The organism is Kitasatospora cystarginea, assembly GCF_039533515.1.
Taxonomy (GTDB): Bacteria; Actinomycetota; Actinomycetes; order Streptomycetales; family Streptomycetaceae; genus Kitasatospora; species Kitasatospora cystarginea.
The window spans coordinates 171,843-227,957 of sequence record NZ_BAAATR010000005.1 but is presented as its reverse complement, the minus strand read 5'-3'; the positions used below and the strand labels follow the sequence as shown (position 1 = coordinate 227,957).

The following is a 56,115-nucleotide window of genomic DNA, read 5'->3' as shown; positions in this document are numbered from 1 at the left end:
GCCCGACGAGGCGGAGCCCGCGCTCGGCGGTCTCGGACTGGCGGTGGTGTGAGCGGTGGTTCGGGCAGCGGTGTGGCGACGGTGTGAGCGGTACGGCGGTGTGAGATGGCGGTGACGGCGGAGCGGGGTCCGAACCCGGACGGGGGCGCAGGCGCCGGTCCGGGCCCGGGCGTGCCGCGGGTACTGGTGGTGTGGTGCCCGGACTGGCCGGTCGTGGCCACGGCGCCGGAAGCCGCCGGTACGGACCGGGCGGTCGCGGTGCTGGAAGCTGGGCGGGTGCTGGCCTGTTCGGACGCGGCCCGGGCCGCGGGCGTCCGCCGCGGGCAGCGGCTGCGGCTGGCCCAGCGGCTCTGCCCGGCGCTGGAGCTCCGCGACCGCGACCCGGAGACCGAGACCCGCCTGTTCGAACCGGTGGTCGCCGCGGTGGAGGCGTTCACGCCCCGGGTCGAGGTGCTGCGCCCGGGGATGTGCGCGATCCCGGTCAAGGGGCCCGGCCGCTACTTCGGCGGCGAGGCGGCGCTGGCCACCCGGGTGCACGCGGCGGTCGCCGCGGCCCTCGCCCGGGGCATGTCCCGGCCCGCCCCGGACGCCCAGGCCGACGCGCCGCCGGAGGCGGGGGTACGGCTGCCGACCGGGCAGCGAGTCCCCGGCGACGGGCCGGAGGCCGCGAACCCCGAGGCCCGGGTGCTGCCGCACTGCCAGGTCGGGGTGGCCGACGGGCTGTTCGCGGCGGTGCTGGCGGCCCGTGCCGGGATACTCGTACCGGACGGCAGGACGGCGGAGTTCCTCGCCCCGTACCCCGTGGCCGCGCTCGGTGACGAGCCGCTGGCCGAACTGCTGGTCCGGCTCGGAGTGCACACCGTCGGCGACTTCGCCGCGCTCTCCGGCCGGGCGGTCGCCGACCGCTTCGGCCCGACCGGGACGGCCGCGCACCGTCGCGCCCGAGGGCTCCAGTCCCGTCCGCTGGTGCCCCGTCCCGAGGGCCTCGACCTCGCGGTGGAACACCGCTTCGACCCGCCGGAGCTGCTCGCCGAACCACTGATCTTCATCGCCCGCACGCTCGCCGAACAGCTGCACACCCGGCTGGCCGCGGCCGGACTGGCCTGCCGGCGCTTCGCCGTCGAGGTGACCTGCGCCGACGGCCGTAGTGCCACCCGCCTCTGGCGGCACGAGGGCAAGCTCGGTCCCTTCGCACTCGCCGAACGCGTCCGCTGGCAGCTCCAGGCCTGGCAGACCGCGGGCACCTTCACGCCGGCTTCCGCCGCCGACTCCACCGACGCCACTGACCCTGCCGACGCCGCAGGCTCCGGTGAACCCGCCGCCTCCGCCGGCTTCACCACGCTGCGCCTCGTCCCCGACGGCCTGGTGCCCGATCAGGGACGGCAGTTGGCGCTCTGGGGCCAGGCCGTGGCCGAGGACCGGGTCGAACGCGCCGTCGCCCGGGTGCAGGCGGTGCTCGGGCACGCCGGACTGCGCCGGGCCGAGCCCGCCGGCGGCCGGGGCCCGGCCGAGCAACTGGCGCGCGTCCCCTGGGGCGAGGCGTACGAGGCACCCGCACCCGCCCCCTGGCCGGGCCGGGTGCAGGACCCGGCGCCCAGCGTGGTGCCGCGCAGCCCGGTCCCGGCCACCGTCCTGGACCCGGACGGCCTGCCCGTCACCGTCAGCGGCCGGGCCGAGGTGTCCGCCCCACCGGCCCGGCTCGTCCTGGACGGCAGGCTGCTGGAGGTCACCGGCTGGACCGGGCCCTGGCCCGCAGTCGAGTACTGGTGGGACCCGGACCGGCGTCGCCGCCGGGCCCGCTTCCAGATCACGGTGGCCGGCGAACGGGCTCTGATGCTCACCGCCGAGGGCGGCCACTGGTCCGTGGAGGCCGCCTACGACTGATACCGCCCGCGACCGGCGCCGTCCGAAACCGGCGCCGGCGTACCGCCGCTACCGCATCCGCGACCGCGCGTGGACGGACGGCACGAAGGAGGCTCCGGCAGGCCGAACCGCACCACCGCACCACCCCGCACCACCCCGACGGAGCACGACCCGCGATGGGATTCACCAGTCACCCCTCACTCCCCTGGAACGAGTTGCGCCGCCGCATGGCCGGCCGACCGGGCGAGTCCGCGCCCGCGCCCGTGCGTACCGGCAGGTTCGAGCCAGGGGCCGACCGGACCGGCGGGCCCGCGCCCGCGCGTACCGGCGGCGATGTCGTACCGCTGCGCCGCCGCCCGTCCCCGCGCACGCCGTCGCCGTCCCAACTCCCGCCCGGGGCGGGAGTCCCGTGGGCGGAGCTGCACACCCACTCGGCGTTCAGCTTCCTCGACGGCGCGAGCGATCCCGAGGTGCTGGCCGAGGAAGCGGTCCGGCTCGGTATCGAGACCGTCGGGCTCACCGATCACAACGGCCTGTACGGGGCGGTGCGGTTCGCCGACGCGGCAAAGGACCTGGGACTGCGGACCGTCTTCGGCGCCGAGCTCGGGCTGAGCCCCGACGAGCATCTGCTGGTCCTGGCCCGCGGCCCGGCCGGCTACCGCCGCCTGTCCGCCGAGATCAGTGCCGCCCAGCTCGCGGGCGGTGCCAAGAACCGTCCGGCGTACGACTTCGCCAGGCTCGCCGCCGCCCACCAGGGCCAGTGGGCGGTGCTCACCGGCTGCCGCAAGGGACGGGTACCCGCCGCGCTGGCCTCCGGCGGTCCGGCGGCGGCGAAGCGCGAACTCCAGCTGCTGATGGAGGCGTTCGGCCGGGAGAACGTCCATGTCGAACTGATCGACCAGCGCCTGCCCGGCGACGACCTGCGCAACGACCGGCTGGCCGCGCTCGCGGCGGAGCTCGGTCTGACCGCCGTCGCCTCCAACAACGTGCACCACGCCACCCCGGCCGAGGCCAGACTGGCCCAGGGGCTGGCCGCACTGCACGAGCGCCGCACCGTCGAGCAGGCGGCCGGCTGGACGCAGGCCTCCGGCACGGCCCATCTGCGGTCCGGCCGCGAGATGGCCGCCCGGTTGGCCCGCTACCCGGGCGTCCAGCAGGCCACCGTGGAACTGGGCCGCGCCTGCGCCTTCGACTTCGGCGGACTGGACCCCCGGCTCCCGGGCTTCCCGGTGCCCGAGGGGCAGAGCGAGACCGGCCAGCTGCGCGCCCTGGTCGCCGAGGCCGGCCCGGTCCGGTTCGGTGCCGGCAACGAACCCGCGCTGCGCCAGCTCGCCCGCGAACTCGACGTCATCGAACAGCTGGACCTGGCCGGGTACTTCCTCATCGTCCACGACATCGTGGACTTCTGCCGGAAGCAGGACATCTGGTGCCAGGGCCGGGGCTCCGCCGCCAACTCCGCCGTCTGCTACGCCCTCGGCATCACCGCCGTGGACCCGATCCGCTACCGGCTGCTCTTCGAGCGCTTCCTCAGCGTCGAACGCGACGGGCCGCCCGACATCGACCTCGACATCGAGAACCGCCGCCGCGAGGAGGTCATCCAGTACGTCTACCGCCGCTACGGGCGCGAGCACGCCGCCCAGGTCGCCAACGTCATCACCTACCGGCCCCGGCTGGCGCTGCGCGACGCTGCCCGGGTGCTCGGCTACCCGCAGGGGCAGATCGAGGCCTTCACCCGGCAGGTCGACTTCCACGGCCCACCCGGGGCGGACGCGGTGATCCCCGCCGACGTGCTCGACCTCGGCCGCCAACTCCACGGGCTGCCGAGGCATCTGGGCATCCACTCGGGTGGCATGGTGCTCACCCGGGAACCGGTCGGCGAGATCTGCCCCACCGAGTGGGCCCGGATGCCGGGGCGCTCGGTGCTGCAGTGGGACAAGGACTCCACCGCCGGAGCCGGGCTGGTCAAGATCGACCTGCTCGGTCTCGGCATGCTCTCCGCCCTGCACGACACCTGCGACCTGATCGCCGCCCACCACGGCCGCCGGCTCGACCTGGCCGCCATTCCGCCGGATGACGAGGCGGTGTACGAGATGCTCTGCCGGGCCGACACGGTCGGCGTCTTCCAGGTCGAGTCGCGGGCCCAGATGGCCACCCTGCCGAGACTGAAGCCGCGCGAGTTCTACGACCTGGTGGTCGAGGTCGCGCTGATCCGACCCGGACCGATCCAGGGCGGCTCCGTCCACCCCTACCTGCGCCGCCGCGCCGGGGTCGAACCGGCCCACTGCCCGCACCCGTTGATGGAGAACGCCCTGAGCAAGACCCTCGGGGTGCCGCTGTTCCAGGAGCAGATGATGCAACTGGCCATCGACTGCGCCGGGTTCACCCCGGCCGAGGCCGACCGGCTGCGCCAGGCGATGGGCGCCAAACGCTCCCACCGGCGGGTCGCCGAACTGCGGCAGCGCCTGCTGGACGGCATGGCCGAGCGCGGCATCCGCGCCGACATCGCCGAGGACGTCTACGTCAAGATCGAGGCGTTCTCCAACTACGGCTTCCCGGAGAGCCACGCGATCAGCTTCGCCTACCTGGTGTACGCCAGTGCCTGGCTCAAGCACCACTACCCGGCCGCCTTCACCTGCGCCCTGCTGGCCAACCAACCCATGGGCTTCTACTCGCCGTTGAGCCTGGTCGCCGATGTCCGGCGGCACGGCGTCCAGGTCCTCGGGGTGGACGTCAACGCCAGTGCCCCGAGGCCCACCCTGGAAGGCGTCCCGGTCCTGCCCGGCCGCGGCCGTCCCGGCCGTCCCGTCAATCCGCAGCCCGCCATCCGGCTCGGGCTGACCACCGTCCGGGGGATCGGCGCCCCGCAGGCCGAGGCGATCGCCGCCGGGCAGCCCTACGCGGACCTGGAGGACTTCGCCCGGCGCACGGTCCTGCCCGCGCCGGTCCTGGAGGCACTGGCCACGGCCGGGGCCTTCGGCTGCTTCGGGCTGACCAGGCGCCAGGCGCTGTGGTCCGCCGGGGTGTACGCGACCGTCTCGCCGGACACCCTGCCGGGAACCGCCCCCGGTGTGGACGCGCCGCCGCTGCCCGCCATGACTCCGGTCGAGGAGACCATCGCCGACCTCTGGGCCACCGGCACCTCCGCCACCAGCCACCCCATGCAGCACCTGCGCCCCACCCTCGACCGGGGCGGAGTCCTCCCGGCATCGGCCCTCCCGGGGATCGAGCCCGGCACCTCCGTCCTGGTCGGCGGACTGGTGACGCACCGTCAGCGTCCACCGACCGCAGGCGGTGTCCTCTTCCTCAGCCTGGAGGACGAGACCGGACTGATCAACGTCGTGTGCAACCGCATGGTCTGGGAGCCCAACCGCCGCACCGCCCTGGACCGGGCCGGCCTCCTCGTCCACGGCCTGGTGGAGCGCGACCACGGCGCCACCAACTTGGTCGCCACCCGTCTGACCGCGCTCCGCATCGGTGTCTGAGGCATCGGTACCGAGCTCCGGGAGCCTGGCGTCCGGCCCTCATGCGGTCAGCTGGGTGCCCTGATTGCCGTCGGGCGGAGCCCCGGGTTGTGTGCCACGGAGCGCCGAAGGCCCGGCCGCCTTCGCCTGTGCCGGGGCTGTCGGACGGTTAGGCTGCCCGGTCGGACAGGAGATCCCCTGCCTCGGCTCCGGCGGCGGACGCCGACCATGCGTCGGTGGGTCCGGTCAGCCGGCCGCTCCCGGCAGCCGGCCGCCTCCGGGAGGACCCGCGAACGCCTGGGCGATCGGCAGCCAGGCCGACGCCGTGGCGCCCTCGGCGTGCAGTGCCAGGTCGTCCCGGTGTCGACGCTGGGTCACCAGAAGGCAGAAGTCCAGTGCGGGACCGCTCACCCGGTCGGCCGCGCCCTCGGGGCCCCAGGTCCACAATTCGCCGGTGGGTGCGGAGAGTTCAACGCGGAGCGGCAGGTCGGGTGGCGGTACCGGCAGTCCGTGGAGGGCGAACGCGAACCCCATGGTCCGTACGCCCAGGTGGGCCACCTGCCGCAGCCGGCCCGTCGGCTCGCGCTCCACGCCGAGGGCGTCCGCGACGTCCTGCCCGTGTGCCCAGGTCTCCATCAGCCGGGCGGTGGCCATGGTGGCGGGCTTCATCGGCGGCCCGAACCACGGCAGCCGGAGCCCGGCGGCCTCGGCCTCACGCAGGGCGGACGCCAACTCCGCCCGCCCCGCGCGCCAGCGGTCCAGCAGTACGGCGCCCTCCTCGCCCGCGCCCTCCGCCGCGCCCGCCTCGATTGGATCCGCGCCGGAGGTGAACTCCCGCTCGGCGGCGGCCCGGAAGCCCTCCGGGTCGCGGGCCGCCAGCAGCGACCAGCGGTCCGTCCAGGCCAGGTGGGCGATCTGATGGGCGATGGTCCAGCCGGTGGCCGGGGTCGGGGTGGCCAGCCCGGCCCCGGCCAGTCCGGCGACCAGGTCGTCCAGGTCGGCGCTCTCCGCCCGCAGGTCGTCCAGTAGCGAGGTGAGCTCTGCCATCCGGGTGCCCTTCCTACGTCTCCAACGGCGAGGTGCTGCGGCATCCACAGCGTAACGGCCGCGCCGGGCCGGGCGGTCGGGATTTTGGTCAGGAGTCCGTCGCCCGGCCGGACCGATCCGATGGACCGTCACCCGGCCCGCCGCGGTCAGTTGACCTGCCGCTCGTGTCCCTCCCAGTAGGGCGAGCGCAGCCGGAACTTCTGCAGCTTGCCGGTGGCGGTCCTGGGCAGCGCGTCACGGAACTCCAGCGAGGTCGGGCACTTGTAGCCGGCCAGCCGCTGCTTGCAGTGCGCGATCAGCTCCGCCTCGTCGGCGCGGTGCCCGTCCTTGAGGACGACCAGCGCCTTGACCGTCTCGCCCCACTTGGCGTCCGGCACGCCGATCACCGCGACCTCCAGGACCGCCGGGTGGCGGTAGAGGCAGTCCTCCACCTCGATCGAGGAGACGTTCTCGCCACCGGAGATGATGACATCCTTCTTCCGGTCGGCGATGGCGAGGTAGCCGTCCGTCAGGGTGCCGCCGTCGCCGGTGTGGAACCAGCCGTCCTTCAGCACCGCCTCCGTCTCCTCCGCCTGCTGCCAGTAGCCCTCCAGCACCGTGTTGGAGCGGACGAGCACCTCACCCTGCCCGTCCACCCGCAGCCGGGTGCCCAGCGCGGGCGCACCGGCCTGCGCCAGCTTCCCGGCCCGCTCGGCGGCGGGGAGCGCGTCCCACTCGGCCCGGCCGCGGTTGACCGTGACCAGGGGAGAGGTCTCGGTCAGGCCGTAGAGCTGCATGAACTCCCAGCCCAACTCGTCCTCGAAGCGCTGCACCAGCGCGGTGGGCGGCGGTGCGCCGGCGAGGACCATGCGGACCCGGTCCCGCCCCGGGACCGGCCCGTCCCAGTCGGCGGCGGCCTCCAGGATCATCGCCGCGACGGCGGGTGCGCCGCTCAGGAAGGTCACCCCGTGCCGCTCGACCCGGCGCAGGATCTCGGCGCCGTCCACCTTGCGCAGGATGACGTGCTGGGCGCCGAGCCCGGTCAGCCCGAACGGCAGGCCCCAGCCGTTGACGTGGAACAGCGGCAGCGTGTGCAGATAGACGTCCCGGTCGCTCGCCCCGAAGTGCAGTCCCATCAGCACCGCGTTGAGCCACAGGTTGCGGTGGGTGAGCTGGACTCCCTTGGGACGGGCGGTGGTTCCGCTGGTGTAGTTGACGGTCGCGGTCTGCGACTCGCTGACCGGGTGCCGGACCGGCTCGTTCGCGAAGTCGTACAGCACCTCGTCGCTCCCGGCGCCGAGCACGAACCGGTGCTTGACCGCGATCCCGGCGAGCGCCTCGTCCAGTTCCGGGTCCACCAACAGGACGGAGGCACCGCTCTGTTCGACGATGTACGCCACCTCCTCCGCCTTCAGCCGGAAGTTGACCGGTACCAGGATCCGGCCGTGGCCGCTCACCCCGTACAGCGAGGTCATCAGGCGGGCCGAGTTGTGCGAGACGACGGCGACCCGCTCGCCGGGACCGACGCCGAGCCGGTCCAGGCCGGCGGCCTGGGCGCGGGCCAGCTGAGCCATCCGTCGGTACGTCACCTCGCCCCAGGATTCGGCTGGTTGAACCGGCTCGTCGACCAGGCCGACGCGGTCTCCGTAGACCAGCTCGGCCCGGTCGAGGAAGTCCATCACGGTGAGTGGTGTCTGCATGACGCCACTCTGCCCGGCCTCGCCGCCTCCCGCCTACCCCTGATCGTGAGCGCGGCCGTGGTGTTGCCCGTAACTCCGCCCATCAGTCCGGCCGGCATCCGGATCGTCACCCTGTCATCACTCCAGGCGTCACTCCGGCCGAGCGCAGGGCGGCCGCGAGGCGGTCGCGCACCTCGCGCTGCGCCGCGATCCGCCGTTCCAGCACGGCGAGCCGGTCCAGCGCCACCCGCAGGCCCTTCGCGGAGGGGGCGGCGGTGGTCAAGTCGCCGTCCAGGCAGGGCAGGAAGACCCGGACGTCTTCCAGGGTCAGGCCGGCGTCCAGCAGATGGCGGATGTTGCGTACCCGATTGACGGCTTCGACACCGTACGACCGGTAGCCGTTGTCCGAACGCTCGGAGTGGACCAGGCCGGCCTGCTCGTAGTGCCGCAGGGCACGGACCGACACGCCAGAGGTCGCGGCCAGTTCACCGATCCGCACCGTCGCCCCCACGCACCCCGCCGGTCTCATGCGACGACCGCGCCGCCGTCCACGGGGAAGACTACGCCGGTGACGAAGGAGCTCTGCGGGCAGGCCAGCCGGGTGATCGCCCAGGCGACCTCCTCGGGCCGGCCGAGCCGGCCGAGCGGGGTGTGGGCGATCTGCCAGTCGCGGATCCGGGCGCTCTGCTCCGGCGTGTGTCCCGCATGCTCGCCGATCGGCGTCTCGATCGCACCCGGGGCGACGGCCACCACCCGGACGCCGCGCGGAGCGAGCTCCACCGCCCAGCTGCGGGTGAGGAGTTCCAGCGCGGACTTGGTGGCCGCGTACACCGCGGCGCCACCGGGCCAGGCGCGCTGACCGACCGAGGTGGTGACGTTGACGACCACGCCGCGGGCGGCGGTCAGCGCGGGAAGTGCGGCCTGGGTGAGCAGGATCGGGGCGGTGAGGTTGGTGGCCAGCAGCGGTTCGAGCGCGGCGGGTGAGATGCCGCCGAGCGGTGTGCTGCGGGTGATCCCCGCGTTGTTCACCAGGACGTCCAGGCGCCCGTGCCGGGCCAGCGCGGTTTCGACGAGCCGATCGCACGCACCGGGGGCGGTGATGTCGGCGGACAGGGGAGTGATCCGGGAGGAGGCGCAGCCGGCGGCCGTCTCGGCGAGGGGCCCGGGACGGCGCCCGACGGCCACCACCTCGGCGCCGAGGGCGGCGAACTCGTGTGCGGTGGCGCGGCCGATCCCGGTCCCCGCGCCCGTGACCACGACGACCTTTCCGTGCAGCGGGGTGGTGCTGTCGATGCTGTTCATGGGGAGAGCGTGCAACCCTGCCGCCAGTGTCAGGGTCAAGGGCGGCCGCACGGAGGCGGCCTCCGGTGTCGGCGGGCGGCTGCTCGGCCGTACCGGTGTATTTCGTGGTCCGTGAGGGTGGATCGGGTGCGTCCGGTTGCCGGGTCGCGCTCCGGTGCGCCGAAGATCGTGGCGTCCTGTCAGCAATCTGGTTCCGCACCACATCCGGAGGACTCATGCGCACCTCGATCGCCAGGATCGCCGCTGCGGCGGCCATGGCCGGCGTCGCTCTCATCGGCGGCGCCGATGTGGCCTTCGCCCACCACCTCGATGCGGTCGTGTCCCCGAACGGCGCCTACGCCGTCGGCGGCGACGCGACCGACACCGCTGCCGGTGGCGTGGCCGCCGCGGTCGGTGGTGACGCCGACGCCAGTGGCGCCGGTGGCACCGCCTTCGCGGTCGGTGGTGATGCGGACGCCGGCTGACCGCAGGGTTCGAAGGGCCGATCGGGCGATCAACGGGCGCTCCCGGTCGGCCCTTCGGGCTGCCGGGAGGCGGAGTGGCGGTGCGGGGCCGGGACGCGGTGGGTCGAGGGGGCGGTGGGCGAGGGGTGGGACGGGACGGGGCGGCGGCTCAGCCGAGTTGGATCGAGCGCTTGGCGAGGCCCATCCAGAAGCCGTCGATGACGCTGCGCTGCGAGCCGAGGTCGGCCTCTCCCGCGCCGAGGGTGACGAAGAGCGGTGCGAAGTGCTCGGTCCGGGGGTGGGCCAACCTCGCGGCGGGAGCCTTGCGTTCGAAATCGAGCAGTGCGTCCAGGTCCTGGGCGGCCATGGCGCGCCGGCCCCAGTCGTCGAACTCGGCCATCACGGAGGGCACTCGGCCGTCGGGGCTGATCGCCCGCAGGTTGTGGGTGAAGAAGCCACTGCCGACGATCAGTACGCCCTCGTCGCGCAGCGGAGCCAGCCGGCGGCCGATCTCCAGTAGCCGCTGGGGGTCGAGGGTCGGCATCGAGACCTGGAGCACCGGGACGTCGGCGTCCGGGAACATTTCCACCAGCGGCACGTAGGCGCCGTGGTCCAGCCCGCGGTCGGGGATGTCCTGGAGCGGGACGCCGGGGGCGCGCAGCAGCTTGCGTACGCTCTCCGCGAGCTCCGGTGCGCCAGGGGCGGCGTACTGGACCCGGTAGTAGTGCTCGGGGAAGCCCCAGAAGTCGTAGACCAGTGGCACGGGGGTGGTCGCACCCAGGGCTAGCGGGGCCTCCTCCCAGTGCGCGGAGATCATCAGGATCGCCCTCGGCCGGGGCAACCCGGCCGACCAGGCGGCCAGCTCGCCGGGCCAGACCGGATCGTCGGCCAGCGGGGGTGCGCCGTGCGAGAGGTAGAGAGCGGGCATGCGCGTGGGGGCGGCGGTGGTCATGGTCTGCTCGACTCCCGGCTAAGTAGTTCAAATTTGAACCGTGCATGTTCGACGGTACACCTTAGTTCGAATTTGAACAACAGGGTAGAATGGCGTCATGGATAAACCCCGTTGGCTCGACGAGCAGGAGATGGCTGCCTGGCGGGGCTTCGTCGTCGCCAGCAACCTGATCGAACGGCGCTTGGAGCAGCAGCTCAAGGAGAACGCCGGACTCTCCCACACCCAGTACGAGATCCTGGTGCAGCTCTCCGCGGTGCCCGACGGCTCGCTGCGGATGACCGATCTGGCCGACCGGCTGGTCACCTCCAAGAGTGGCCTGACCTACCAGGTCACCCAGATGGAGAAGGCGGGGATGGTCCGCCGCCGCTCCTGTGCCAGCGATGTGCGCGGGGTGTTCGCCGAGCTGACCGAGGAAGGCTGGCGAGTCCTGCGGGAGGCCGCGCCGGGGCATGTCGCCACCGTGCGCGAGGTGCTGATCGACGTGCTGAGCCGGGAACAGCTGGCGATGCTGGGCGAGAGTCTGGGTGAGGTCAGCGATCGGCTGCGGGCGGCCGAGCGCCGGAGTGCGGAACGCGGGGGCGCGGAACGCTGACGGTGGTGCACGGCCGGCGGATCGGCGCGCGGGTCGCTTCGGTCCTCGAGGTTGGCGGGCCACGGCCGGCGGGCGAGAACCCGTTCGACCTGGTTGCCCCCGCCCCGCCTTCCCCGCCCTCGCCGACGCCCTCCGCGACGCTGCAGGCAAGCGCATCACTGGGCCGAGATCGACCCGCCGGCGGGCAGTAGATCCAACTCGCCACCAGCATCGACGGCTCCCCGCTTGAGATGACCTCGATTCGGGATCGCTCGCAGCCGTCGTCCCACGGCTGCCCTCTTGGCTCCGAGCCCTGTTCCGCGCCTGCCGTCTCGGAGTTGCTCCCGGGTTCGTCACCGCGGAGCTGTTCGCATAGCGGCTCTCTCGAAGCTGCTCGCAGGGCCCCTCGCTCAGGACGCCTCCGCCGGGGCGGTGCCGCGACGGCCCCTCGTTCAGGACAGCGCCGCCGCCCGGACGCAGAGCACGTCCGGCAGGTGCGAGGTGATCAGCGCCCAGCTGTCGCCGTCGTTCGCGCTGCCGTAGACCTCGCCGTTGCGGTTGCCGAAGTACACCCCGGCCGGTTCGCCGTCGTCGGTGCAGAGCGCGTCGCGCAGCACCACACCGTAGTGGTCTCCTTCCGGCAGGCCGTCGGAGAGCGGGTGCCAGCTGGCGCCCGCGTCCTGGGTGCGGAAGATCCGGCAGCGGTGGCCGACCGGGAGCCGGGCGTAGTCGGCGTCGAGCGGGAAGAGGTAGGCCGTGCCGGACTGCCGGGGGTGGGTGGCGACGCCGAAGCCGAACGTGGCGGGGAGGCCGTCGCCGACGTCCTGCCAGTGGCCGCCGCCGTCGTCACTGCGGTAGACCCCGCCGTGGTTCTGCAGGTAGAGGCGGTCGCGGTCGACGGGGTCGGCCGCCACCTTGTGCACGCACTGGCCGAACTCCGGGTACTGGTTCGGCAGGAACGGCGCCCGGATACCGGCGTTGGAGGGATGCCAGGCCCGCCCGCCGTCCGCCGTGCGGTACACCCCGCCGGCGGAGACCGCCACCGTCAGCACGTTCGCGTCGCGCGGATCGGTGATGACGGTGTGCAGGCCCTGGCCGCCGAACCCGGCCGCCCAGTCCTTGCGTTGCGGGTGGGACCAGAGCGACTCGTCCAGGGTGAAGCTCTCACCGCGGTCCTCCGAGCGGAACAGGGCGGCGGGCTGTGTCCCCGCGTACACCACGCCGGGGGCCTCGTTCCCCGCGGGCTGGAGCTGCCAGACCCGCTCCAGCGAGGTCCCGGTGTGCGCGGGGAAGCGCACGGCCGGGCGGGGCGGGTCCTGCCAGCTCGCCCCCAGGTCGTCGGACCACTGCACGGACGGTCCCCAGTGGCTGCTGTCGGCCCCGACCAGCAGCCGCACCCGTCCGTCCCGCCGGTCGATCCCGATCGAGTAGATCGCGTTCATCTGGAAGTGCGGCCCGCTGAACTCCCACCGCACCCGGTCGGGGCTGCGTCCCAGGAAGAGGCCCTTCTGCGTGCCGACGGCCAACAGTGTCCCGCTCATCTGATCTCCTTCGTGGATACCCCCGGCTGCCGCGCGCCCCCGGCGTGTCGACCGCCTCGACAGCTCACCCGCTGTCCCGGCACGTCTCCAGCAGTCGCAGCCACACCTCGCTGATGGTCGGGAAGGCCGGGACCGCGTGCCAGAGCCGGTCGATCGGGACCTCGCCGACCACGGCCACGGTGGCGGAGTGCAGCAGTTCGGCCACGGCCGGGCCGACGAAGGTCGCGCCGACGACCACCCGGCGTTCAAGGTCGAGCACGATCCGGGCCCGCCCCTGGTAACCGTCGGTGTAGAGCGAGGCGCCGGAGACCTGGCCGAGTTCGTAGTCGATCGCCCGCACGCGCAGTCCCGCGCGCTCGGCGGCGTCGAGGGTCAGACCGACCGCCGCCGCTTCCGGCTCGGTGAAGACCACCTGGGGCGGCCCCGCGGTGTCCGCGCTGGCCGCGTACTCGCCCCAGCGCACGGAGGTGTCCGGTTGCTCCCCGCGGGCGCGGGCGACGATCGCGGCGCCGGCGATCCGCGCCTGGTACTTTCCCTGGTGGGTGAGCAGGTTGCGGTGGTTGACGTCGCCGACGGCGTAGAGCCAGCCGCCCTGTACCGTCTTGACCAGGCAACTGTCGTCCACGTCGAGCCAGTTGCCGGGGGAGAGGCCGATGCTCTCCATTCCGATGTCGTCGGTGCGGGGCAACCGCCCGGTGGCGTAAAGCACTTGGTCGGCCACCAGCTCCCCGTCGCCGCCGAGGGTGAGCGTCACCGGCCCGTCACGGTGCAGCGCGGTGACCTCGGTGTGGAACCGTACGTCAACTCCGGCCTCCCGCAGGCCCTCGGCGACCAGCTCGCCCGCGAAGGACTCCATCCGTCCCAGCAGCCGCCCTCCGCGGGCCAGCACGGTGACCTCGGAGCCCAGTGAGCGCCAGGCGGCCGCCATCTCGACGGCGACCACGCCGCCGCCGACCACCGCCAGCCGGGGCGGTACGACGGCGGAGCTGGTGGCGTCCCGGCTGGTCCAGGGGTGGGCCTCGGCCAGCCCGGGGATGTGCGGCAGGGCGGGGCGGCTGCCGGTGCACACGGCGACGGCGTGCCGGGCGGTCAGCAGCCGTTCGTCGTCGACCAGCACGGCCCGCTCACCCGCCAGTCGACCGTGCCCGCGCACCAGGTCGATCCCGGCCGAGCGGAGCCACTCGACCTGGCCGTCGTCGTGCCAGTGGGAGGTGAACTCGTCCCGGTAGGCCAGTACGGCGGCCGTGTCCAGACCGCCGTTGACGGCCTGCTTGGCACCGGGCAGGGCGCGTACGTGGGCCAGCGCGCTGCCCGGTCGCAGCAGTGCCTTGCTCGGGATACAGGCCCAGTACGAGCACTCGCCGCCGACCAACTGGCTCTCCACGATGACGGTGCTCAACCCGGCGGCGCGGGTGCGGTCGGCGACGTTCTCGCCGGCCGGACCCGCGCCGAGGACCACCACGTCGTACTGCTCGGGTTGCGGGGTCATGGCTCTCGCTCTCGCTCTGCTGCCGCTGTGCGTGCGCTGCCGCCGCCATCCGACGGGGCGGAACCATCCTCCGACGGGCCCACCCCGCCCGGCGGCCGCACCGACGGCGTGTCGTCGGCAATAACAGCGCGGACCGGAGCCGCAGCGGGCGTCCGTTCAAGGGATCAGGTCCGTCCAGGGGCGTGTCCGCGCAGCAGGTGCCGCGGGTGGCGCGGGGAGCAGGTGACCGGGACCGTCCAGGGGTCGACCCGACCCGACGAGTACGGACCGGACCGTGTAACAGGCCGTGCCGGCCACCGCGCCCGGGGAGTTGCACGACAGTCGGCCGGCCCCGGAAAGGCCGGCCCGGCCGTCGTGGAGAGCCGCCTCCAGGCCGGTCACCCCCGAGCGTTCGCCTGCTCCTCCGCCACCTTGGCGCGGACCTCGTCCATGTCCAGCGCCCGGGCCTTGCCGATCAAGTCCTCCAGCACCGGCTCCGGAAGCGCGCCCGGCTGCGAGAACACCAGGACCCCGTCACGGATGATCGCGAGGGTCGGGATCGAGCGGATCTCGAACGCCGCCGCCAGCTCCTGCTGCGCCTCGGTGTCCACCTTGGCGAAGACCAGATCGGGGTGGCGCCCGGAAGCCTTCTCGTACACTGGGGCGAACTGGCGGCACGGCCCGCACCAGCTCGCCCAGAAGTCGATGAAGACGAAGCCCTTGCCATCCGGGCCCTGGACGACCTCGTCGAAGTTGTCCTTGGTCAGCTCGACGGTGCTCATCTCGGGACACCTGCCCTTTCAGTGCGGTCGGTGGACGTACGACCCGCCTCAACCAAAGCCGGCGGCCCGCTATTCCTGGCGCGGCGCACCGGTCACCCGAACGCCGGCACGTAGTCGGATCCCGGCGTCAGCCCGCCGGGCAGCGAACCCGCCTTCGGGCCCGGGCGGCCGGTGTACCAGCCCCGGGCAGGCTGCGTGGGGAAACCCATCGTCGAGCGGCAGTGCCAAGGGCGGTTCGTGGCCGCACGTCATCGGCGCCGAGCTCGAACGCCCGTGCCCGCGGTGGCCCGGATGTCCTCCGATCGTGAATTCTTGATCCTTACGGGGGAAATCGGTGGCCCATCCGGTGCGTGACCGGGGTCGCGCGTACGCGAAGATCAACCGCCGCCTTAGGTTGTGGCACGGCCGAACGGCCCGCGAGTGCCCGGCGGTTGGACGCGCGCGCACCCGCCCTCGGACCAGCTCCCGCCCCGCTGCCCTGGAGATGAAGAGTGTCCTGGCCGCCGACGAACTCGGCCGGGCCCCGCGTCGGGCCGGCCACGACCGGGACGCCCTCGGCCCGGCTCGCCGGGCCGCCGAAACCGGTTGGTCCGGTGCGGTGTTCGCCCACCACCGGAGCGCGATCGAGCGCTCGCTCGGCGTACCCGAGGCCGACGGCCAGCTGCGCGAGGCCGTCCGGCTCAACCCGTACTTCTCGCCATACCACGCCGAGAAGGCCAGAACACCGTTGGGAGAAGGGCGTTGTTGACGATGATCCGGACACTGGTGTGGACGGTCGACGCATGCGCGGCACTGTGGGTGCGCCCGGTTGGGGTCGTGCTGCGCGCCGGGCGGGCCCTGCGGCGGCTCGGCCGGTGAGAGTCCCCGTGGACGGGGCGGCCGCGGTGCCCGGGCCGCCCTCGCGGTCGGCGCGCACGCCGGGGACGTGCCGGGCACCGGGGCGCGGATACGGGCCGCTGCGCCGCTCGGCGCGGCCGCCCGCGGCCGGACCTCCTCTGGCGTCCCGCCGGCGATCGGATACGGCCTCGGTCTGGCCCCGGCGCTGGCCGCCGCCGGTCGTTCGCTCCCCGCACGCTTCGAACGCTTGCTCAGCCGCAGCCGGCCAGCCGCCGCAGGGTGCGTCCGCAGTGCCGGGCGTAACGCAGCTGCAGGTAGGGCACGATCGGCCCGGCCAGCCGGGTGTACCAGCGGCTGGGGCGACTGAAAGCGGTCACGGTGAACCAGACGGCCTTGTCCGGGCCCATCTCGACGACGAAGGACTCCTCGCCGCACTCGGGGTGCCCGTTGCGGGTGCCGTACGCGAAGCCGATCCGGTCGGGCTGGTAGCTGCTCCAGACCACCTCGCACGGCGCGGTCAGCCGGAGCGGCCCGATGCCGATCGCGCACTCGACCGCGACCCCCGGTTCCGCCCGGACCGCGGTCGTCCGCATCCGGACTCCGGCTGCACGGTGCATCCGCCAGCCGGTGACGGCCGCGCCCGCGGCCTGAAGGACGTCCCGGCCGTGGCCTATCAGGACCCGGTGGTGGAGGTGGTTGTAGCCGGCGGGCAGTGCCCGGCCGGGGACCGTGGTACGGCCGACCTCCGGGTAGTTGAGCTTGCTGGTCACGGGTGGAGCTCCTTGGTCCGGCGCCAGGCGAGCAGTCCGCAGAGCGCGAAGCCGAGCGCGTTGCCGAGGCCGTGGGTGGCGGCCATCCAGGTCAGTGTGGGGTGCGGGAAGCCGGCGGCTCGGCCGAGGGCCCACCAGAGTGCGAGCACCATGGTGGCGGCGAGCACCGCGGAGGAGACGGCGAACAGCCGGCCGGTGAGCAGGTCCCTCGAGCAGGCGCGGGAGCGCAGGTCCCGCCAGGTGAGCAGTCCGACCAGCCACATGCCGCAGGTCAGCACGACGGCGCCGAGGAGTTGGGCCCAGTCGTCGATGAAGTACCCGGCGAGGACCAGCAGGGTGCCGACCGGGACGCTGAGTGCCGCGGCCCGGGCGGCGAGCCGGTCGGGGGAGGTGCGGCAGAGGAGGCCGGCGATCAGCGCGGCGGTGAATCCGGCGAAGTGGAAGTGCGGCACGGTGAGCGCCAGGATCCTGAGGTCGAAGCCGAACAGCCGGTGCCCGGAGCGTTCGGCGACCAGTGCAACGCCGGCCACCGAGGGTGTCACGAGCGCGGTCAGCGTGGCGATCTCGGCGGGGGCGAGGGATCCGGTGAGGCGCAGCCGCAGCGGCGCCAGCGCGGCCAGCGCCAGGGTGGCGCCGGCGTAGCCGCAGCCCAGAGCGGTGGCGCCCGGCCCGCGCGGCAGCCAGAGCGCCAGCGCGCCCGCGGTGGCGGCGATCGGCCAGAGCCGGGCCGCCCGGCCGGTGCCGGGGCCGTCGATGAGCGTGAGCCCTGTCGGTATCACGACGAACATGCCGAGCATGACGATGAGGTTGACCAGTGCGGTCACGGTCCCACCCCTTGTGCGGTCACGGTCCCACCCCTTGTGTGGACGTGCGCGGGCGTGGCCGTTGTCGGTCGGCGCCGCGCTTGAACGCGTTCAAAACACTGCCGCAGTAGACTCTATGGCAAAACTGAACGCGTTCAACATGGCTCCCGGTTGCCCCGCCGGCCGTCCGGGCGCACTGGGGCCGAGAAGGCCCACACCCGCCCGGACCTGTCCCGCACCGCTACCGCCCCCATCCGGCGTCCGTCAGGATCGCCACCGGGGCGGGTGGCGAGCGCCCGCCGCCCGGAGCACGCTGGATAGCGGAACCCGTGGAGGTGGCGATCATGATGCACACACTCGTCGGATGGCACGTGGAGCTGGAGTTCCAGGAAGAAGGGGACCGCACCAAGGCCGTCGCGCTGGTCCGGCTCCCGGACGGCACGGAGGTCCGCTCCCATGGCTACAGCACCCGGCACCACGCCGACGCGCCGCAGCCCAGAGTCGGTGAGGAGGTCGCCGGGGCCAGAGCGCTCAACGACCTCGCGATGCAACTGCTGACCAAGGCGCACGACGAGCTCAAGTAGCTCCGCGCGATGGACTCGTTCACCGCCCGGGCCGGTTGAGCGCGCCGCCACCCGGCGTGCTGCCCGGGCCCCGACTCCCGCCTCGGCCTCGAGTCCCGTCCCGGCCCTGGCTCCGGCCCCGCCCGGATCGGTCAGCCCTGCTGGGGCCGGCCGGTCCGGTCGAGCGGCGTGTCCGGGTCGGCCAGGGCGTCCGGGTCCACCGGGCGTCCGGAGCGGACCAGGTCGCGGATCGCGTCGGTCACGTCCCAGATGTTGACGTTCATTCCGGCGAGCACCCGGTCACGGGAGAGCCAGAAGGCGATGAACTCCCGCCCCGGCACGTCGCCCCGGAAGACCACCCGGTCGTAGCCACCGGGCTCGATGTAGCCCGTGTACTCCATGCCCAGCTCGTACTGGTCGGTGAAGAAGTACGGCACCCGGTCGTGCACCGCCTCCTCGCCGAGCATCGAACGCGCCGCCGTCCTCGGCTGGTGCAGCGCGTTGGCCCAGTGTTCGACCCGGATCGGCCTGTCGTACAGCGGGTGGAAGGCGTTGACCACGTCGCCGGCCGCGAACACGTCCGGGTGCGAGCTCTGCAGGTGCTGGTCGGTCAGCACGCCGTTGTCGACCCTCAGTCCGGCCGCGGCGGCGAGTCGGGTGTTCGGGGTGACCCCGATGCCGACGATCACCGCGTCCGCCTCGACCAGCGTGCCGTCGCCGAGCCGGACCCCGTGCTCGGTGATCTCCGTGACCTGGACGCCGAAGCGCAGCTCCACCCCGTGGTCGCGGTGCAGATCGGCGAAGACCCGCGCCGCCTCCCGGCCCAGGGCGCCCAGCAGCGGCAGCTCCGACCGCCCGAGCACCGTGACCTCGCAGCCGGCTTCGCGTGCGGCGGACGCGGTCTCCATGCCGATCCACCCGGCACCGATCACGGCCACCCTGGCGCCGGGCCGCAGGAACGCCTGGATCCGGTCACTGTCCTCGACCCGGCGCAGGTAGCAGACGTTCTCCCGGTCGGCGCCCGGCACCTGCAGCCGGCGCGGGCTCGCGCCGGTGGTGAGCAGCAGTCTGCCGAAGCCGATGCTGCTGCCGTCGGCCAGCGTCACCCGGTGCGCGGCGAGGTCCACGGCGGTGACGGTGGTGCCCAGGCGGAGATCGATCGAATGCTCCTTGTACCACTCGGGGGAGTGGACGTGGATCTTCTCCCGCGCGGTCTTGCCCATCAGGTACCCCTTGGAGAGCGGCGGGCGCTCATACGGGCGCTCCTGCTCGTCCCCGATCAGGACCACCGGCCCCTCGAAACCCTCCTCGCGCAGGGTTTCGGCCGCCTTGGCCCCCGCCAAGCTGGCACCCACGATCACGTACGCGCTCTCCATCCCCAGCTCCTCACGTCCGTCGGCCCGCTACCGCGTCCCCATCACACTCTCTTCTCCGTGCGGTCGCGCGGCGAACCGTGAATCTGATCGGGTGGTGACTGTGCGGCACCGGCGGCCGGACGGCGCCCGCGCCGCCCGGGCGCGCAGCTCCCCGCAAGCCCGTGCCGCCCGGAGCCGCCCCGCCCACCCGGCAGCCGGATCGGCGGCAGCACCGCCCGGGCCGTGCGCGGTCGTACGGCGCCCGGGAAAAGGGAGGCGGGTCCGGTGGAGCCCGGGGTATGGTCGGCCGCGCCGAGCCGGACACGAACGGGAACGAGGAGTCAGATGTCCTTTCCGGTCGAGGAGTTGCTTCCCGCCACCCGGCGAGCCCTGTTGCACCGGCTGGCCGTCGGGCAGGCGGAGGGGCGCACACCGTCGCTGGTGGGTGCGGTGGTCCGGGGCGGGCACCTGATCTGGTCCGACGGGCGGAGCATGATCGACGACCACCGGCCGGACGAGAACGTGCAGTACCGGATCGGCTCCCTCACCAAGGGCTTCGCCGCGGTGCTGGTCATGCGCCTACGGGAGGAGGGCCTGCTGGAGTTGACCGACCCGTTGGAGCGGCACCTGCCCGGTACCTCCGTCGGCCGGCTGACCATCGCCCAACTCCTGTCCCACACCTCCGGCCTGGCCTCCGAGACGCCGGGCCCCTGGTGGGAGCGGACACCGGGGGCCCTGCGGCCCGAGCTCGCGGACGTGCTCGGCGAGCAGCCGATGCGGCACCCGACCGGACGCCGTTACCACTACTCCAACACCGGTTACGCCCTGCTGGGCGCCCTGGTCGAGCGGCTGCGCGGGGAGCCCTGGGGCGACGTGCTGCGCCGCGAGGTGCTGGACCCGCTCGGCCTGACCCGGACCACCCTGTCGCCCCGGCCGCCGCACGCCGGAGGGTTCGCGGTGCACCCGTGGGCGGACGTCATGCTGCCCGAACCGCTGGAGGACACGGGGGTGATGGCACCGGCCGGTCAACTCTGGTCCACCGCAGCGGACTTGTCCCACTGGGCGGCGTTCCTGGCCACCGGGCACGAGCAGGTGCTGAGCCCCGCCGCCGTCGCCGAGATGCGCCGTCCCGCGGCGCAGCCGGACGGACCGGAGTGGACCTCCTCGTACGGGCTCGGTGTGCAACTGTGGCGGGAGGACGGCAGGGTGCTGTTCGGCCACACCGGTTCGATGCCCGGCTTCCTGGCCACGCTCTGGGTGAGCGAGGAGGACGACCTGGCCGCCGTGGTGCTGTCCAACGTGACCTCCGGGGCCCCGGTCCCGGTGATCGCCGCCGACCTGATCCGGATCGTCGCCGAGCGCGAACCCCGCCTCCCGGAGCCCTGGCGCCCGCTGCCCGAGGCCGATCCGGAGCTGGTCGCGCTGACCGGCCCCTGGTACTGGGGGCCCTCGGCGCACGTCCTGCGGCTGCGCGCCGACCGCGCGCTGGAGCTCGCGCCGATGGGTGGCTCGGGCCGGGGATCCGGCTTCCGGGCCGAGCCGGACGGCACCTGGACCGGTCTGGACGGCTACTACGCGGGGGAGACGCTCCGGGTGGCCCGGACGGCGGACGGTGCGGTGAGCCACCTGGACATCGGCAGCTTCGTACTGACCCGCGCCCCCTACGACCAGGGCGCGCCGGTCCCCGGCGGTGTCGACCCGCGGGGCTGGCAGCCGAGTTGAGCCGGAGGGCGGCGCGGCTACCGAGGGGACTTTGCCGCGCCGGGCGCGTGGCGGGCGCCGCCGGGACGTCCCGGCGGCGGTCGCAGCCGGACGGTGGGGGGCCCGCCACGGCGCCCGACCTGCCCAGAGCCCCGCGAGGCGGACCGTGCCGTGGCCCGGCGCTGCCCCTACGCTGAGACCTGCCGGCACCGGAAGGGGTACGTCCGAATGAGCGAGCAAACCGTCACCGTACGCTGCGTACCGGCCACCCCGTGCTGGGTCAGCCTGATGGCGCGCGACCTCAAGGACGCCCGGGCCTTCTACGGGCCACTGCTCGGCTGGACCTTCGAACCCGGCCCCGACCGCTGGGGGCCGTATCTGCGCGCGGTGGTGGACGGCGTGGAGGTCGCGGGCATCGGCGTGGCCGCCGGGGACTGGCAACCGCCCGTCGCCTGGACCACGTACTTCGGCATCGAGAGTGCCAACGAGGCTGCCGCCCGGGTGAGGGAGCGCGGCGCGACCGTCGCGGTCGGCCCGCTGGCCTTCGACGCCGGACGCGTCGCGCTCGCCGCCGACCTGTTCGGTGCGGCCTTCGGCATCTGGGAGGGCGACCTCGGCTGCGCCACCTGGGTGAAATCGCCCGGTGCCGCCGTCTGGATCGAGCTGCGCACGGTGGACCCGTTCGCCGCCGCGCTCTTCTACGGCGAGGTCTTCCTCTGGGACAGCCGCGACCCGGCGCACTTCGAGGTGCGCTACGAGCACGAGCGGGTCGTGCTGCGCTCCGAGGGCCGCAGCGTGGCCGCGCTGCGTACGGCCACCGAGGTGGTCCCGCACTGGGAGGTGTTCTTCTCGGTGGCCGACACGGATGCCGCGGTGCACCACGCGATCGCCCTCGGCGGGGCGGTGGTGGACGACCCGAGCGACTCCCCGTACGGGAGGGTGGCCCGGCTGCGTGACGCGGAGGGCGGCGTGTTCTCGGTCATCAGCGACCAGTAGGCACGATCGGCTGGTTGGGCGCCATCGGCGCCGGCTTCACGGAGCCCGCGCCGGCCGTACGGAGTCTGCGTCGGCGGTGCGGAACGACGTCCCCGGTGCGTTACCCGCGTCCGTGCCGCCGGGCGCCGGTCAGTGCCCGAGGGGCCGTACGCCTTGCGTCCGCAGGCCGGCCGGCGTGTGAAGGCGCGGCTCGCGCCCCCTGCCGGCCGGCCCGCCGGTCCGCGACACCGACCGCGGGTGACCAGGGTCGTGGAGCGATGTCCCGGTGCCGGGCGGTTCGGCCGTCCGCCCCCGCGGTCAACCGCCCGCAGGGTCGGTCGCCTACTCGAAGACCGCCGAGTGCTCGGTGGCGAAGTCGGCGAAGGAGCGCGCCGGCCGCCCGGTCAGCTTCTCCACGTCCGCGCTCACCGTGGCGGCGTGCCCGGCCGCGTAGAGCCCGTACAGCTCAACCATTCCCTCGGCCCGCCAGGCGTCCCAGCCCGCCTTGAGCATCTCGGTGAGCGCCGCCTCGGGCTCCACGGCCAGGTACTCGACCGCCCGCCCGGCGACCGTGCCGAGCTCGGCGGCGATCTCGGCGTGCGTCAGTGCGGCCGGGCCGGTCAGGGTGTAGATGCGGCCGTCGTGCCCCTCGGTGGTCAGCGCCTGCACGGCCGCATCGGCGACGTCGCGCGCGTCGACGTACGACACCGCGCCCTCGCCGCCCGGAACCGCCAGTCGGCCGGCCTTCACCGACTCGGCCTGGCCGAGGAAGTTCTGGTAGAAGCCGTTGGGCGCCACCACGGTCCAGGGCAGCCCGCTGGCCAGCAGGTGGTCGTACCCGGCGACGTGCGCGCCGACGAACCGCACCCCTTCCGGGCGGTACTCCAGCCCGGCGGCGCCGTGCATCACGATCCGCGGGCGCCGCCCGGTGCGGACCGCGGCGTCGATCACGTTCCGCTCGTGCGCGGCCATCTCCGAGTGCACGGCGACCAGCAGGTAGATCACGTCCGCACCCGCCAGCGCGGCGTCCAGCGAGGCCGGGTCCGCGAAGTCGGCGGCGACCGGTTCCACTCCCTCGTCCCACTCCGCCGGGACGTCGGCGGTGTCGCGGACCAGCGCCCGCACGCTCTCGCCGCGCTCGCGCAGCCCGGCGACGACCTTCGAACCAACGGTGCCGGTGGCACCGGTGACAACGATCACGAATGACTCCACGTCGAATCTTCAACCCAGTTGACTGTTCGTCACCGTCAGCCTGGCAGCGGGTCCATGGACGATCAATGTCGAACTGGAGCACAATCCATCAGCCACGCTGATCGATACGGGGGATGGCGATGGACCTGACGGAGATCGAAACCTTTCTCGTCCTGGCGGAGGAACTGCACTTCGGCCGCACGGCGGAGCGGTTACGGCTGTCCCAGTCCCGGGTCAGCCAGCTGATCCGGGCGCTGGAGCGCCGGATCGGCGGACTGCTGTTCACCCGCACCAGCCGGCGGGTCGCACTCACCCCGTTGGGCGAACACACCCGGCGCAGCCTCGGTGCCGCGTACGAGGGCCTCAGGACGAGCTTCGAGGAGGCGCGCACCATCGCCCAGGGGGTGGTCGGCACGCTGCGGGTCGGCTTCCTGGGCTGTCTGAACGGCCCGCCGCTGTCCGAGGTGGTCGCGGTCTTCGGGCGCCGCCACCCGGCCTGCGACATCAGCACCATCGAGGTGCCGTGGGCCGATCTGCGCGGGCCGCTGCGCGGCGGCGAGGTGGACGTGCTGCTGACCCTGCTCCCGGTCGCCGAGCCGGACCTGAGGGTCGGCCCGGTCCTGGTCTCCTACCGGCGCGCCGTGGCGGTCGGCACCGGCCACCCGCTGGCAGCCCGTGAGAGCGTCGACATCGAGGATCTGGCCGACTGGGTGGTGCTCGACGGCCCGGCCGGCCTGCCGGAGGCGCTCCGCCTCGACCTGCTCCCCCCGTTCACCCCGCTCGGGAGACCGCTGACCCGGGGCGCCGGCGGCCGGACCTACCAGGAGGCGTTCAACCGGGTCGCCGCCTTCGACATGGTCTGGGCCACCCACGAAGGACTGTTCCGCCTCTACCGCCACCCGGACGTGACGCACCGGCCCCTCACCGGCATGGCACCCGCCAACGGCGCCCTGGTCTGGCGCGCCGACACCGAGAGCGCCAAGATCCGCGCCTTCATCTCCCTGGCCGCCCAGCTGACTGTCGCGCCGAGGCTCTGACTCGGGCCTGGGCCTAGGGGAGGTCCGTCCGATCGGTAGCCGACGGCAACGGCGAGAGTGCTCGACACGGTGGCAACCCGCCGCCCCTGTCAGCCGGTGTGCACGGGCTGGTCCACGGGCGCCCGGGGTGCGCCGTGGAAGACCTGCCGGGCGTGCCACTCGCGGTGCCGCCTCGCCACCGGTGGGACGCCCGGCTGAGGGCCGATGACCGGCCGGCCGGCGAGCGCGAGCACGTGCTGTCGGCTGGCCTCGCTGCGGCCGACGAACCGTTGGGAGACGAGGATGCGGTGGCCGTCCCCGAGGCCCAGGACCCCCTTGTCGAAGAGCTTGTGGTGCAGCGAGCACAGACACAGGCCGTTGTCGGCCTCGTCCGGCCCGTCGTGCGACCACCAGCGCACGTGAGCGGCCTCCAGCCCGACCGTGCTCGCCCCCAGCGCCCCGTCGTAGCCGCAGAACGCGCACTGGAACTCGTAGGCGGTGAGTATGAGTTCACGCATCCGCCGATCACGTTGCCGCCGGGTCGCGGCATCCGTACCGTGCACGGGCCCGGTCTCGGCGAGCTCCAGGTCGAGACCGACGGCTTCGCACAGGTCGACGTGCAGGGACGGCGGGAAGTGGGTGTCCAGCAGCACCCGGACCAGCCGGCTCAGCAGCGACGGTTCCTTGGCGAGCGCCGCCCGCAGGTCGGACGCGAGCCTGCCGGTGGCTCCGCTGGAGCGCAGGACCCCGACTCCGCTACCTGGACTCCCCTGTCCGCGGTCGGTTCTGACCTCCCAGACGCCGTCGCTGACCAGGTGGTGGAAGGGGTAGGCCGGGGTCGTCGGGTGCGACGGCCCGTACTCGGCGAGCAGCCGCTTGAGCTCCTCCTCGACCACGCTGTAACGCAGTTCGCCGTCGGCATCCTGCTGGTAGCTCCCGAGGGCGTAGAGCAGCAGCAACGGCTTGTGCGGAGCGCGGACTTCGTTGTTCGTCCACCGTCTCAGCTTCGCCACTCGTTCCAGCCAGTCCATGGCTGCCAGGGTAGTTGGCGCTGCCGATGCTGCATCAGATTTGATCAATCAGCCGAGGTGGGGTAGGTGCCGGCGAGATAGTCGCCGATCTGCTGGCGCAGGCTGGGGTGGGTGTCGTACTCGTACTGGTCGAGGTCTGCGGGCTGGACGAAGCGGATGCCGTCGGCCTCGTCGTTGACGGTTGGCTCGCCACCGATGGGGCGGCCGATGTAGGTGTTCTCGTACTGCTGGCGGATCGAGTGGTGCTGCTGTCCGCGAGCACCGTGAATCACTGGGACGATGCGGCAAAGGCCGTGGCCGTCCCCCTGGATGGCGACCGACTCAGGAGCGTGATCGATGCACTCGCCGCCGGATGAGGAGACCCGACCCCGCATGGAGACCGCGCACGCGAGCGCGGCGGCCCTCCTCGGGCTGAAGTGCACCGGGAATCCCGTGTGGGGGTTCCTCGGCTGCACAATCAGCCGCCGAGCCGGTGACCTCTGGTTGCGCGTGGCCTCCACCGCCATGGCGAACGCGGGCCGGAACCAGGGCGAGGGCATCGTCGGTGCGTCGGTCCTGATCCCGGATGATGTGCCGCGTCCCAAGTTGCACGACGTGATGGACTGGACCGAGGACCCTCACGCCTACAAGGCGGAGGTCACGGACTACATCGCGCATCCCGTCATCTCGCCCGACCGGCCGGACCTGGCCCAAAACCCCGGCCTGCCGGACGAGTGGTGGCAGAGTCTGAGCCGAGCCTTCGAGCACCTGAGCCAGGCGGAAGGCGTCCGGACCACCGTGCGGTCTGGCTGGATCGACAAGGCATTCCCGCAGTTCCTCGGCATCCCCGCGCCCGAGAGAGTCGAGCGCGTGACCGGCCACGGTGACCTGCACTGGGGCAACCTGACCGCCCCGCTGGCCATCCTCGACTGGGAACGCTGGGGCCTGGTACCTGTGGGCTACGACCCTGGCCTCCTCCACGCGAACAGCCTGCTCGTCCCGGACCTCGCCGCGCGCATCCGCGCGGAGTTCGCCCCGGTGCTCGACACACCCGCCGGCCGAATTGGCGAACTCGTCGCCCTCGCCGAGATGCTGCAAGCCGTCGCACGCGGCTGGTACCCGGAGCTGGCTCCCCTTCTCGCTGATCGTGCCGCCGAGCTCACCGGTGTCCGACCTCCTGTTCCTGTGCAATCGGAGGTTTCAGCGTGAGCAAACTGGCGGCGGACCCCACTCTGGGTGGGCTCTGCACTCGCCTTCAGCCCACAGGGCAGGCTGGCCGTGGGATACCAAGCGCTCAGGTTGTCGTGCACGGCGTGCGAGATCGTCAGCGGCACTGCCGCCGTCGCGGAGACACGAGAACTGGATTACGAGTGCGACGGCCGCAACCTCAAGGCCGGTCGTCGACAGGCCGGGGCGGTTGTCGGAAGCCGGGAACCGCGGCCGGACGAGCTGGGCAGGCGAGTCGTACTCAGACCGCGGCGCCGAGCATGCGGAGGACCAGGATGCCGTAGCGGCGGCCGAGTTCCTCCGGGGTCTCGGTGCTGCGTTCGCTGTACCAGCGGGAGACGTCGATGCCGAGTGAGGTGACCGCGCGGGCGGCGGTGCGGACGTCGGGGACGGTGAAGGCGCCGGTGGCGACGCCGGCCTCGATGATGCGGCGGACGGTGTCCTCGATCCGGCGACGCAGTTCGGCGACGGCCGCGAAGTCCTCCTCCGGCAGGGCGTGCAGCTCGTGGTTGACGATCCGTCCGACGGTGTGGCCGCGGGCGTGCCAGGTGGTGAACTCCTCGGCCAGGCGGCGCATCTGCTCGACCGGGTCGCCGCCGGCGGCCTCGGCCCGCTCGACCAGGTCGAGGGTCGCCTGGTGGCCGGTCCGGCTGATCTCGGAGAGCAGGGCGGCCTTGGAGGAGTAGTGGATGTAGAGCGCGGCGGGGCTCATTCCGGCGGCGGTGGCGATGTCACGGGTGGTGGTGGCGTGGTAGCCGCGCCGGGCGAAGGAGTCCACGGCGGCGAGCAGCAGCCGCCGGGCGGCCTCGGTGCGCTCGCCGGCCGGTACTTCGAGGTGATCCCAGGGGTGGGGATCGGCGGCTGCCTGATCGGTCATGGCGCAATCCTCGCAGATGGGCTCGGTCCCTCCCGCCGTCCGGCGCTCCCCCGGGGCGGCGGTGGTTGACAGTGTCGCGCGTGCCCAACATGCTAAGCAAGCGCTTAGTCACATGCCCGCGGCTCGGTCACAGGCCCGCAGACCGAGCGTCCGGACCGGTACGGCCCGGACGCCCTGCCGCTGTCGAGAGGAATGGCGATGACCCCTTCGTTCAAGGGCCGGGTGGCCGTGGTCACCGGAGCAAGCCGCGGCATCGGCCTCGGCATCGCGCGCACGCTGGTGGAGCGCGGCGCCAAGGTCTGCATCACCGCCCGCAACCCCGAACCGCTCGCCGAAGCCGTCCGCGACCTCGGCGGCCCCGAGAACGCCATCGCCGTGGCCGGCAAGGCGGACGACGACGCGCACCAGCAGGAGGCGGTCCAGCGCACCATCGAGACCTTCGGACGGCTCGACCACCTGGTCAACAACACCGGCATCAACCCGGTGTACGGCTCGATCCTGGACGTCGAACCGAACGCCGCCGCCAAGATCCTCGGCGTCAACGTGCTCGCGCCGCTCGCCTGGACCAGGCTCGTCCGCGACGCCTGGATGGGCGGGCACGGCGGCGCGATCGTCAACGTCGCCTCCATCGCGGGCATCCGCAGCTCGGTCGGGATCGGCATGTACGGCGTCAGCAAGGCGGCGCTGATCCGGCTCACCACCGAACTCGCCGCCGAACTCGGTCCCGGCATCCGGGTGAACGCAGTCGCCCCCGCAGTGGTGAAGACCAGGTTCGCCGAGGCCCTGTACGACGGCCGCGAGGAGGAGGTCGCCCGGGCCTACCCGCTCGGACGGCTCGGCCTGCCCGAGGACGTCGCCGGAGCCGTCGCCTTCCTGCTCTCCGAGGACGCCGGGTGGATCACCGGCCAGACCCTGGTGGTGGACGGCGGCGTCACCCTCGGCGGTGGGATGTGAGCACCTCGCTCGCCGGTCAGGGCGTGGTCGTCACCGGCGCCGGACGCGGCATCGGCGCCGCCATCGCCGCGGCCTTCGCCGCCGAGGGAGCCCGGGTGGTGGTCAACGACCTGGACGCCGAGGCGGCCGAACAGGTCGCGGCCCGGATCGGCGGCATCCCCGCGCCGGGCGACGCCGCGGCGGCCGAGGGCGTCGCCGCGCTGATCGGCGCCGCCCGCAGGGCACTCGGCCGGATCGACGTCTTCTGCGCCAACGCGGGAGTCGCCCCGGCCGGGGGCGCCGACGCCTCACCCGCCGCCTGGGCCAGCGCCTGGGAGGTCAATGTGATGGCCCACGTCCGCGCGGCCGAACTGCTGCTCCCCGACTGGCTGGAGCGCGGCGAGGGCCGGTTCGTCGCCACCGTCTCCGCCGCCGGGCTGCTCACCATGCTCGGGTCGGCGCCGTACGCCGTCAGCAAGCACGGCGCCCTCGCCTTCGCCGAGTGGCTCGCGGCCAGCTACCGCCACCGGGGCCTGCGGGTGCACGCCGTCTGCCCGCAAGGCGTACGGACCAGGATGCTCGCCGACTCGGGGCCCGCCGGGCAGGTGCTGCTCGCCGAGTCCGCGCTCGAACCGGCTAGTGTGGCGGCCGCGTTGCTGCGCGGCATCGAGTCGGAGACCTTCCTGATCCTGCCGCACCCCGAGGTCGGCGACTACTACACGGCCAGGGCCGGCGATCCGGACCGCTGGCTGGACGGCATGAACCGGCTTCAGCAGCGCATCGACGGGTACCAGGGCGAGAAGGGACGAACGGAATGAGGGCTTGGCAGGTCGGCGCGCTCGGTGAGCCGCGGGACGTCATGGAGTTGCGCCCGGACGTTCCGCAACCCGAGCCGGGGGCGGGCCAGTTGCTGGTCAGGGTACGGGCGGCGGCGGTGAACTTCCCGGACGCGCTGCTGTGCCGGGGCCAGTACCAGGTGCGTCCGCCACTGCCGTTCACCCCGGGGGTGGAGCTCTGCGGCGAGGTGGTCGGCGGGGAACGGGCCGGGGAGCGGGTGGTCGGGACGCCGCTGCTGCCGGCCGGAGCCTTCGCCGAGTACACGCTGATGGCCGCCGACGGTGCCTTCCCGGCACCCGCCGCACTGGACGACGCCGAGGCGGCGGCGCTGCACATCGGCTACCAGACGGCCTGGTTCGGCCTGCACCGCAGGGCCGGACTCCGCCCGGGGGAGACCCTGCTGGTGCACGCCGCGGCGGGCGGGGTCGGCAGTGCGGCCGTCCAGGTCGGCAAGGCGGCCGGGGCCACCGTGATCGGGGTGGTCGGCGGGCCGGAAAAGGCCGCGCGGGCGCGGGAGCTGGGAGTCGACCTGGTGATCGATCGGCGGGCCGAGGACTTCATCGCGGTGGTCAAGGAGGCGACCGGCGGGCACGGCGCCGACGTCGTCTTCGACCCGGTCGGCGGCGACGCCTACACCGGCTCCACCAAGTGCATCGCCTTCGAGGGTCGCATCCTGGTGGTCGGCTTCGCAGGCGGCGGCATTCCGTCCCCGGGGCTCAACCACGCGCTGGTGAAGAACTACTCGATCCTCGGGCTGCACTGGGGTCTCTACAACACCAAGGACCCGCAGGCGGTCCGGGCGGCGCACACCGAACTGGCCGAACTGGCGGCCAAGGGCGCGGTGCGGCCGCTGGTGAGTGAACGGCTGCCGCTCGAGCGTGCCGCCGAGGCGGTCCAGCGCGTCGCGGCCGGCGACTCCGTCGGCCGGATCGCCGTCCTCGCCTGAGCCCGACCGACTGCCGGCCGCGGCAGCACCTCGGGGCACCTCGGGGGCGCGGGAAGTGCTGGACCGGCAACGCCTCCTCGCCCGCTCGCCTCCGGACGCTCCCCGCGGCGGAGCCGCCGATCGACGGAGTCGGCGCTGCCGCCCGTCCTCCTCGCCCGCCCTCGGGCAGGGGTACCCGGCCCCAGGCCGAAGGCGGGGTGCGAGGGGCCCCTCCGGCGCTCCCTCGTCCCCCGGTCGCTTGTCGCTCGTTCTTTCCGGGGCCGGCGGGCCCTTCGGTTCGAGGCGGTGGAGCTCTCCCGCGCCCGCCCCCGGCCGGCCGTCAGCCCACCGGGCCCGGCAGGTCGACCAGGGCGGCCAGCGCGCTCCGGTGGAACCCCGGTGTGCCGAGGGCGAGTTGGTCCGCCTTGGCCCGCTTGAGATACAGGTGTGCCGGGTGCTCCCAGGTCATCCCGATGCCGCCGTGCAACTGGATGCACTCCTCCGCCGCGCGCACCGCGAGCGCTCCGCAGTGCGCCTGGGCGACCGCCACCGCCACCGCCGTGTCCGGGCTGTCACCGGCCAGCGCGTCGGCCGCGTACCGCGCCGCCGCCCGAGCCCCCACCGTGTCCAGCCACAGATCGGCCAGCCGGTGCTTCAGGGCCTGGAACGAGCCGAGCACGCGCCCGAACTGCCGCCGCTCCTTGAGGTGCGCCACCGTCGTCGCCAGACACCATTCGGCGATGCCCAGCTGCTCCGAGGCCAGCAGCCCGGCCCCGGTCAGCAGCGCCCGCTGCAGCACCGCGGCCGCCGTGTCCGGACCGGCCAGCCTCCGCCCGGGCGCGCCGTGCAGGGTCACGTCGGCCAGCCGCCGGGTGAGGTCCAGCGAAGTCCGTCGGACCACGTCGGCCCCGGGCGCGTCCGCCTCCACCAGGTACAGGCCCGGGCCGTCCGCACCGACTGCCGGCACCACCAGCAGTGCGGCCGGCAGGGCGTCGGCCACCGAGGTCACCCGCCCGCTCAACGTCCCGTCCACGTCGACCCGTACACCGTCGGGGAACCCGCTGCCGGGCGGTGTCGAGAACGGCACCGTCAGCACCGCCACAGTCCCGTCCTCCGCCAGTGTGGCCAGCGGCTCGCCCGCGCCGCAGGCCAGTAGTGCCGCGGTGGCCACTACCGCACTCCCGAGGAACGGCACCGGTGCCGCGCTACGGCCCAACTCCTCAAGTACCACGGCGGTTTCGCGCAGCGAGGCGCCCGCCCCGCCGAACTCCTCCGGTACCTGGAGCCCGGCCGCTCCCAGCTCCGTCACCAGCCGCCGCCAGAGCCCGAGGTCGTACGGCCCGGGGCCCTCGCACCGCGCCAGAACGGCGTTCGGCGGGCAGTGATCGGTCAGCAAGTCCCTCACGCTGGATCGGAGTTCCTCCTCGATCTCCGAGTACAGCAGCACCGGGGCGTTCATCGGGGGAGCTCCTTCCAGGGCAGGTCCTTGTCGGTGCGCGGTTCGGCGGGCAGGCCGAGCACCCGTTCGGCGATGATGTTCCGCAGGATCTCGCTGGTGCCGCCCTCGATCGAGTTGCCCTTCGCCCGGAGGTAGCGGTACCCGGCCTCGCGCCCGGTGAAGTCGACGATCTGCGGCCGGGTCATGGTCCAGTCGTCGTACGCCAGGCCCTCCTCACCGAGGAGTTCGACCTCCAGGCCGCTGAGCTCCTGGGCGAGCCGGGCGAAGGCCAGTTTCATCGCCGCGCCCTCGGGGCCTGGCTGGCCGAGCGCCAGCTGCTGGCGCAGCCGCTCGCCGGTCAGCCGGATCACTTCGGCGTCCAACCAGCCCTTCAGCAGCCGCTGGTGGAGCTCGTGGGTGCGCAGCTCCGGCCGTCGGCGCCAGGTCTGCGCCACCACGCCGATCATGCCGCCCTCGCGCGGGACGGCCTGGCCGCCGATCGCCACCCGCTCGTTGTTGAGGGTGGTCTGCGCGACCCGCCAGCCCTCGCCGACGGCGCCGAGGCGGAGGGCGTCGGGGATCCGTACGCCGGTCAGGAAGACCTCGTTGAACTCGGCCTCCCCGGTGATCTGGCGCAGCGGCCGGACCTCGACCCCGGGGTCGGTCATGTCACAGATGAAGTACGTGATGCCCTGGTGCTTGGGCACGTCGGGGTCGGTGCGGGCGAGCAGGATGGCCCAGCGGGCGGTGTGCGCGCTGGAGGTCCACACCTTCTGCCCGTCGACCACCCAGTCGTCGCCGTCGCGCACCGCCCGGGTGGCGAGGGCGGCCAGATCGGAACCGGCGCCGGGCTCGCTGAACAGCTGGCACCACACCTCCTCGCCGGTCCACAGCGGCCGCAGGAAGCGGGACTTCTGCTCCTCGGTGCCGTAGCGCAGGATGGTCGGCGCGGCCATGCCGAGCCCGATCCCGATCCGGCGCGGATCGTTGTCGGGCGCGCCCGCAGCGGCCAACTCGGCGTCCACCAGGGCCTGATGGGCCCGGGGTGCGCCGAGTCCGCCGAGCCCGACCGGGAAGTGCACCCAGGCGAGGCCGGCGTCGAAGCGGGCCCGCAGGAAGTCCGGGCGCCCGGTGGTGGCGGGATCGTGGGCCGCCAGCAGTGCCTCGACCCGCGCTCGGAGGTCCGATGACACCTCAGCCCACCTCTTCCGATCGCTTGTCGGACCGTTCGTGGCGCCGCAGCTCGCGCCGCGCCAGCGAGCGCTTGTGCACCTCGTCGGGGCCGTCCGCCAGACGCAGGGTGCGGATGCCGGCCCAGAGCTGGGCCAGCGGGGTGTCCTGGCCGACCCCGGCCGCACCGTGGGTCTGGACGGCCTTGTCCAGGATCCACTCGACCGCGGCGGGTACGGCGATCTTGATGGCCTGGATCTCGGTGTGCGCGCCCCGGTTGCCGACCGTGTCCATCAGCCAGGCGGTCTTCAGCACCAGCAGCCGGGCCTGCTCGATGCGCACCCGCGACTCGGCGATCCAGTCCTGCACCACGCCCTGCGCGGCCAGCGGTTTGCCGAAGGCGACCCGCTCACAGGCCCGGCGGCACATCAACTCCAGTGCGCGTTCGGCGATTCCGATCGCCCGCATGCAGTGGTGGATCCGGCCGGGGCCGAGCCGGGCCTGGGCGATGGCGAAGCCGGAGCCGCTTTCGCCGATCAGGTTGGCGGCGGGGACCCGGACGTTCTCGAACACGATCTCGGCATGCCCGCCGTGGTCGTCGTCCCGGTACCCGAAGACCGTCATCCCGCGCTTCACCGTCACGCCGGGGGTGTCGCGCGGCACCAGGATCATGCTCTGCTGCCGGCGGGTCTCGGCGGCGGGGTCGGTCTTGCCCATCACGATGAAGATCCGGCATTCGGGGTTCATCGCCCCGGTGATGTACCACTTGTGGCCGTTGACGACGTACTCGTCGCCGTCGCGCTCGATCCGGGTGGTGATGTTGGTGGCGTCAGAGGAGGCGACCTCGGGCTCGGTCATCGCGAAGGCGGACCGGATCTCGCCGGCCAGCAGCGGCTCCAGCCACTGCTTCCGCTGGGCCTCGTCGCCGAACTGGGCCAGCAGCTCCATGTTCCCGGTGTCGGGCGCGGCGCAGTTGAGCGCGGCCGGCGCGAGCAGCACGCTGCGTCCGGTGAGCTCGGCCAGCGGCGCGTACTGGAGGTTGGTCAGACCCGCGCCCAACTCGCCCGGCAAGAAGAGATTCCAGAGCCCGCGCGACCTGGCCTCGGCCTGCAGCTCACGGAACACCGGCGGTACGGTCCACGGCTCACGCGCCGGATCGGCGAGCTGCGCGGCCAGCACGGGCTCGGCGGGGTAGACGAACTCGTCCATGAAGGAACCGAGCCGCCCGAGCAGCTGCTCGGTCCTGGCGTCGTACGAGAAGTCCACGGTCACCGCTCCTTCAGCGAGGTGAGGCCGAACCGCACGAAGACGGGCACCAGTTCGCCCACCCGGTCGAACCCGGTGCCGACCGTGCCGCCCCGGGTGTAGCGGTAGTGGATGCCCTCCAGCACCACGGCCAGCTTGAACGAGGCGAAGCCGACGTACCAGCCGAGCGCGGAGACGTCCCGTCCGCAGCCGGCGGCGTAGCGGCCGACCAGCCCGGCGCTGTCGGGGAAGCCCTCGGCGAGGGCGGCGCCGGGCAGGATTCCGTCGTAGCGGCGGGCGAGCTCGGTGTACATCACCAGCAGCCCGAGGTCGGTGAGCGGGTCGCCGACGGTGGACATCTCCCAGTCCAGCACCGCGGTGATCCGGTCGTCCGCGCCGACCAGGACGTTGTCCAGCCGGTAGTCGCCGTGCACCAGGGTCGGCTCGGGGGAAGCCGGGAGGGTCCTGGCCAGCTGCTCGTGCAACTCGTCGATGCCTGCCAGCTCGCGGCTCCGGGATGCGTCCAATTGCTTGCCCCAGCGGCGCAGTTGCCGCTCCAGGAAGCCGGCCGGGCGGCCGAAGTCGGCCAGTTCGACGGCGGCGGGGTCGACGGCGTGCAACTCGACCAGGGTGTCCACCAGGTGCAGCCCCAGTGCGTGCACCCGCTGCGGTCCGAGCGCGGTGAGCGCCGCCGCGTCCCGGTGCGGGGTGCCCGGCACGTACTGCATCAGGTAGAACGGCGCGCCGATCACCGACTCGTCCTGGACCAGCAGCAGCGGCCGTGGCACCGGCACCCGGGTCGGGTGGAGTGCGGCCAGGACCCGGTGCTCGCGTCCCATGTCGTGCGCGGTGGCCAGGACATGGCCGAGTGGCGGACGGCGCAGCACCCAGCGGTCGGTGCCGTCCTCCAGTAGGTAGGTGAGGTTCGACCTGCCGCCCTCGAAGAGCCGTGCGCGCAGCGGTCCGTGGACGGTGCCGGGCAGCTCGGTGTCGAGTCGGTCGCGCAGCCGCGCGAGGTCGAGGCCGGGCGGGGGCTCGGGGGAATCGCTCATGGACTTCCTCGTCTGGGTGGCGGTGGTGGAGGGCCGGCGGCCGCATCGGGATCGGTGACTAAGCGCTTGCTTAGCATCTGGGTGCCGATGCCGAGCTGTCAACGGATCGGTCGACCCGCGGGGATTTCGCCCGGACGGGGGAGTGACGCACCGCATTCGAGTGCTAGCGTTCGGTAGCGCTCCGTAGTCGTCCTACCGCAGTCCAAGGGGTTGCCATGCCGGCGTCGAGACCGATCGAGGTGGGTCCCGGGGACCGCCGCTACGACGCGCTGCGTCGGGGGTTCAACCAGCGGTGGATCGCCGAGCCGGAGTACGTCGTGGTGGCCACCAGGACCGACGACGTGGTGGCGGCGCTCGGCGACTACCTCGCCGGTCCGGAACTCCGCAAGCGTCGGATCACCGTCCGCTCCGGTGGCCACTGCTACGAGAACTTCGTCTCCTCCGCGGACGTCGGGGTCATCATCGACGTGAGCCAGATGAGCCGGGTGTACCACGATCCGGCGATGAAGGCGTACTGCGTCGAGGCGGGCGCGAGCAACTGGCACAGCACCACCCACCTCTATCGCCCCTACGGCCTCGCCCTGCCCGGCGGCTCCTGCTACTCGGTCGGTCTCGGCGGCCACGTCTCGGGCGGCGGCTACGGTCTGCTCTCCAGGCTGCACGGCCTGACGGTGGACTACCTCCACGCGGTGGAGGTGGTCACGGCCGCCGACGGCAGGACACCGCGGATCACGGTCGCCACCCGGGAGCCGCACGACCCGGGCCGCGAGCTGTGGTGGGCCCACACCGGTGGAGGCGGCGGCAACTTCGGAGTGATCACCCGGTACTGGTTCCGGGACCTGCCCGCACCGCCGTCCCGGGTGCTGTGCAGGTCGCTCAGCTGGGACTGGGACGGCTTCAGGAAGCGCCCCGACCGGTTCAAGGCCATGCTGCGGCGCTACGGCGCGTTCTTCGAGTTCGAGCGGGAGCGCGGCGAACGCGACTTCCAGGGACCCGACTTCATCCGGGACTACGACTACCGGGACATGTTCACCCTGCTGAAGCTGACGCACATGAGCAACGGCAAGGTCGGCCTGGTCGTCCAGATGGACGGGGACCGGGACGACTCGGCGGCGCGGCTGAACGCCTTCCTCGACTGGATCACGCCGGAGTTCCGCACGGGTGACGCGTCCGAGATCACCGAGGGCCCGCTGGACAGCGAGATGGGCGAGCACCCGGCGCAGACCGCGCTGTACGTGCCGACGCGCCTGCCGTGGCTCACCGCTACCCAGAGTCTCAACTCCTCCGGGCCCAACCGCTGCGGCAAGTACAAGTCCGCGTACATGACGGCGGGGTTCACCGAGCACCAGATCGACGCGATCTACCGCAACCTCACCGATCCCGGCTACCGGAACCCCGACGCCCTGCTCCAGGTGGACTCCTACGGCGGCAGGGTGAACGACGTCCCCCGGGACGCCACGGCGGTTCCGCAGCGCTCGTCGGTCATGAAGCTCCAGTACCAGGCGTACTGGACCTGGGGCTCCGACGTGACCGGCGACCAGGTCCGCGACTACCAGGACGCCCAGCCGGAGAGCGAGAACGTCCACCTGCGCTGGATCCGGAGGTTCTACCAGGACGTCTACTCGCCCACCAACGGCGTCCCCGCCTCCCCCGGCGAGGTCTTCCCCACGAGCAACACCGACGGCTGCTACGTCAACTACCCCGACGTCGACCTCTCCGACCCGGCCTTCAACCCCCCTGACAAGAAGGGCCACCAGCCCTGGCACGAGCTCTACTACGGGCGCGAGACGTACCGGCGGCTGCAGCGGGTGAAGGCGGTGTGGGATCCGTACGACGTCTTCCGCCACGCCCAGTCCATCCGGCTCCCCGAGCCGGACAAGGACTCCGAGCGGCGGTAGTCGGCAGCCGGGAGTCGCCCCGGGTGGTCCTCGTCCGGGACGGTCCGCACGGCGGGTGCCGGCCGGTGCCGGTCACCCGCCCTCCGGCCGCTGATCGGTGGGGTCGGTGCCGACGGTCGCCCCCCGTAGGTACCTCCCGGCCGGAGGCTGGGAATCCACGGGCCCGGGCCCGGCCCGCCGGAACGCGGAAGCCCGGTCGGGCCCTCCCTTTTTTGGGAGGGCCCGACCGGGCTGGGTTTCCGGGCCGCTGGTCGAAGGTGCCGGTCGGCCGTGGGGCTCTGCGACCTGGAGGTCGACGGCCGGATCGGCGGTCCGTGGTCAGTGGCCGGTGATCAGTCGAGGGTGATCAGTGGCCGCCCTCGTCCACGACCTCGACGTCCTCGATGTTCTGCTCGATCGCGTCGGAGGGCAGCGCCACCCGGATCGCCCACTGGTAGATGCCCAGGGCGAACACGGTGACCAGCGCCATGTCCCACCACATCGGGATGTTGCCGGTTCCGTTGCCGAAGCCGCCCTGCCAGGAGATGACGCCGAGGCCCAGCAGGTAGACCGGCAGCCACTGGGCGGGCTTCCAGTCCAGGCGCGGAGCGTTCGGCAGGCCCTTCTTGGTGGCGTACAGGGCGTAGGAGCCGAGCAGCAGGTAGCCGATCACGATGGCGGCACCCAGGCGGGCCAGGGTGGTCCAGCCGGTCCAGTAGATGATCAGGCTGGCGACCACGAAGGACAGCGGGGCGATGAACTCACCGAACGGCAGGCGGTAGGAGCGCTCGCGGTCCGGCAGCCGGCGACGCAGGGCGCCGAAGGCCAGCGGGGCACCCGCGTACATCAGCACGCTGGCGGAGGTGATGAAGCCGACCAGTTCCTGCCAGCTCGGGAAGGGCATGAAGCAGATCACGCCGGTGACGAAGGAGATGATCAGACCGAACCACGGCACACCGCGCTTGTCGACCTTCTCGAAGAGCTGCGGCGCGTAGCCGTTGCGGCTCAGGCCGTAGGAGATGCGCGAGGTGGAGGTGGTGTAGATCAGGCCGGTGCCGCCGGGGGAGACGATGGCGTCGAAGTACAGCACCGCCGCCAGCCAGCCGAGGCCCACCACGGTGGCGAGACCGGCGAACGGACCGCTGATGCCCGGGAAGTCCAGGTTGGCCCAGCCCTTGGCGAAGGCGGAGACCGGCAGGGCGCCGATGAAGACCACCTGCAGCAGGGTGTAGATCAGGGTGCCGATGGCGACCGAGCCGAGCACCGCGCGGGGGATGTCCCGCTTGGGGTTCTTGCTCTCACCGGCCAGCTGGATGGCCTGCTCGAAGCCCAGCAGGGCGAAGATGATGCCGCTGGTGCTGATCGCCGCGAGCACGCCCTTGGCGCCGAAGGGCATGAAGCCGTGCGAGGTGAAGTTGCTGCCGTGGAAGTGGGTGACGGCGAGCACGAAGATCGTGAACAGCGGGACGAAGATCTTCAGCCAGGTGGCGATGCTGTTGGTGTGCGACAGCACCCGGACACCGAGGAAGTTCACCGCGACGAAGACGCCCATCAGGAGCACCGCGACGGTGAACCCGCTGGCGGTGAGGGTGCCGTTGGCATTCAGGAAGCCCTTGGCGAAGTCCCAGTGACCGGCGTAGCCGATCATCGCCTCGACCTCGATCGGGGCCACGGTGGCCGCCTGCAGCCAGGAGAACCAGCCGAACGACATGCCGGCCAGGCCGCCGAAGGCGTAGTGCGGGTAGCGGGCGGTGCCGCCGGCGACGGGGAAGAGACCGCCCAGCTCGGCGTGGACGAAGGCCAGGAGAACGATCGCGACGGCGCCGATGCCCCAGGAGACGATCGCGGCGGGGCCGGCCGCGACCACGGCGTTCTTGGCGCCGTAGAGCCATCCGGATCCGATGATCGAACCGACGGAGGCCCAGAGCAGCCCGATCAGACCGACCTCACGGCGAAGGGAGCGGCCGGATCCGGAAGACGAACCGGTCGGCGGGGAGACTGACGGGGCGAGCTGGTCAACATGTGCCATGGGGGAGGTGACCTCTCGGGTGATGGCAGGGGGTTGAGAGTTGCCCAAGGTTAGGCGCGCGGGAATCCCCGGGAACAGCCCATGAATCCGAATAGTTATATTCCGAGCCGCTCCGCCGATGAATGCCGGATGAATCCTGACGTCAATTCGCCTTCCTGCGTGCGGAGTTGCGGACCGGTGAGGCCGGGAGACCGGTCGAGATTTGAGGGTTACTTGAGAATGGCCGTGGCCTGCGCAGACTCCCCGCTGATTGCATACCGGTACGGGAATTCCCCCTGGGATTCAGAGGCGTGAAACGGGTGTGTGGGGGGCATCTGAATAGCTTCATACCAAGCGGGTTTGTTACGCGACAGTACGCGAGCAGCACGGCTCGGTAACTACTCGGCGGGTTCGGGCGCCGTCGCCGGCTCCTCGGGGGCGGTGTTCCCCCCCGCGGTGTCCCCGGAGACGGTCTCCTCCGAGGCGGTCCTTTCGGAGGCGGTCTCCTCGGAGGCGCTCCCCACGGGCCCGGTCGGCGCCTCCCCGGGATGAGGGGCCGGCTCGGCGGACCAGACCGTGCGGTCTCCGCCGCGCCAGCCGACCAGATCCGGGTCGTCCAGATCGGGATCGTCGACCCCGGCGCGGCGGATGAACTCGGACACGTCGGCCTCGTCGTACGCCTTGCCGACCAGGCGGCCGTAGATCTCCACCCGGCGGTACGGCCGCGCACCACGGGTCGGCGGGCGTACGACCACGGGCGGGGTGAAGATGTCCCCCTTCGCAGGCCGACGCGACTCGTCCATGCCTTCAGTGTCACTCGTCACACTCCCCGATGCCTCGGACCCCGGTGCCCCCGCTCCCGGGCAGGGAAGGGCGGCGGCGAGGGCGACGGTCAGGGCTCTCGGACCACGTCGCCGGGTGGTTTGTCCTCGCGCAGGCCGAGGAAGCGCGGGTGGCGCAGCCGGCCGTCGCGGGTCCACCCGGTGAAGGCGACCTGGGCGACCAGCTCGGGCCGGACCCAGTGGGCGGCGCGCTCCGGCACCGGCCCGGCGAACGGGGAGGCGGGCTGGGCGACGGCGTCGAGAGCGGTGCGCAGCCGGTGCAGGGTGGCGGTGTCGAAGCCGGTGCCGACCTTGCCCGCGTAGTGCAACCGCCCGTCGCGGTAGTGGCCGAGCAGCAGCGCACCGAAGCCGACCCGGCTGCCCGCCGGGGCGGTGAAGCCGCCGATCACCAGTTCCTGCGCGGCCGAGCACTTGAGTTTGAGCCAGTCGGGTGAACGCCGCTGCACATAGGGGCTGTCCGCGCGTTTGGCGATCAGGCCCTCCCAGCCCCGGGCGCAGACCTCCGCGAGCGGTGCCGGGCCGTCGCCGTTGCGGTGGACGGTGAAGCGCAGCGGCCCGCCGTACCGGATCGCCTGCCGGAGCAGCTTCTTGCGTGAGCGCAACGGCAGCCGGGTGGTGTCGTACCCCTGAAGGTGGAGCAGGTCGAACAGGTAGTAGGTGACCTGTACCCCGGTGGCCAGGGCCCGGCGGGCGTCGCGCAGCTGCATCCGGCGCTGGAGCAGTTCGAAGCTGGTCACGCCGTGGTCGAGGGCGACGATCTCGCCGTCGACCACGAAGCGCTGGACGGGCTGTGCGGCCAGGGCGGCGACCAGTTCGGGGTAACCGGCCTCCAGCGCCTTGCCGTTGCGGCTGACCAGCCGGACCAGCTCGCCGTCGCGGTAGGCGAGCGCGCGGATGCCGTCCAGCTTCCGCTCCAGGATCCAGCCGGCGTCGAACTCCCGGCGGGTGCCGGAACTGGCGAGCATCGGGCTGAGCGACTCGGGGAGCGGCCCCGGTCCGGCGGACGGGCGGGCGGATGTGCTCACCCCTCCAGGGTGCGTCCGCACGCCGTCCGCCCGCCCCACGGACCCGCCCTGCCACCCGTCCGGCGGACTCCGGACGGACTGGCCGATCGACCGGGCGCGGCGGACCATGGACAGCGGCGGATCGCGGGGCGCCGGTGGGCAGGAGCCACGGGCAGCGAGCGTGGACGGCAGACCGAGGAGGCCCGTCATGGCCAGGCCGATCTGGACCGGCACCCTGAGTTTCGGGCTGGTCGCCGTCCCGGTGGCGCTGTACGCGGCCACCGAGGACCACTCACCGCACTTCCGCCAGCTGGAGCGCGGTACCTCCGACCGGGTGCGCAACCTGCGGGTCAATGAGCGCACCGGCAAGGAGGTCGCGTACGGCGACATCGTCAAGGGCTACGAGGTCGCCGAGGGCGAGTACGTCGTCTTCGAGCCCTCCGAGCTGGAGGAGCTCTCACCCGGACGCTCCCGGTCGATCGAGATCGGAGGCTTCGTCGAGCTCCAGCAGGTGGACCCGATCTTCTTCGACCGGACGTACTACCTCGGCCCGCGCGGCAGGGAGTACGCAGGCGTCTACGGGCTGCTGCTGCGGGCCATGACCGAGACCGGACGGGCGGGGCTGGCGACCTTCGCGATGCGCGGGAAGCAGTACCTCGCGGCGGTACGGCCGGAGGGCGATCTGCTGGTGCTGCAGACCATGCACTACGCGGACGAGGTCCGCGATCCGCACCGTGAGGTGGACAACCTGCCGGGGGAGTTCGCACCACGCGAGAAGGAGCTGGCCACCGCCTGCCAGCTGATCGAGGCCCTCAGCGTCGACTGGGACCCGGAGGCCCACCACGACACCTTCGGCGAACAGGTCCGCGAGCTGGTCGAGGCCAGGCTCAGCGGTCGGGAGACGGTGGCTGCCGCCCCGGCTCCGGCGTCCACCAATGTGGTGGACCTGATGGACGTGCTCCAGCGCAGCCTGCGGCAGGCCGGTGCGGGCGACGGCGGTGGCGCCGGGGCGGGCACCGGGAAGGCCGGGACCGGGAAGGCCGGGACCGGGAAGGCCGGGACCGGGAAGGAGGCCGAGCAGGCGCGCGGGAAGGAGGCCGGGGGACGGCCGAAGGCGTCCGCGGCGCCGAGGACGAAGAAGGCTTCCGCCGGCCCGGACCTGTCGAAGCTCAGCAAGGCCGAGCTGTACCGGATGGCGACCGAGCAGGGCATCCAGGGCCGCTCCGGCATGACCCGGGACGAACTCCAGCAGGCCCTGGAGGGGGCGGCCCGCCCGAAGCGGCGCCTGCGCGCGGTCTCCTGACCGGCCGCACGGCCCGCGCGCCGCAGCCAGGCCGACACCACCGCCTCCGGCCGGCGCCGCGTCGGCCGGAGAGCGCGTGGAGACGCTCCCCGGCCGATGGACGGGCCTCGTGGCGGCCTGCTACGTGGGCCCCAGCCAGACCGTGGTGGCGTTGCAGAACTCGCGGATGCCGTGCCCGGCCAGCTCGCGGCCGTAGCCCGAGCGCTTGACGCCGCCGAAGGGCAGGGCGGGGTGCGAGGCGGTCATCCCGTTGAAGAAGACGCCGCCCGCCTCGATGTCGCGTACGCATCGCTCCTGCTCGCCGGGGTCCGTGGTCCACACGTTGGAACTCAGACCGAACGGGGTGTCGTTGGCCAGCGTCACCGCCTCCTCCAGGCTGTCCACCCGGTATACCGAGGCGACCGGTCCGAACGCCTCCTCCTGGTGGATCCGCATCGCGGAGGTGATCCCGGTGAGCACGGTCGGCGGGTAGTACCACCCCTGGCCCATCGCCTCGTCGAGCCGCTCACCGCCGCACTCGGCGACGGCGCCGCGCGCGAGCGCGTCAAAGACCAGTGCGGACAGGTCGTCCAGCCCCTGCCGGGTGGCGAGCGGGCCGATGTCGGTGTCGGGCTCCAGCGGGTCGCCGATCCGCAGCGCCCCCATCGCCTTGGCGAACTCGGCGGTGAACCGGGGGTAGACGTCCGTGTGCACGATGAACCGCTTCGCCGCGATGCAGGACTGCCCGTTGTTCTGGGTGCGGGCCTTGACGGCGGTGCGGACGGCGGCGTCCAGGTCCGCGCTGGGCAGCACCACGAACGGGTCGCTGCCGCCCAGTTCCAGCACGGTCTTCTTCAGCTCGTCGCCCGCCACGGCCGCGACCGAGCGGCCGGCCGGTTCGCTGCCGGTGAGGGTCACGGCCGCCACCCGGCGGTCCCGGATCACCGCCGCGACCGTGCCGGAGCCGATCAGCAGGGTCTGGAAGCAGCCCTCGGGCGCGCCGGCCCGGCGGAACACCTCCTCCAGTGCCAGGGCCGTCCGGGGCACGTTCGAGGCGTGCTTGAGCAGGCCCACGTTGCCCGCCATCAGCGCGGGCGCCGCGAACCGCACCACCTGCCAGAGCGGGAAGTTCCACGGCATGACGGCCAGCACCGCCCCGAGCGGGCGGTAGCGGACGTACGCGGCCGTCGCACCCGAGTCGGCGACGTCGTCCTCGGCGGGCCGCTCGTCCGCGATCAGTGCCGCGCCGTGGTCGGCGTACCAGCGCAGGGCCCGGGCGCACTTGGCGGTCTCGGCGGCGGCCTGGGCCAGCGGTTTGCCCATCTCGACGGTCACGGTACGGGCCAGCCGGTCCCGGTCGGTGTCGAGCACCTCGGCGGCCCGGCGCAGCAGCTGGGACCGGAACTCGAAGGTGGTGGTGCGGTACTCGCGGAAGGCGGCCTCGGCCCTGGCCAGGTGCCGCTCCAGCTCGTACGGGTCCAGCGGCTGGAAGGTCTCCAGGGTCTCGCCGGTGGCGGGGTTCACGGTTGCGATGGGCATGGCCTCACTCCGGGTGTGCCTCGGCGCGGGCGGCCGCCTCGCGGGCGCGGGAGCCGGTCCTGGTCCGCCCGGCGGTCACCTGGCGGAGCGGGAACCGCCGCAGGTACTCGGCCTCCAACTGGCCGGTGCGCAGGGTGTGGCGCTGCAGTGCCTCCTCGGAGCCGTACAGGAACGTCTCGTGTCGGGTGCGGTGCAGCTGGGAGAGCTCGCGCAGCAGGACGTCCGTCTCCAGGGCGAGTGGCGGGATGCCCTCGGAGCGGTGGTGCGGAGTGTGGGGGTCATGCATGGCAGTTCCTCCTAGGCCCCCCGGGACGAGCCCCCCGGATCCCCCCTGACTGGATCGCCGTACCGGATCGCCGGGCCGCCGTTCCCGCCCGTCCGGCGGATCCCCCGGACGGAGCCGCCCGGGGATCGCCCGAACGGCCGCCGCGACATCCCGGCGGCGCCCCGTGCGAACTGCCGGAACACCGTTTCCGCAGCTGCCGCACCGGGCACCTCCGGCACATGGACCCCTTTCGGGCGCTTGAGCGGATCGCCTTTCTGCTGGAGCGCGAGCAGTCCTCGACGTATCGGGTGCAGGCCTTCCGGCGCGCCGCCGAGGCCGTCCGGGCCCGGCTCGCGGCCGACCCCGATGTCTCCACTCTGGCTGCTGGGGCCGCCGCTCTCAAGGGCATCGGTCCGACCACGGCCAGGGTGATCGCCGAGGCCGCCGCCGGAGGAACCCCGGCCTACCTCGCCGAGCTGGAGCAGCGCGCCACGCACCCGCTGGCCACCGGCGGCGGGCGGCTGCGCGCCGCTCTGCGCGGCGACTGCCACCTGCACTCCGACTGGTCGGACGGCGGCAGCCCGATCGAGACCATGGCGCGCGCCGCCCGCGAGCTCGGCCACTCCTGGGCGGTGCTCACCGACCACTCGCCGCGCCTCACGGTCGCCCGCGGGCTCAGCCCCGAGCGGCTGCGCCGGCAGCTCGACGCGGTCGCCGAGGTCAACGAGCGCCTGGCGCCGTTCCGGCTGCTCACCGGCATCGAGTGCGACATCCTGGACGACGGGAGCCTCGACCAGGAGGACGAGCTGCTCGACGAGCTCGACGTGGTGGTCGCCTCCGTCCACTCCAAGCTGCGGATGGAGCCGGTGCCGATGACCCGCCGACTGCTCGCCGCCGTCCGCAATCCGCGTGCCGACGTGCTCGGCCACTGCACCGGCCGGCTGGTGGGCGACGGCCGGGACGGGAAGACCCGGCCCGAGTCGCGGTTCGACGCCGAGCAGGTGTTCGCCGCCTGCGCCGAGTCCGGCACCGCCGTGGAGATCAACTGCCGTCCCGAGCGCCGCGACCCGCCCATGCGGCTGCTCCGGCTCGCCGCCGAGGCCGGCTGCCTGTTCGCCGTCGACACCGACGCCCACGTACCCGGTCAGCTCGACTGGCAGCCGTACGGCTGCGCCAGAGCGGAGGCCGCGGGGATCGGGCCGGAGCGGATCGTCACCTGCTACACCGCCCGCCGGCTGCTCGGCTGGGCCGGTGGCCGCCGTGCCCCCCGGCCTCGGCGGTGACGCGGTGCCCGCCGTCCCGGACCCCAGTGCCACCGTCACCGAGATCGACGGACGGCGGCTGCGGCTGACCCACCTCGACCGCGTCTACTACCCCGAGACCGGCTGGACCAAGGCCGCCGTCCTCCAGTACTACCTGAAGGCCGCGCCGCTGCTGCTGCCCCACCTGGCCGGGCGGCCCGCCTCCTTCCTGCGCCTGCCCGAAGGCGTCGCGGGCGAGCGCTTCTGGGCCAAACGGGTGCCGCCCGGCGCCCCCGACTGGCTCACCACCCTCGAGGTCGAGCACCGCGCGGAGACGTTGCGGCACGTCGTCGTCGCCGACCTGCCCACCCTGCTCTGGGCGGCCAACCTGGGCGCGCTGGAGATCCACGTCCCGCAATGGCGGCACGACCCCGAGGAGCACGACCGGCTGATCGTCGACCTCGACCCGGGGCCCGGCACCACGATCGTGGACTGCTGCACCGTCGCCCTGCTGGCCCGCCGGGAACTCGCCGCCGACGGCCTCACCGCCTGGCCCAAGACGTCCGGCGGCAAGGGCCTCCACCTGCTGGTGCCGCTGCGCCCGGTGCCGGAGCGGGCCGCCACCGACTACGCCCGCAGGCTCGCCGCCCGGCTGCGCGCCCACCGGCCCGACCTGGTGGTGGACCGGATGGACAGGTCGCTGCGGGACGGCCGGGTCTTCGTCGACTGGTCGCAGAACAGCAGCGCCAAGACCACGGCCGCCCCCTACTCGCTGCGCGCCGGGCCCACGCCCGCCGTGTCGGTCCCCTTCACCTGGACCGCCGTGCGCAACTGCCGCAGCCCCGAGGACCTCCGGCTCACCCCCGAGCAGGTGCTCGCCCGGCCCCGCGACCCGATGGCGGGCCTCACGGACCCGGGCAAGGCCGGAGAACTCCCGGGCTGACGGGGAGTCGGGCGGGTGACCGGCCCCAGAAGTCATGATCTTGCTGATCCGCCTGCGGGGGCCGGCGGAAGTGGGCAGAATCGGGGACATGTCATCGTTCCTCGAATTCGCCTTCACTGACGGTACGTCGGTCATGCTGCACGCCTTCCCCGCCACCGAGCCGGCGGCGGAGCCCGCACCGGCTCCCGTCCCGGCCCCGGCCCCGCAAGGGGGCCTGCCGCCCGGGATGGCGGGCGGTCGTGCGGTGGGGCGGGACACCGAGGGCGAGCGGTCACAGGAGGACGGCGAGCGGCGGGCCGGGCGGGTGACCAGGCTCGCGCAGGGCTCGCTGCGCTCCGCCCTGCGCCCGCTGGTGCCGCTGCTGCAGGAGGTGCACGACACCGTGGCCGGGGTGCCGGACCGTCCTGACACGGTGTCGGTGGAGTTCGGCGTGCGGTTCGGCACCGACCTCAAGCTGGCCGTGGTGGGCGGCAGCGGCGAGTCCAGCCTGAAGGTCTCGGCGACCTGGCAGCTCGCGCCGCAGCCGGCTACCGGCGGTACGGACGGGGCCGGCGGCGCGGCCGTGCCGCCCGGTTCGGCCGCCCCCTCGTCCGTGCCCTCGGCACGGTAGCCGGGGGCATGGGCTGGTCCGAGCACGAGGCGTGCGCGGCGGAGCAGGTTCTGCTCGACTCGTACGCCTCGGTACTCGACGTGCACACCGGCGAGGTGTGCGGCGGTGCGGTGTTCCTGTCGGGGCGTTCGGTGCTCACCTGTGCCCATGTGGTCAACATGGCACTGCGGCGCAAGGGGTTCGACCCCGGCCACCCCGGGCCGGTGACCCTGCGGATCTCCTTCCGGGGCGGGACCGTCGACGGTGAACTCGCCTCCTGGATCCCGCCGCGCACGGCCGAGGGCGAGCGGGTGCCCGAGGGTGCCTTCGGCTGGCAGGGCGACCTGGCGGTCCTCCGCCTCGTCGCGGCCCCGCCGGCGGACGTGCGCCCCCAGCGCTGGGGCCGGATGACCGGACAGCAGAAGGTCCGCGCCTGGTACGGCAACGGGCTTCCGATGTCGTACGTGGACACCCGGGTCCAGTACACCGGTCCGGACGTCTGCTACCTGGACGTCGAGGCGAGCGGCGGGCCGATCATCGGCCCCGGCTACAGCGGCGGGCCGCTCTGGTCGCCGGACGACGAGGCGGTGGTCGGGCTGGTGGTCGGTCAACTCCGGTCCACCGAAGGGACGGTGGGACGAGGATTCCACGACCGGAGCTTCGCGATCTCCTGGCAGCGCATCGCCGAGGAGCTGAGGAACGCCCTCGGTCCTCAGGCGGCGGCCAGCCTGCTCCCGAACGACGGCGTCTTCGGCGGTGACGGCCCCGGGCCGGTGGACCCGCTGCGGCGCCGACTCGCCATGCTGATACGCCAGTTCCTGCCCGGTGCGGAAGGCCCGGACGGGCCCGCCCGATTCGTCGCCCGGGAGTGCAGCCGGCACGTCCCGCCGGGGTGGCGGCCCGACGCGGACGGCTTCGCGCACCTGCTCGCCACCGAACCGCGCGGCCTGGCGGCCCTGGTGGAGCACCTCGGTGCCCGGCACCCGGGCGCGGCCGAGTTCCTGGCCGTCGGACGGTCGACCGGCCTGGCCGCCCTGCTCTCGCCGGGCGAGTACGGCTGGCTGCGCGACGCCCTCGCGGACACCGACCCCGCCGTGTTCGTCCGGGCGATCGGCCAGGCGGCCCCCGAGATCCGGCTACCGCCCGAACTCCTGCTGCCCGCCGACGAACCGGCGACCCGGAACGCCTGCCGCCGCGACCGGGCCGAGCGCCTGCTGGACGGGCTGATCGCGCAGCTGGAGCGCCACACCGGAGGCAACTCGGTGGACCGGCCCGGAACACCCCGGGTACCACCGCTGCTGCGTGCGGTCGAGTACCACGCCGCCTGGGCCGACGGGGCCCGGGAGCCCCAGCACGGCGCGGAGCTGCGCTCCTGGTGCGGACGGGTGGCCGCCCGGCTGGGCATCGGCACCGATGTGCTGCACGAGCACCGGGCCACCGCCGCCGAGTGGGCCGCGTCCCGGCACGTCCAGGCCCGGACGGGCGGCACGACGGCGGGACCCCGGATCGCCGTGAGCCTCACCCGCTACGAGTACCCCGGGCAGGGCGGGGAGGGCAGCTTCCGCTGCGCCGCCTGGGCCGACAGCGGCGACCGGATGCTGCGCCCCGTCCCCGCGCCCACCCCCGGACCGCTGGCCCCGGACGAGGTCGCCAGGTTCATCCGGACCGTCCTGGCCACCTGGGACGAGGACCTGCCCGCCGTCGAACCGGCCGCCGAGGACCCGCTGGTGGAGGTCTTCCTCGACGAGCCGGAACTCGGCCTGCCGGTCGAGGCCTGGGACAGTGCCGACCCGCAGGACCGGTACGCCGACACCGAACCCCTCGGCATCGCCTACCGGATGGTGGTCCGACTGGCCGGGGAACTCCCCCCGGTCCAGGCCAAGGAGCGCGCCAGGCGCCTGCGCCGCCGCTGGCAGCACCTGGATGCGACGGCCGCACTCCACCTGGACGAGCGCTGCCGGGAGCGCCGGCACGTCACCGGCGCGGTGCAGCGCGAGCAGCAGGCGGCCAGGGTGGTGCTGCGCACCGCCGACCGGGCCCGCCGCACCGCCTTCGCCGCCGACTGCCTGCGGCTCGGCGTACCCGTGGTGCTCTGGGACCGGCAGTCCCACACCGCCTACCGGGCCGAGGACTTCGAACCGCTCGCACCGGACGGCCCGGCCCTCGGCCTGCCCGAACGGGTCCGCCGCTACCGGGCCGAGGTCTTCGCCGACGGCTCCCGGCCGCTGCGGCCCGTGCTCGCCTGGGAGGACCCGGACCGGCCGCCTCCGCCCGTACTCGAACTCGGCGACCCGGACGACCTGTACGACAACGACCTTGCCCAGGAGGGCGAATGACGAGGGACCGCGAACGATGAGCCCGCACCACCCGTCCGAAACCCCGGACAGCCCCTGCGACCCACCGCCCGACTGGTGGCTGTTCCACGGCGACAACCGGGCCAGGACACCCGCCATGCCCCCGGCCCCGCCCTGGCGCAGCTTCGGCCGGACGCCCGACGGCGCACCGGCCGGCCGCTACCTGATCGACCGGACCGAGACCGACATCGTCAACGCCGCACTCCACCTGCGCCGTCCCCTGCTGGTCACCGGCCACCCCGGCACCGGGAAGTCCACCCTCGCCCACGCCATCGCCCATGAGCTCAGCCTCGGCGAGGTCCTGCACTGGCCGGTGAACAGCCGCTCCACCCTCCAGGACGCCCTCTACCGCTACGACGCCATCGGCCGCCTCCGGGAGAGCACCCTGCTGCGCGAGAGCGCCCTCCCGCACGAACGAGCCCGTGCGGAGCCGGACATCGGCAGCTTCGTCCGCCTCGGGCCGCTCGGTACCGCGCTGGTCCCGGCCGAGCGCCCCCGGGTCCTGCTGGTGGACGAGCTCGACAAGGGCGACGTGGACCTCCCGAACGACCTGCTGACCGCCTTCGAGGAGGGCGCCTTCGAGATCCCCGAACTCGCCCGGCTCCCCGAGGCGGAGGCCGAGGTGGACGTGCTCACCGCGGACGGCGGGGGCCGCCGCACCCGGGTGGTCCGGGGACGGATCCGCTGCACCGAGTTCCCGGTCGTGGTGATCACCAGCAACGGCGAACGCGACTTCCCGCCCGCCTTCCTGCGCCGCTGCCTGCGCCTGGACCTGCCCGACCCGGACGAGACCCGGCTGCGCAGCATCGTCGCCGCTCATCTGGGCCCCGAGGCACTCGACGGTGCCGAGGACGTGCTGCGCACCTTCCTGGAGCGGCGCGCCGAAGGGGAGCTGGCCACCGACCAGCTGCTCAACGCCGTCTTCCTGCGCAAGGGCGGCATCGGCCTGGACGCGGGCGAGCTGCTCGACGCGGTGCTGCGCAGGCTCGGCGGAGCGGTCTGAGAGGGGAGGCGGCGGTGGAGTTCCGTTCGGTACTGGACGTGTTGGCGAGCGCGGGCGTCGAACTCGCCCCGCAGGAGCTGCTCGACGCGCTCTGGCTGGCCGGCCGGCTGCCGGCGGACCACCGCGCCCCGCTGGCCGCCGTCGCCAACGCCCGTCCGGAGCAGGAGCGTCCGGCGCGGCCCGCCACCGCGCCCGCCACCAGCGCCTCGGCCGCCCCCGACCCGCTGCCACGGCCGGAGGACACACCGCCCGCTCCCGCGCCCCCCGCCCGCCCGCTGCACGCCACCGACCGCCCGACGGTGGACCGGGCGACGGGCACCGCCCGGCTCCAGCCGGTACGCGTCCCCGAACTCCAGGGCCTGCCCGACCAGTTGACGCTCGGTCGGGCCCTGCGCCCACTCAAGCGGTACCGGCCCAGCCGGCGCCGTACCGAGATCGACGAAGCGGCCACGGTGGCCGCCACCGCCGACGGCGGCCTGCTGGAGTTGGTCCTCCGCCCGGCCAGGGAACACTGGCTGCGCTGCGACCTGGTGGTGGACGACGGCATCTCGATGCTGCTCTGGCAGCGGACGGTGACCGACCTGCGGCTGCTGCTGGAACGCAGCGGCGCCTTCCGCGACGTGCGGGTCCACGGGCTGCGAACCCGCAAGCCGGGCGGGATCCGCCTGGTGAGCAGCCCGTACGGAGCCGAGCCGGCGGGCGCGCTCGACCCCGGGATGCTGGCGGACCCCACCGGGGAGACCCTCGTCCTGCTGTTCAGCGACGGCGCCGGAGCGGCCTGGCGGGACGGCCGGATGCACACCGTGCTGCGACGGTGGGGCAGTTCGGGGCCGACCGCCGTGCTGCACGCCCTCCCGCGCCGGATGTGGCCGGGGACGGGGCTGGCCGCCGGGCAGGGCGCGGTGCGGGCTCCGCACCCCGGCGCACGCAACGCGGACTGGCAGCCGGCCGGGGAAGCCGCGACCGGCATCCCGATCCCGGTACTGGACCTCACCCCGGCCGCGCTGACGGACTGGTCCCGGTTCCTCGCCGCACCCGGCGGCGGGATGCGGCTGCCGCTGTGGGAACCCCGCTCCGCCGCCCGACGGACGGCCGCAACCAGGCCCGATCCGGACACCCTGGCCCGGCTGCGCCTCGACCGGTTCCAGCGCGCGGCCTCCCCCGAGGCGCACCGCCTCGCCGCCCACCTCGCCGCCCGCGCACCGGTCACCGTCCCGGTGATGCGGCTGATCCAGGCCACCCTGCTCGGCACCACCGATGCCGTGCCGCTCGCCGAGGTCGTCCTCGGCGGTCTGCTGCGCCCCACCGCTCCTACCGCCGCCCGGCCCGCCGCCCAGCGGGCGTTCGACTTCCCCGGGCCGGTCAAGGACGTGCTGCTGGACTCGGTGCCGACCGCCGAACTGCTCGACGTCAGCCGCCAGGTGGGCAGGCTGCTCGACGCGCTGGTCGGCCGCTCGGCGGACTTCCCGAGCTGGCTCGACACCGGAGCCGGCCCGGCGGAGCCCGAGGCGGACACCCCGTTCGCCTGGGCCGGCCGAACCCTGCTGCACCGCCTCGGAGTCCGGGAGTCCGCAGTACCGGCACATCCGGCGGCCGGCCCGGCCGAGCGTCCGGTCGAACTCCCGCCGCTGGCCGCCGCCCTGGCGGCGATGGGCAGGATGCTCCCACGGGGGCCGGGAGACCCGTACGCCGCCGGCCCCTACCGGGTGCTCGGACGGTCGGCGACCGAGGAATGGACATACGTCGGTGCGGACGACCGGGGGGAGGTGGTGAGCCTGCGGATCATCCCCGGTCACGAGAGCCAGCGCATCCGGCTGATCCGGGCCGAAGCCCGGAACCTGCACAGTGTCGGTACCCGCTACGCCCCGAGGGTGATCGCGGTCGGGGCGGGTGACTCCGATCCCTGGCTGGCCACCACCGTCCCGCTCACCCCGGCCGGGCGCCCCGCGCCGACCCTGCGGGAGTTCGTCGACGGCTGCGGCCCGCTGCTGAACTCCGAGCTGTTGCACCACCTCGCGCTGCACCTGGCCATCGCGCTGCGCCGGGTGCTGGACAACGGGACCGCCCCGGCCCGCCTCGACCTGGACCGGATCGTCATCACCGGGGACGCGCCCGTGATCCTGGACTGGCGGGGGAACCCGGCCGTCTCCCGTCTGCTGAGCGACGAGCGGTCCTGGGCCGCGGTCTTCCGCAGGCCGCCCTGGCTGTCCGTCGGCAGCCTCGTCTACGCGCTGGGGGAGGTGCTCCACTACTGCGCGACCGGACGCGAGTTCGACCCGGCGGTCCGTGAATGGGACGACTACCGGCTGATCTGGGGTGAGATGGTCGGCAAGCCGACCCTGCAGGACCGCAGCTGGCTCACCCTGGTCGCGCACTGCCTGCGGGAGGACGCCAAGAGCAGGCCCGGGCTCGACCGGATCGTCGCCGACTTCCGCGGCCGCGTGGGCCCGGGGGCCGAGGACGGCCGGCTGACGGCCTGGATGTCCCAGCGCGGACGGGCGCTGCTGAACGGGCACCAGTCGGTGGGCCCACGGCCGATGGCGGCCCTCGGCGGCGCCACCGTGGCCGACGCCGCCCGGGTCGGGCCGGCCGGCGAGCACGGCGGCGGAGCCGAGCCGCCACCGCCGCCGGCCCGGTTCCACCGGATCGCCGTGCTCTCGCCCGCCGTGGGCGTCGGGCTGGCGACCACGGCCGTGATGCTGGGAGCAGCGCTCGCCCGCTCCGGCGGGCGGCCGGTGGTCGCCCTGGACTCCGGCCGGGGCGCTCACGCCCTGAGCGCGCTGGGGCAGAGAACGGTGTCCGACGGGCTGTGGCGGCTGGCCGAGGAGGAGGACACACCCGTGTGGAGCGCACTGCGGGAGTACCTGAGTCCCGGTCCGGACGGAGTGCACATTCTGGGCGGAGGCCGCCGCCAGGACGCGCTGACCGGGGAGCAGTACCGGAAGGTGCTGGGCGTCCTGCAGGAGCACTACGAGACGGCGGTCACCACCTGCCGGGCACCCACGCTCGACACCCACGTCCGGGCCGTCCTCGACACGGCCGACCGGCTCGTACTGGTGGACGGTCCGGAGCGCGGCCTGCGGGACACGGCCGCGCTGCTGGAACTGCTCGAATGGGAGGGCTACCGGGCGCTCGCCCGGTCCAGCGTGGTGGCAGTGGTGCACAACGGGCCCACCCATGCCGACCGCGGCTTCAGCCGGGTGCCCGAAGTGGCGGAGAGCTGCGGGGAGATCGTCACCATTCCCTACGACGAGGGCCTGCGCGACATCGATCTCGGGGGTCGCCTCGCGCCCGCCCGGGCCACCTGGTCCGCCTTCGAGCACCTCGCCGAGCTGGCCGACGCGGACTGAGCGGTCGGGGCGAGGGCACCCCGGTTGCCGGGTGTGCGGCCGGCTTCCCGGCCGCCGTGCACGACCAGTGCTGCGCCGGGTACCGAAAACGCCGCGGCCCGGGCGGACGGCCCGGGCCACGGCGCGCAGAGTTCCGGCGGAGCGTCAGATCAGGGTCCGCCAGTAGTACCAGAACCGGTCCAGGATCAGCAGCGCGATCACCGCGTACCAGAGCACCGGAACGGCCCAGTGGTAGCGGTCCGCCTCCCGGACCACCGGGCGCAGGCCGCTCGGCACCGGGATCACACCGCTGCGCAGGTTGTGCAGGGTGGTGTACCAGAACAGCGGGATCATTGCCGTCCAGACCACGATGCAGTACGGGCAGAGCGCGCCGATCGAGTACAGCGTCTGGGTCATCAGCCAGGTGACGAAGCCGACCCCGAAGATCACGCCCGCCTGCAGGCCGAGCCAGAACCAGCGCCGGTACGCCGCGCCGGCCAGCATCCCGGCGCCGATCGTGATCACCACGCCGAAGGCCACCAGGCCGATCAGCGAGTTGGGGAAACCGAAGACCGCGGCCTGGGCGCTGCGCATCACCGAGCCGCAGCTGATGATCGGGTTGATGTTGCAGCTGGGGACGTAGGACGGGTTCTGGAAGATCCGGATCTTGTCCAGGGTCAGCTCGACCGAGGCGGCCAGTCCGACCACGCCGGTGACCACCAGCAGCCAGGCCAGCCTGCGGCCGGCGGGAACGGTGTCGGTACGAGGCATCGGCTCAGCCCGCCGAGACGGTCTGCTGGACCAGCGCCTGGTACTGCTCGGGGCTGACGGGGGTGCCGCTGCCGTCGAAGACGTTCAGCGTCTTGCCGTCCAGCATCAGGGTGGGGGTGCCGCTGACGCCGCTGTCGTTGAACGCCTGGGAGACCTTGGCGGCCCAGGGGGCGTAGGTGCCGTCCTTGACCGCCTTGACGAAGGCGTCGGTCTTCAGACCGGGGACCTTGCCTGCCAGGTCGAGCAGGTGGTTGACGTCGCCGAAGCCGTCGGTCCGCTCGTCCGGCTGGTTCGCGTAGAGCACGTCGTGGAACTGCTTGAACTTGTCCGTGCCCTCGTTCAGCGCCGCACCGGCCGCCGCCAGCGCGTTGTGCGAGCCCTTCCCGCCGAGGTTGGCGTCCAGGAAGGTGGCGAGGTGGTACTCGATCTTGTAGGTGCCGTTGTCCGCGAGCTGCTGGACGGTCTTGCCGTCGGTGGTCTCCAGCCGCTCGCAGATCGGGCAGCGGAAGTCCTCGTAGATCTTCAGGGTGTGCTTGGCGTCGGCCTTGCCGTAGGTGATCACGGTGCCGTCCGGGCCGGAGGTGTTGGCCGGGGCCACCACTGGCCCCGCGGCGGCACTGCTGCCCCCGCTGTGCTGGCTCACCACTATCGCCACGCCCGCCGCCAGGGCCACCACCACGGCGGAGGCCACGCCGAGCACGACCCGGCGGCGGGTCTTCTCCGCCTTCTCCTCGCGGAGCCGCTGCTCGCGCAGGCGCTCGGTGGCCGACTTGTTCGACTTCTGCTGGTTGCTCATGGTGATGCGGTTCCTGTCTCACGCGGTCCGGATACGGATGGGCACGCTCCGGCGAAGTGCCGGGAGCGGCGGGGCCTGCGTGAGGTGCGGGACGGTGCTCAGCAGGCCGGCGCGAAGGCCGGCGGCCCCCGGCGGACGGCGGGGCGGAGCAGGACGGGGTCGGCGGGGATCCGCTCGCGGCTGGCGCGGGGGATCCGCAGCCGGAGCACCGGCCGGGCCGGGAGCGGGGCGCGCAGACGCAGCACCCGCCAGCTGCCGGCGAGCAGTTCGCCGAGCGCCCGGGCGACCGTGGCCTGGCCGCGCAGCGCGCGCTCGCTCTGCCGCAGCCACCAGGAGGCGAGGACGGCGAGCAGGACGTGCCCGAGCAGTACGGACAGACCGCCGACCGACGCCACCGTGGCCGCCGGATCGGTGAGGAAGCCGCCGACCGAACCGCCGCCGCAGATCAGTTCCTCAAGGCTGCTGCGGCTGCCGTGCAGCGCGGCCTCGCCGCTCGGACAGGTGGCCTGCCCGAGGTCGAACAGGACGTTGACCGCCAGCTCGGTCGGAAGGAAGAGCGCCAGGATCCGGCCGAAGCCGTGCTCGGCGCCGGAGCAGACGAACGCGACCAGGAAGGTTGCGAGCGCACCCCCGCCGAGGACGCTGACCGGCAGCGGCCGGCCGCTCAGCACCACCTGGCTCAGGGCAGCCAGCAGCACGACCAGGGCGGCGAAGATCGCGGCCCGGATCGTCCTGGACGCCTGGCTGGTTGTGTACACGAGTCCCGAGTGTGCCATGGAGAGGTGTCGGTTCGGAATAAGGGGGCCGCACCCCGGGGATGCGGGGAAGGGCGCTGAGCGTGAGGTGACCGCCCCGTGCTGAAGAAGGGGTGCGAGGCCGTGTGCTGGAAGGCCCGCGACCCGGTGCCCGGCGGTCACCGACGTCATGACCGAGTAGACCTAGCGCAGTGGCGGAAGCAGCGAGCGGGCATGCCGCCCGACCCGGTCGAGCGCGCCGATCATGGCAGTCAGCTCCTCGGGCGGCAGCGCCGCGTACAGCTGGCGATCGGTCTCGCGGACGTGGGCACGGGCGGCCCGCACCAGGGCAGTCTCGCCCTGCTCGGTCATCGAGACCAGCTGGACCCGCCGGTCGCTCGGGGACGGCCGGCGCTCGACCAGCCCGGCCTTGACCATCCGGTCGACCAGCCGGGTCGCGCCGCCGCTGGTGACGACCAGCCGCCCGGAGAGCTCGCTCATCGGAGCGCCGTCCGGCCGCTCGGC

Annotated in this window: 49 protein-coding genes and 1 pseudogene (2 of these 50 running past the window's edge); 22 read left to right on the top strand and 28 right to left on the bottom strand. The window is 73.3% G+C overall.

What is annotated here, in order from left to right; all coding sequences use genetic code 11:
- The 3 genes from ABD369_RS08360 to ABD369_RS08350 form a co-directional block, all read left to right on the top strand.
- Positions 1-52: the 3' portion of a hypothetical protein gene (locus tag ABD369_RS08360; RefSeq protein ID WP_344635604.1), read on the top strand. The gene continues 752 nt to the left of window position 1, outside the view; only the last 52 of its 804 coding nucleotides appear in the window; the start codon falls outside the window, past its left edge; it ends in the stop codon at positions 50-52.
- A gap of 161 nt (positions 53-213) precedes the next feature.
- On the top strand, positions 214-1,884 hold the full coding sequence (locus tag ABD369_RS08355; protein WP_344635603.1) for a DNA polymerase Y family protein: 1,671 nt from the start codon (positions 214-216) through the stop codon (positions 1,882-1,884).
- A gap of 155 nt (positions 1,885-2,039) precedes the next feature.
- A complete protein-coding gene (locus tag ABD369_RS08350; RefSeq protein WP_344635602.1) occupies positions 2,040-5,345 on the top strand; it encodes an error-prone DNA polymerase in 3,306 nt (1,101 codons plus the stop codon).
- Positions 5,346-5,570: 225 nt separating this feature from the next.
- On the opposite strand, the gene ABD369_RS08345 is transcribed toward ABD369_RS08350, so the two are convergent.
- The 4 genes from ABD369_RS08345 to ABD369_RS08330 all read right to left on the bottom strand — a co-directional run bounded on the left by ABD369_RS08345 (position 5,571) and on the right by ABD369_RS08330 (position 9,331).
- The gene (locus ABD369_RS08345; protein ID WP_344635601.1) at positions 5,571-6,371 is read right to left on the bottom strand and encodes a TIGR03084 family metal-binding protein; all 801 of its coding nucleotides are present in this window, start codon (positions 6,369-6,371) and stop codon (positions 5,571-5,573) included.
- A gap of 146 nt (positions 6,372-6,517) precedes the next feature.
- Positions 6,518-8,050, bottom strand: coding sequence for an AMP-binding protein (locus ABD369_RS08340; RefSeq protein WP_344635600.1), 1,533 nt, complete (start codon positions 8,048-8,050; stop codon positions 6,518-6,520).
- Between the two features lie 106 nt (positions 8,051-8,156).
- Positions 8,157-8,558: a MerR family transcriptional regulator gene (locus ABD369_RS08335; protein ID WP_425557557.1), complete on the bottom strand. Its 402-nt coding sequence runs from the start codon at positions 8,556-8,558 to the stop codon at positions 8,157-8,159.
- Positions 8,555-9,331 (bottom strand): SDR family NAD(P)-dependent oxidoreductase, encoded by a 777-nt coding sequence (locus ABD369_RS08330; protein WP_344635599.1) that lies wholly within the window; start codon positions 9,329-9,331, stop codon positions 8,555-8,557. Before ABD369_RS08330 ends, ABD369_RS08335 begins: the two co-directional genes overlap by 4 nt.
- A 215-nt stretch (positions 9,332-9,546) precedes the next feature.
- Here ABD369_RS08330 and ABD369_RS08325 point away from each other — a divergent pair, with 215 nt between their 5' ends.
- Positions 9,547-9,795, top strand: a complete 249-nt coding sequence (locus ABD369_RS08325) for a hypothetical protein (protein WP_344635598.1) — start codon at positions 9,547-9,549, stop codon at positions 9,793-9,795.
- A 148-nt stretch (positions 9,796-9,943) separates the two neighbouring features.
- Here ABD369_RS08325 and ABD369_RS08320 read toward each other — a convergent pair whose 3' ends face one another.
- Positions 9,944-10,726, bottom strand: a complete 783-nt coding sequence (locus ABD369_RS08320; protein ID WP_344635597.1) for a dioxygenase family protein — start codon at positions 10,724-10,726, stop codon at positions 9,944-9,946.
- Positions 10,727-10,823: 97 nt separating this feature from the next.
- On the opposite strand from ABD369_RS08320, the gene ABD369_RS08315 reads away from it, so the two are divergent.
- Complete coding sequence (locus tag ABD369_RS08315) at positions 10,824-11,318, top strand: MarR family winged helix-turn-helix transcriptional regulator (protein ID WP_344635596.1); 495 nt, start codon at positions 10,824-10,826, stop codon at positions 11,316-11,318.
- 431 nt (positions 11,319-11,749) lie between these two features.
- Here ABD369_RS08315 and ABD369_RS08310 read toward each other — a convergent pair whose 3' ends face one another.
- From ABD369_RS08310 to ABD369_RS08300, 3 genes are all read right to left on the bottom strand, one after another.
- Positions 11,750-12,838, bottom strand: a complete 1,089-nt coding sequence (locus tag ABD369_RS08310) for a WD40/YVTN/BNR-like repeat-containing protein (protein ID WP_344635595.1) — start codon at positions 12,836-12,838, stop codon at positions 11,750-11,752.
- A gap of 64 nt (positions 12,839-12,902) precedes the next feature.
- Entirely contained in the window at positions 12,903-14,327 is a 1,425-nt protein-coding gene (locus tag ABD369_RS08305; protein WP_344635594.1) for a dihydrolipoyl dehydrogenase family protein, read from the bottom strand.
- 377 nt (positions 14,328-14,704) lie between these two features.
- A complete protein-coding gene (locus tag ABD369_RS08300; RefSeq protein ID WP_344635593.1) occupies positions 14,705-15,088 on the bottom strand; it encodes a thioredoxin family protein in 384 nt (127 codons plus the stop codon).
- A 484-nt stretch (positions 15,089-15,572) separates the two neighbouring features.
- On the opposite strand from ABD369_RS08300, the gene ABD369_RS08295 reads away from it, so the two are divergent.
- Positions 15,573-15,836, top strand: a complete 264-nt coding sequence (locus ABD369_RS08295) for a hypothetical protein (protein WP_344635592.1) — start codon at positions 15,573-15,575, stop codon at positions 15,834-15,836.
- Between the two features lie 340 nt (positions 15,837-16,176).
- Here the strand turns inward: ABD369_RS08295 and ABD369_RS08290 are convergent, their stop codons facing one another.
- Both ABD369_RS08290 and ABD369_RS08285 read right to left on the bottom strand, forming a co-directional pair.
- Positions 16,177-16,695 carry a DUF1990 domain-containing protein gene (locus ABD369_RS08290; RefSeq protein ID WP_344635591.1) on the bottom strand — a complete coding sequence of 173 codons (519 nt, stop codon included), beginning with the start codon at positions 16,693-16,695 and terminating at the stop codon, positions 16,177-16,179.
- Positions 16,692-17,519, bottom strand: coding sequence for a YndJ family protein (locus ABD369_RS08285; RefSeq protein ID WP_344635590.1), 828 nt, complete (start codon positions 17,517-17,519; stop codon positions 16,692-16,694). Before ABD369_RS08285 ends, ABD369_RS08290 begins: the two co-directional genes overlap by 4 nt.
- Positions 17,520-17,842: 323 nt before the next feature.
- Between ABD369_RS08285 and ABD369_RS08280 the strand changes: the two genes are divergently transcribed.
- A complete protein-coding gene (locus ABD369_RS08280; RefSeq protein WP_344635589.1) occupies positions 17,843-18,082 on the top strand; it encodes a DUF1876 domain-containing protein in 240 nt (79 codons plus the stop codon).
- Positions 18,083-18,213: 131 nt separating this feature from the next.
- Here the strand turns inward: ABD369_RS08280 and ABD369_RS08275 are convergent, their stop codons facing one another.
- On the bottom strand, positions 18,214-19,443 hold the full coding sequence (locus tag ABD369_RS08275) for an NAD(P)/FAD-dependent oxidoreductase (protein ID WP_425557562.1): 1,230 nt from the start codon (positions 19,441-19,443) through the stop codon (positions 18,214-18,216).
- Positions 19,444-19,761: 318 nt separating this feature from the next.
- Between ABD369_RS08275 and ABD369_RS08270 the strand changes: the two genes are divergently transcribed.
- Together ABD369_RS08270 and ABD369_RS08265 are read left to right on the top strand one after the other, a co-directional pair.
- Complete coding sequence (locus ABD369_RS08270; protein ID WP_344635587.1) at positions 19,762-21,138, top strand: serine hydrolase domain-containing protein; 1,377 nt, start codon at positions 19,762-19,764, stop codon at positions 21,136-21,138.
- A 207-nt stretch (positions 21,139-21,345) separates the two neighbouring features.
- Positions 21,346-22,113, top strand: a complete 768-nt coding sequence (locus ABD369_RS08265; protein ID WP_344635586.1) for a VOC family protein — start codon at positions 21,346-21,348, stop codon at positions 22,111-22,113.
- Between the two features lie 321 nt (positions 22,114-22,434).
- Here ABD369_RS08265 and ABD369_RS08260 read toward each other — a convergent pair whose 3' ends face one another.
- Positions 22,435-23,292, bottom strand: a complete 858-nt coding sequence (locus ABD369_RS08260; protein WP_344635585.1) for an SDR family oxidoreductase — start codon at positions 23,290-23,292, stop codon at positions 22,435-22,437.
- 131 nt (positions 23,293-23,423) lie between these two features.
- On the opposite strand from ABD369_RS08260, the gene ABD369_RS08255 reads away from it, so the two are divergent.
- Positions 23,424-24,320 (top strand): LysR family transcriptional regulator, encoded by an 897-nt coding sequence (locus ABD369_RS08255; protein WP_344635584.1) that lies wholly within the window; start codon positions 23,424-23,426, stop codon positions 24,318-24,320.
- 89 nt (positions 24,321-24,409) lie between these two features.
- Here ABD369_RS08255 and ABD369_RS08250 read toward each other — a convergent pair whose 3' ends face one another.
- Both ABD369_RS08250 and ABD369_RS08245 read right to left on the bottom strand, forming a co-directional pair.
- Entirely contained in the window at positions 24,410-25,330 is a 921-nt protein-coding gene (locus ABD369_RS08250; protein ID WP_344635583.1) for a phosphorothioated DNA-binding restriction endonuclease, read from the bottom strand.
- Positions 25,331-25,374: 44 nt separating this feature from the next.
- Positions 25,375-25,566 (bottom strand): annotated as a pseudogene (locus tag ABD369_RS08245) (NUDIX hydrolase); the annotation flags it as partial.
- Positions 25,567-25,702: 136 nt separating this feature from the next.
- On the opposite strand from ABD369_RS08245, the gene ABD369_RS08240 reads away from it, so the two are divergent.
- Entirely contained in the window at positions 25,703-26,518 is an 816-nt protein-coding gene (locus ABD369_RS08240; protein ID WP_344635582.1) for a hypothetical protein, read from the top strand.
- 259 nt (positions 26,519-26,777) lie between these two features.
- On the opposite strand, the gene ABD369_RS08235 is transcribed toward ABD369_RS08240, so the two are convergent.
- On the bottom strand, positions 26,778-27,413 hold the full coding sequence (locus tag ABD369_RS08235; RefSeq protein WP_344635581.1) for a TetR/AcrR family transcriptional regulator: 636 nt from the start codon (positions 27,411-27,413) through the stop codon (positions 26,778-26,780).
- 198 nt (positions 27,414-27,611) lie between these two features.
- Between ABD369_RS08235 and ABD369_RS08230 the strand changes: the two genes are divergently transcribed.
- The 3 genes from ABD369_RS08230 to ABD369_RS08220 are packed head-to-tail and all read left to right on the top strand — an operon-like array spanning position 27,612 to position 30,129.
- A complete protein-coding gene (locus tag ABD369_RS08230; RefSeq protein ID WP_344635580.1) occupies positions 27,612-28,367 on the top strand; it encodes an SDR family oxidoreductase in 756 nt (251 codons plus the stop codon).
- Entirely contained in the window at positions 28,364-29,164 is an 801-nt protein-coding gene (locus ABD369_RS08225; RefSeq protein ID WP_344635579.1) for an SDR family oxidoreductase, read from the top strand. Before ABD369_RS08230 ends, ABD369_RS08225 begins: the two co-directional genes overlap by 4 nt.
- Positions 29,161-30,129 carry an NADPH:quinone oxidoreductase family protein gene (locus ABD369_RS08220; RefSeq protein WP_344635578.1) on the top strand — a complete coding sequence of 323 codons (969 nt, stop codon included), beginning with the start codon at positions 29,161-29,163 and terminating at the stop codon, positions 30,127-30,129. Before ABD369_RS08225 ends, ABD369_RS08220 begins: the two co-directional genes overlap by 4 nt.
- A gap of 319 nt (positions 30,130-30,448) precedes the next feature.
- Here ABD369_RS08220 and ABD369_RS08215 read toward each other — a convergent pair whose 3' ends face one another.
- The 4 genes from ABD369_RS08215 to ABD369_RS08200 are packed head-to-tail and all read right to left on the bottom strand — an operon-like array spanning position 30,449 to position 35,013.
- A complete protein-coding gene (locus ABD369_RS08215) occupies positions 30,449-31,567 on the bottom strand; it encodes an acyl-CoA dehydrogenase family protein (RefSeq protein WP_344635577.1) in 1,119 nt (372 codons plus the stop codon).
- Positions 31,564-32,739, bottom strand: a complete 1,176-nt coding sequence (locus ABD369_RS08210; protein WP_344635576.1) for an acyl-CoA dehydrogenase family protein — start codon at positions 32,737-32,739, stop codon at positions 31,564-31,566. Before ABD369_RS08210 ends, ABD369_RS08215 begins: the two co-directional genes overlap by 4 nt.
- Before the next feature lies 1 nt (position 32,740).
- Entirely contained in the window at positions 32,741-33,982 is a 1,242-nt protein-coding gene (locus tag ABD369_RS08205; RefSeq protein WP_344635719.1) for an acyl-CoA dehydrogenase family protein, read from the bottom strand.
- Between the two features lie 2 nt (positions 33,983-33,984).
- Complete coding sequence (locus ABD369_RS08200; RefSeq protein ID WP_344635575.1) at positions 33,985-35,013, bottom strand: phosphotransferase family protein; 1,029 nt, start codon at positions 35,011-35,013, stop codon at positions 33,985-33,987.
- Between the two features lie 215 nt (positions 35,014-35,228).
- Here ABD369_RS08200 and ABD369_RS08195 point away from each other — a divergent pair, with 215 nt between their 5' ends.
- Entirely contained in the window at positions 35,229-36,911 is a 1,683-nt protein-coding gene (locus tag ABD369_RS08195) for an FAD-binding oxidoreductase (RefSeq protein ID WP_344635574.1), read from the top strand.
- 346 nt (positions 36,912-37,257) lie between these two features.
- Here ABD369_RS08195 and ABD369_RS08190 read toward each other — a convergent pair whose 3' ends face one another.
- From ABD369_RS08190 to ligD (ABD369_RS08180), 3 genes are all read right to left on the bottom strand, one after another.
- Positions 37,258-38,919 (bottom strand): APC family permease, encoded by a 1,662-nt coding sequence (locus tag ABD369_RS08190; protein ID WP_344635573.1) that lies wholly within the window; start codon positions 38,917-38,919, stop codon positions 37,258-37,260.
- 377 nt (positions 38,920-39,296) lie between these two features.
- On the bottom strand, positions 39,297-39,701 hold the full coding sequence (locus tag ABD369_RS08185) for a hypothetical protein (protein ID WP_344635572.1): 405 nt from the start codon (positions 39,699-39,701) through the stop codon (positions 39,297-39,299).
- Positions 39,702-39,790: 89 nt separating this feature from the next.
- On the bottom strand, positions 39,791-40,705 hold the full coding sequence (gene ligD, locus ABD369_RS08180) for a non-homologous end-joining DNA ligase (RefSeq protein ID WP_344635718.1): 915 nt from the start codon (positions 40,703-40,705) through the stop codon (positions 39,791-39,793).
- Between the two features lie 247 nt (positions 40,706-40,952).
- Between ligD (ABD369_RS08180) and ku the strand changes: the two genes are divergently transcribed.
- A complete protein-coding gene (gene ku, locus ABD369_RS08175; protein WP_344635571.1) occupies positions 40,953-42,047 on the top strand; it encodes a non-homologous end joining protein Ku in 1,095 nt (364 codons plus the stop codon).
- 120 nt (positions 42,048-42,167) lie between these two features.
- Here the strand turns inward: ku and ABD369_RS08170 are convergent, their stop codons facing one another.
- Entirely contained in the window at positions 42,168-43,565 is a 1,398-nt protein-coding gene (locus ABD369_RS08170) for an NADP-dependent succinic semialdehyde dehydrogenase (RefSeq protein ID WP_344635570.1), read from the bottom strand.
- A gap of 4 nt (positions 43,566-43,569) precedes the next feature.
- A complete protein-coding gene (locus ABD369_RS08165) occupies positions 43,570-43,851 on the bottom strand; it encodes a DUF6158 family protein (RefSeq protein ID WP_344635569.1) in 282 nt (93 codons plus the stop codon).
- Between the two features lie 218 nt (positions 43,852-44,069).
- Here ABD369_RS08165 and ABD369_RS08160 point away from each other — a divergent pair, with 218 nt between their 5' ends.
- The 6 genes from ABD369_RS08160 (at position 44,070) to ABD369_RS08135 (ending at position 53,310) form a co-directional block, all read left to right on the top strand.
- Positions 44,070-45,113 carry a PHP domain-containing protein gene (locus ABD369_RS08160; protein ID WP_344635568.1) on the top strand — a complete coding sequence of 348 codons (1,044 nt, stop codon included), beginning with the start codon at positions 44,070-44,072 and terminating at the stop codon, positions 45,111-45,113.
- Positions 45,082-46,014: a non-homologous end-joining DNA ligase gene (gene ligD, locus ABD369_RS08155; protein ID WP_344635567.1), complete on the top strand. Its 933-nt coding sequence runs from the start codon at positions 45,082-45,084 to the stop codon at positions 46,012-46,014. Before ABD369_RS08160 ends, ligD (ABD369_RS08155) begins: the two co-directional genes overlap by 32 nt.
- An 88-nt stretch (positions 46,015-46,102) precedes the next feature.
- Positions 46,103-46,624 (top strand): CU044_2847 family protein, encoded by a 522-nt coding sequence (locus ABD369_RS08150; protein ID WP_344635566.1) that lies wholly within the window; start codon positions 46,103-46,105, stop codon positions 46,622-46,624.
- An 8-nt stretch (positions 46,625-46,632) separates the two neighbouring features.
- A complete protein-coding gene (locus tag ABD369_RS08145) occupies positions 46,633-48,939 on the top strand; it encodes a VMAP-C domain-containing protein (RefSeq protein WP_344635565.1) in 2,307 nt (768 codons plus the stop codon).
- Between the two features lie 16 nt (positions 48,940-48,955).
- Positions 48,956-49,960, top strand: coding sequence for an AAA family ATPase (locus ABD369_RS08140; protein ID WP_344635564.1), 1,005 nt, complete (start codon positions 48,956-48,958; stop codon positions 49,958-49,960).
- A gap of 14 nt (positions 49,961-49,974) precedes the next feature.
- On the top strand, positions 49,975-53,310 hold the full coding sequence (locus ABD369_RS08135) for an SAV_2336 N-terminal domain-related protein (protein WP_344635563.1): 3,336 nt from the start codon (positions 49,975-49,977) through the stop codon (positions 53,308-53,310).
- Positions 53,311-53,454: 144 nt separating this feature from the next.
- Here the strand turns inward: ABD369_RS08135 and ABD369_RS08130 are convergent, their stop codons facing one another.
- From ABD369_RS08130 to ABD369_RS08115, 4 genes are all read right to left on the bottom strand, one after another.
- Positions 53,455-54,060, bottom strand: coding sequence for a vitamin K epoxide reductase family protein (locus ABD369_RS08130; protein ID WP_344635562.1), 606 nt, complete (start codon positions 54,058-54,060; stop codon positions 53,455-53,457).
- A gap of 4 nt (positions 54,061-54,064) precedes the next feature.
- Positions 54,065-54,856 (bottom strand): DsbA family protein, encoded by a 792-nt coding sequence (locus tag ABD369_RS08125; protein WP_344635561.1) that lies wholly within the window; start codon positions 54,854-54,856, stop codon positions 54,065-54,067.
- Positions 54,857-54,954: 98 nt separating this feature from the next.
- On the bottom strand, positions 54,955-55,614 hold the full coding sequence (locus tag ABD369_RS08120; RefSeq protein WP_344635560.1) for a hypothetical protein: 660 nt from the start codon (positions 55,612-55,614) through the stop codon (positions 54,955-54,957).
- 180 nt (positions 55,615-55,794) lie between these two features.
- Positions 55,795-56,115: the 3' portion of a MarR family winged helix-turn-helix transcriptional regulator gene (locus ABD369_RS08115; RefSeq protein WP_344635559.1), read on the bottom strand. 168 nt of this gene lie beyond the right edge of the window; 321 of the gene's 489 nt are visible here — the last part of the coding sequence; its start codon lies beyond the right edge, outside the window; it ends in the stop codon at positions 55,795-55,797.

Bases quoted from the DNA above. Each gene is read 5' to 3' on its own strand.
- ABD369_RS08265 (WP_344635586.1), top strand. From the start codon at position 21,346: ATGAGCGAGCAAACCGTCACCGTACGCTGCGTACCGGCCACCCCGTGC.
- ABD369_RS08280 (WP_344635589.1), top strand. From the start codon at position 17,843: ATGATGCACACACTCGTCGGATGGCACGTGGAGCTGGAGTTCCAGGAA.
- ABD369_RS08340 (WP_344635600.1), bottom strand. From the start codon at position 8,050: ATGCAGACACCACTCACCGTGATGGACTTCCTCGACCGGGCCGAGCTG.
- ligD (WP_344635718.1), bottom strand. From the start codon at position 40,705: ATGCTCGCCAGTTCCGGCACCCGCCGGGAGTTCGACGCCGGCTGGATC.
- ABD369_RS08200 (WP_344635575.1), bottom strand. From the start codon at position 35,013: ATGAGCGATTCCCCCGAGCCCCCGCCCGGCCTCGACCTCGCGCGGCTG.
- ABD369_RS08325 (WP_344635598.1), top strand. From the start codon at position 9,547: ATGCGCACCTCGATCGCCAGGATCGCCGCTGCGGCGGCCATGGCCGGC.
- ABD369_RS08300 (WP_344635593.1), bottom strand. From the start codon at position 15,088: ATGAGCACCGTCGAGCTGACCAAGGACAACTTCGACGAGGTCGTCCAG.
- ABD369_RS08215 (WP_344635577.1), bottom strand. From the start codon at position 31,567: ATGAACGCCCCGGTGCTGCTGTACTCGGAGATCGAGGAGGAACTCCGA.
- ABD369_RS08255 (WP_344635584.1), top strand. From the start codon at position 23,424: ATGGACCTGACGGAGATCGAAACCTTTCTCGTCCTGGCGGAGGAACTG.
- ABD369_RS08345 (WP_344635601.1), bottom strand. From the start codon at position 6,371: ATGGCAGAGCTCACCTCGCTACTGGACGACCTGCGGGCGGAGAGCGCC.
- ABD369_RS08125 (WP_344635561.1), bottom strand. From the start codon at position 54,856: ATGAGCAACCAGCAGAAGTCGAACAAGTCGGCCACCGAGCGCCTGCGC.
- ABD369_RS08220 (WP_344635578.1), top strand. From the start codon at position 29,161: ATGAGGGCTTGGCAGGTCGGCGCGCTCGGTGAGCCGCGGGACGTCATG.
- ABD369_RS08145 (WP_344635565.1), top strand. From the start codon at position 46,633: ATGGGCTGGTCCGAGCACGAGGCGTGCGCGGCGGAGCAGGTTCTGCTC.
- ABD369_RS08330 (WP_344635599.1), bottom strand. From the start codon at position 9,331: ATGAACAGCATCGACAGCACCACCCCGCTGCACGGAAAGGTCGTCGTG.
- ABD369_RS08195 (WP_344635574.1), top strand. From the start codon at position 35,229: ATGCCGGCGTCGAGACCGATCGAGGTGGGTCCCGGGGACCGCCGCTAC.
- ABD369_RS08160 (WP_344635568.1), top strand. From the start codon at position 44,070: ATGGACCCCTTTCGGGCGCTTGAGCGGATCGCCTTTCTGCTGGAGCGC.
- ABD369_RS08310 (WP_344635595.1), bottom strand. From the start codon at position 12,838: ATGAGCGGGACACTGTTGGCCGTCGGCACGCAGAAGGGCCTCTTCCTG.
- ABD369_RS08335 (WP_425557557.1), bottom strand. From the start codon at position 8,558: ATGAGACCGGCGGGGTGCGTGGGGGCGACGGTGCGGATCGGTGAACTG.
- ku (WP_344635571.1), top strand. From the start codon at position 40,953: ATGGCCAGGCCGATCTGGACCGGCACCCTGAGTTTCGGGCTGGTCGCC.
- ABD369_RS08130 (WP_344635562.1), bottom strand. From the start codon at position 54,060: ATGCCTCGTACCGACACCGTTCCCGCCGGCCGCAGGCTGGCCTGGCTG.
- ABD369_RS08190 (WP_344635573.1), bottom strand. From the start codon at position 38,919: ATGGCACATGTTGACCAGCTCGCCCCGTCAGTCTCCCCGCCGACCGGT.
- ABD369_RS08295 (WP_344635592.1), top strand. From the start codon at position 15,573: ATGAAGAGTGTCCTGGCCGCCGACGAACTCGGCCGGGCCCCGCGTCGG.
- ABD369_RS08270 (WP_344635587.1), top strand. From the start codon at position 19,762: ATGTCCTTTCCGGTCGAGGAGTTGCTTCCCGCCACCCGGCGAGCCCTG.
- ABD369_RS08315 (WP_344635596.1), top strand. From the start codon at position 10,824: ATGGATAAACCCCGTTGGCTCGACGAGCAGGAGATGGCTGCCTGGCGG.
- ABD369_RS08250 (WP_344635583.1), bottom strand. From the start codon at position 25,330: ATGGACTGGCTGGAACGAGTGGCGAAGCTGAGACGGTGGACGAACAAC.
- ABD369_RS08140 (WP_344635564.1), top strand. From the start codon at position 48,956: ATGAGCCCGCACCACCCGTCCGAAACCCCGGACAGCCCCTGCGACCCA.
- ABD369_RS08235 (WP_344635581.1), bottom strand. From the start codon at position 27,413: ATGACCGATCAGGCAGCCGCCGATCCCCACCCCTGGGATCACCTCGAA.
- ABD369_RS08350 (WP_344635602.1), top strand. From the start codon at position 2,040: ATGGGATTCACCAGTCACCCCTCACTCCCCTGGAACGAGTTGCGCCGC.
- ABD369_RS08170 (WP_344635570.1), bottom strand. From the start codon at position 43,565: ATGCCCATCGCAACCGTGAACCCCGCCACCGGCGAGACCCTGGAGACC.
- ABD369_RS08165 (WP_344635569.1), bottom strand. From the start codon at position 43,851: ATGCATGACCCCCACACTCCGCACCACCGCTCCGAGGGCATCCCGCCA.
- ABD369_RS08320 (WP_344635597.1), bottom strand. From the start codon at position 10,726: ATGACCACCGCCGCCCCCACGCGCATGCCCGCTCTCTACCTCTCGCAC.
- ABD369_RS08240 (WP_344635582.1), top strand. From the start codon at position 25,703: ATGGAGACCGCGCACGCGAGCGCGGCGGCCCTCCTCGGGCTGAAGTGC.
- ABD369_RS08230 (WP_344635580.1), top strand. From the start codon at position 27,612: ATGACCCCTTCGTTCAAGGGCCGGGTGGCCGTGGTCACCGGAGCAAGC.
- ABD369_RS08305 (WP_344635594.1), bottom strand. From the start codon at position 14,327: ATGACCCCGCAACCCGAGCAGTACGACGTGGTGGTCCTCGGCGCGGGT.
- ABD369_RS08150 (WP_344635566.1), top strand. From the start codon at position 46,103: ATGTCATCGTTCCTCGAATTCGCCTTCACTGACGGTACGTCGGTCATG.
- ABD369_RS08185 (WP_344635572.1), bottom strand. From the start codon at position 39,701: ATGGACGAGTCGCGTCGGCCTGCGAAGGGGGACATCTTCACCCCGCCC.